The organism is Patulibacter sp. NPDC049589 (genome assembly GCF_040675535.1).
In the GTDB taxonomy this organism is placed as follows: Bacteria; Actinomycetota; Thermoleophilia; order Solirubrobacterales; family Solirubrobacteraceae; genus Patulibacter.
Genome location: NZ_JBFAPC010000027.1, coordinates 1 through 45164, shown reverse-complemented (window position 1 = coordinate 45164; position 45164 = coordinate 1). Strand labels below are relative to the sequence as shown.

42 protein-coding genes and 2 pseudogenes are annotated in these 45164 nt (G+C 73.5%); 26 read left to right on the top strand and 18 right to left on the bottom strand.

What is annotated here, in order from left to right; translation table 11 throughout:
* Together AB0L40_RS07490 and AB0L40_RS07485 are read left to right on the top strand one after the other, a co-directional pair.
* A partial coding sequence (locus AB0L40_RS07490) for a LuxR C-terminal-related transcriptional regulator (protein WP_364351529.1) occupies window positions 1-1636 on the top strand: 1636 nt, incomplete at its 5' end.
* A gap of 99 nt (window positions 1637-1735) precedes the next feature.
* Window positions 1736-2416, top strand: a complete 681-nt coding sequence (locus AB0L40_RS07485; RefSeq protein WP_364351526.1) for a glutathione S-transferase family protein — start codon at window positions 1736-1738, stop codon at window positions 2414-2416.
* 62 nt (window positions 2417-2478) lie between these two features.
* Here the strand turns inward: AB0L40_RS07485 and AB0L40_RS07480 are convergent, their stop codons facing one another.
* On the bottom strand, window positions 2479-3429 hold the full coding sequence (locus AB0L40_RS07480) for an RNA polymerase subunit sigma-70 (protein ID WP_364351523.1): 951 nt from the start codon (window positions 3427-3429) through the stop codon (window positions 2479-2481).
* A gap of 253 nt (window positions 3430-3682) precedes the next feature.
* On the opposite strand from AB0L40_RS07480, the gene AB0L40_RS07475 reads away from it, so the two are divergent.
* Window positions 3683-4288 carry a glutathione S-transferase family protein gene (locus tag AB0L40_RS07475; protein WP_364351520.1) on the top strand — a complete coding sequence of 202 codons (606 nt, stop codon included), beginning with the start codon at window positions 3683-3685 and terminating at the stop codon, window positions 4286-4288.
* A gap of 22 nt (window positions 4289-4310) precedes the next feature.
* Here the strand turns inward: AB0L40_RS07475 and AB0L40_RS07470 are convergent.
* A pseudogene (locus tag AB0L40_RS07470) lies at window positions 4311-4730 on the bottom strand (DNA-3-methyladenine glycosylase I); the annotation flags it as partial.
* 116 nt (window positions 4731-4846) lie between these two features.
* Here AB0L40_RS07470 and AB0L40_RS07465 point away from each other — a divergent pair.
* Window positions 4847-5881, top strand: coding sequence for a DUF4158 domain-containing protein (locus AB0L40_RS07465; protein WP_364351517.1), 1035 nt, complete (start codon window positions 4847-4849; stop codon window positions 5879-5881).
* 21 nt (window positions 5882-5902) lie between these two features.
* Here AB0L40_RS07465 and AB0L40_RS07460 read toward each other — a convergent pair whose 3' ends face one another.
* The 5 genes from AB0L40_RS07460 to AB0L40_RS07440 all read right to left on the bottom strand — a co-directional run bounded on the left by AB0L40_RS07460 (window position 5903) and on the right by AB0L40_RS07440 (window position 9769).
* Window positions 5903-6508, bottom strand: a complete 606-nt coding sequence (locus tag AB0L40_RS07460) for a hypothetical protein (RefSeq protein ID WP_364351514.1) — start codon at window positions 6506-6508, stop codon at window positions 5903-5905.
* Window positions 6509-6524: 16 nt separating this feature from the next.
* Window positions 6525-6917: a hypothetical protein gene (locus tag AB0L40_RS07455; protein WP_364351511.1), complete on the bottom strand. Its 393-nt coding sequence runs from the start codon at window positions 6915-6917 to the stop codon at window positions 6525-6527.
* Window positions 6918-7169: 252 nt separating this feature from the next.
* Complete coding sequence (locus AB0L40_RS07450) at window positions 7170-8000, bottom strand: hypothetical protein (RefSeq protein ID WP_364351508.1); 831 nt, start codon at window positions 7998-8000, stop codon at window positions 7170-7172.
* Entirely contained in the window at window positions 7997-8566 is a 570-nt protein-coding gene (locus tag AB0L40_RS07445) for a sigma-70 family RNA polymerase sigma factor (protein ID WP_364351505.1), read from the bottom strand. The genes AB0L40_RS07450 and AB0L40_RS07445 overlap by 4 nt, the downstream gene beginning before the upstream one ends.
* Window positions 8567-8812: 246 nt before the next feature.
* On the bottom strand, window positions 8813-9769 hold the full coding sequence (locus AB0L40_RS07440) for an LLM class flavin-dependent oxidoreductase (protein ID WP_364351502.1): 957 nt from the start codon (window positions 9767-9769) through the stop codon (window positions 8813-8815).
* Between the two features lie 456 nt (window positions 9770-10225).
* Between AB0L40_RS07440 and AB0L40_RS07435 the strand changes: the two genes are divergently transcribed.
* The gene (locus AB0L40_RS07435; protein WP_364351499.1) at window positions 10226-11365 is read left to right on the top strand and encodes an LLM class flavin-dependent oxidoreductase; all 1140 of its coding nucleotides are present in this window, start codon (window positions 10226-10228) and stop codon (window positions 11363-11365) included.
* Between the two features lie 3 nt (window positions 11366-11368).
* Here AB0L40_RS07435 and AB0L40_RS07430 read toward each other — a convergent pair whose 3' ends face one another.
* The gene (locus AB0L40_RS07430; RefSeq protein ID WP_364351496.1) at window positions 11369-11566 is read right to left on the bottom strand and encodes an SDR family NAD(P)-dependent oxidoreductase; all 198 of its coding nucleotides are present in this window, start codon (window positions 11564-11566) and stop codon (window positions 11369-11371) included.
* Here AB0L40_RS07430 and AB0L40_RS07425 point away from each other — a divergent pair.
* Window positions 11561-11758 carry a hypothetical protein gene (locus AB0L40_RS07425; protein WP_364351493.1) on the top strand — a complete coding sequence of 66 codons (198 nt, stop codon included), beginning with the start codon at window positions 11561-11563 and terminating at the stop codon, window positions 11756-11758. The two genes, AB0L40_RS07430 and AB0L40_RS07425, sit on opposite strands and share 6 nt — an antisense overlap.
* A gap of 153 nt (window positions 11759-11911) precedes the next feature.
* Here the strand turns inward: AB0L40_RS07425 and AB0L40_RS07420 are convergent, their stop codons facing one another.
* Both AB0L40_RS07420 and AB0L40_RS07415 read right to left on the bottom strand, forming a co-directional pair.
* Window positions 11912-12565, bottom strand: coding sequence for a hypothetical protein (locus tag AB0L40_RS07420; RefSeq protein WP_364351490.1), 654 nt, complete (start codon window positions 12563-12565; stop codon window positions 11912-11914).
* Between the two features lie 400 nt (window positions 12566-12965).
* A complete protein-coding gene (locus AB0L40_RS07415; protein ID WP_364351487.1) occupies window positions 12966-13247 on the bottom strand; it encodes a DDE-type integrase/transposase/recombinase in 282 nt (93 codons plus the stop codon).
* A gap of 118 nt (window positions 13248-13365) precedes the next feature.
* Here AB0L40_RS07415 and AB0L40_RS07410 point away from each other — a divergent pair, with 118 nt between their 5' ends.
* Window positions 13366-13842 carry a group II truncated hemoglobin gene (locus tag AB0L40_RS07410; RefSeq protein ID WP_364351484.1) on the top strand — a complete coding sequence of 159 codons (477 nt, stop codon included), beginning with the start codon at window positions 13366-13368 and terminating at the stop codon, window positions 13840-13842.
* 190 nt (window positions 13843-14032) lie between these two features.
* Window positions 14033-16633: a rifamycin-inactivating phosphotransferase gene (gene rph / locus AB0L40_RS07405; RefSeq protein ID WP_364351481.1), complete on the top strand. Its 2601-nt coding sequence runs from the start codon at window positions 14033-14035 to the stop codon at window positions 16631-16633.
* A 69-nt stretch (window positions 16634-16702) separates the two neighbouring features.
* On the opposite strand, the pseudogene AB0L40_RS07400 reads toward rph, so the two are convergent.
* A pseudogene (locus AB0L40_RS07400) lies at window positions 16703-16891 on the bottom strand (transcriptional regulator); the annotation flags it as partial.
* Between the two features lie 60 nt (window positions 16892-16951).
* Here AB0L40_RS07400 and AB0L40_RS07395 point away from each other — a divergent pair.
* The 15 genes from AB0L40_RS07395 (at window position 16952) to AB0L40_RS07325 (ending at window position 37080) form a co-directional block, all read left to right on the top strand.
* A complete protein-coding gene (locus tag AB0L40_RS07395; protein WP_364351478.1) occupies window positions 16952-17887 on the top strand; it encodes a LysR family transcriptional regulator in 936 nt (311 codons plus the stop codon).
* A gap of 172 nt (window positions 17888-18059) precedes the next feature.
* Complete coding sequence (locus AB0L40_RS07390) at window positions 18060-20021, top strand: rhodanese-like domain-containing protein (RefSeq protein ID WP_364351475.1); 1962 nt, start codon at window positions 18060-18062, stop codon at window positions 20019-20021.
* Window positions 20011-21168 (top strand): LLM class flavin-dependent oxidoreductase, encoded by a 1158-nt coding sequence (locus AB0L40_RS07385; RefSeq protein ID WP_364351472.1) that lies wholly within the window; start codon window positions 20011-20013, stop codon window positions 21166-21168. The genes AB0L40_RS07390 and AB0L40_RS07385 overlap by 11 nt, the downstream gene beginning before the upstream one ends.
* Before the next feature lie 39 nt (window positions 21169-21207).
* The gene (locus AB0L40_RS07380) at window positions 21208-22344 is read left to right on the top strand and encodes an LLM class flavin-dependent oxidoreductase (protein WP_364351469.1); all 1137 of its coding nucleotides are present in this window, start codon (window positions 21208-21210) and stop codon (window positions 22342-22344) included.
* Window positions 22344-23546: an acyl-CoA dehydrogenase family protein gene (locus AB0L40_RS07375; RefSeq protein WP_364351466.1), complete on the top strand. Its 1203-nt coding sequence runs from the start codon at window positions 22344-22346 to the stop codon at window positions 23544-23546. Before AB0L40_RS07380 ends, AB0L40_RS07375 begins: the two co-directional genes overlap by 1 nt.
* Before the next feature lie 72 nt (window positions 23547-23618).
* Window positions 23619-25301, top strand: coding sequence for an ABC transporter substrate-binding protein (locus tag AB0L40_RS07370; RefSeq protein ID WP_364351463.1), 1683 nt, complete (start codon window positions 23619-23621; stop codon window positions 25299-25301).
* Window positions 25298-26404: an ABC transporter permease gene (locus AB0L40_RS07365; RefSeq protein WP_364351460.1), complete on the top strand. Its 1107-nt coding sequence runs from the start codon at window positions 25298-25300 to the stop codon at window positions 26402-26404. Before AB0L40_RS07370 ends, AB0L40_RS07365 begins: the two co-directional genes overlap by 4 nt.
* Window positions 26401-27252: an ABC transporter permease gene (locus AB0L40_RS07360; RefSeq protein ID WP_364351457.1), complete on the top strand. Its 852-nt coding sequence runs from the start codon at window positions 26401-26403 to the stop codon at window positions 27250-27252. Before AB0L40_RS07365 ends, AB0L40_RS07360 begins: the two co-directional genes overlap by 4 nt.
* The gene (locus tag AB0L40_RS07355) at window positions 27231-28937 is read left to right on the top strand and encodes an ABC transporter ATP-binding protein (RefSeq protein ID WP_364351454.1); all 1707 of its coding nucleotides are present in this window, start codon (window positions 27231-27233) and stop codon (window positions 28935-28937) included. The genes AB0L40_RS07360 and AB0L40_RS07355 overlap by 22 nt, the downstream gene beginning before the upstream one ends.
* Window positions 28915-31356 (top strand): molybdopterin-dependent oxidoreductase, encoded by a 2442-nt coding sequence (locus AB0L40_RS07350; RefSeq protein ID WP_364351451.1) that lies wholly within the window; start codon window positions 28915-28917, stop codon window positions 31354-31356. Before AB0L40_RS07355 ends, AB0L40_RS07350 begins: the two co-directional genes overlap by 23 nt.
* 5 nt (window positions 31357-31361) lie before the next feature.
* The gene (locus tag AB0L40_RS07345; RefSeq protein ID WP_364351448.1) at window positions 31362-32468 is read left to right on the top strand and encodes an LLM class flavin-dependent oxidoreductase; all 1107 of its coding nucleotides are present in this window, start codon (window positions 31362-31364) and stop codon (window positions 32466-32468) included.
* Window positions 32465-33952, top strand: coding sequence for an FAD-linked oxidase C-terminal domain-containing protein (locus AB0L40_RS07340; RefSeq protein ID WP_364351445.1), 1488 nt, complete (start codon window positions 32465-32467; stop codon window positions 33950-33952). Before AB0L40_RS07345 ends, AB0L40_RS07340 begins: the two co-directional genes overlap by 4 nt.
* A gap of 145 nt (window positions 33953-34097) precedes the next feature.
* On the top strand, window positions 34098-34481 hold the full coding sequence (locus AB0L40_RS07335; RefSeq protein WP_364351442.1) for a rhodanese-like domain-containing protein: 384 nt from the start codon (window positions 34098-34100) through the stop codon (window positions 34479-34481).
* A complete protein-coding gene (locus AB0L40_RS07330; RefSeq protein WP_364351439.1) occupies window positions 34478-35845 on the top strand; it encodes an FAD-linked oxidase C-terminal domain-containing protein in 1368 nt (455 codons plus the stop codon). The genes AB0L40_RS07335 and AB0L40_RS07330 overlap by 4 nt, the downstream gene beginning before the upstream one ends.
* A 185-nt stretch (window positions 35846-36030) precedes the next feature.
* Window positions 36031-37080: a hypothetical protein gene (locus AB0L40_RS07325; protein ID WP_364351436.1), complete on the top strand. Its 1050-nt coding sequence runs from the start codon at window positions 36031-36033 to the stop codon at window positions 37078-37080.
* Between the two features lie 67 nt (window positions 37081-37147).
* Here AB0L40_RS07325 and AB0L40_RS07320 read toward each other — a convergent pair whose 3' ends face one another.
* The 3 genes from AB0L40_RS07320 to AB0L40_RS07310 all read right to left on the bottom strand — a co-directional run bounded on the left by AB0L40_RS07320 (window position 37148) and on the right by AB0L40_RS07310 (window position 39806).
* Window positions 37148-37618, bottom strand: coding sequence for a hypothetical protein (locus tag AB0L40_RS07320; RefSeq protein ID WP_364351433.1), 471 nt, complete (start codon window positions 37616-37618; stop codon window positions 37148-37150).
* A 123-nt stretch (window positions 37619-37741) separates the two neighbouring features.
* Window positions 37742-38695 (bottom strand): DUF808 domain-containing protein, encoded by a 954-nt coding sequence (locus AB0L40_RS07315; RefSeq protein ID WP_364351430.1) that lies wholly within the window; start codon window positions 38693-38695, stop codon window positions 37742-37744.
* Between the two features lie 133 nt (window positions 38696-38828).
* Window positions 38829-39806, bottom strand: a complete 978-nt coding sequence (locus AB0L40_RS07310) for a GlxA family transcriptional regulator (protein ID WP_364351427.1) — start codon at window positions 39804-39806, stop codon at window positions 38829-38831.
* Window positions 39807-39950: 144 nt separating this feature from the next.
* Between AB0L40_RS07310 and AB0L40_RS07305 the strand changes: the two genes are divergently transcribed.
* Window positions 39951-40250, top strand: a complete 300-nt coding sequence (locus AB0L40_RS07305; protein ID WP_364351424.1) for an antibiotic biosynthesis monooxygenase — start codon at window positions 39951-39953, stop codon at window positions 40248-40250.
* 417 nt (window positions 40251-40667) lie between these two features.
* Here AB0L40_RS07305 and AB0L40_RS07300 read toward each other — a convergent pair whose 3' ends face one another.
* A complete protein-coding gene (locus tag AB0L40_RS07300; protein WP_364351421.1) occupies window positions 40668-41690 on the bottom strand; it encodes a zinc-binding alcohol dehydrogenase family protein in 1023 nt (340 codons plus the stop codon).
* A gap of 45 nt (window positions 41691-41735) precedes the next feature.
* On the opposite strand from AB0L40_RS07300, the gene AB0L40_RS07295 reads away from it, so the two are divergent.
* Window positions 41736-42284 (top strand): MarR family transcriptional regulator, encoded by a 549-nt coding sequence (locus AB0L40_RS07295; protein WP_364351418.1) that lies wholly within the window; start codon window positions 41736-41738, stop codon window positions 42282-42284.
* A 105-nt stretch (window positions 42285-42389) separates the two neighbouring features.
* Here AB0L40_RS07295 and AB0L40_RS07290 read toward each other — a convergent pair whose 3' ends face one another.
* The gene (locus AB0L40_RS07290; RefSeq protein WP_364351415.1) at window positions 42390-42797 is read right to left on the bottom strand and encodes a hypothetical protein; all 408 of its coding nucleotides are present in this window, start codon (window positions 42795-42797) and stop codon (window positions 42390-42392) included.
* 65 nt (window positions 42798-42862) lie between these two features.
* Complete coding sequence (locus AB0L40_RS07285) at window positions 42863-43321, bottom strand: nuclear transport factor 2 family protein (protein ID WP_364351412.1); 459 nt, start codon at window positions 43319-43321, stop codon at window positions 42863-42865.
* A gap of 108 nt (window positions 43322-43429) precedes the next feature.
* Here AB0L40_RS07285 and AB0L40_RS07280 point away from each other — a divergent pair, with 108 nt between their 5' ends.
* Window positions 43430-44020, top strand: a complete 591-nt coding sequence (locus AB0L40_RS07280; RefSeq protein ID WP_364351409.1) for a TetR/AcrR family transcriptional regulator — start codon at window positions 43430-43432, stop codon at window positions 44018-44020.
* On the opposite strand, the gene AB0L40_RS07275 is transcribed toward AB0L40_RS07280, so the two are convergent.
* Window positions 44021-44824: an AAA family ATPase gene (locus AB0L40_RS07275; protein ID WP_364351406.1), complete on the bottom strand. Its 804-nt coding sequence runs from the start codon at window positions 44822-44824 to the stop codon at window positions 44021-44023.
* Window positions 44825-45164: the final 340 nt, after the last annotated feature.

Here is a 45164-nt window from a genome sequence, read left to right as displayed (position 1 = left end):
GGCGCCGAGGAAGAACAGGGCGACGACGCTCCACGTCCAGGCCGCGAGGGTGCCGACGGAGATCAGGGTGTCCATCGACGTGCGCCGGGCGCTCGCCGAACCACCCGCCGAGGACCGCCGACCGGCGCTCGCGGCCGAGCTCGCCCGGGCGATGATCCTCGTCGACGGCCCGGCCGCCGAGCTCGACCTGCGCGAGGCGCTGCGACTCACCGACGACCCGGCCGCGCGCGTGTCGCTCCTGATCGACCTCGCCCGGCTGCTGATGTTCATCGACCGGGTCGACGAGAGCGTGCCGCTGCTGGAGCAGGCCGCGGCCGAGCTCCCGCCGGGATCGGAGGATCTTGGCCGGATCGTCGCGACCACCACCCTGATGGCCCCCCTCTTCGACCCGACGGTCACGCCGCCGGCCGACGTCGTGACGCTCGGCCGTCGCCTGCCGCTGGAGCCCGGGATCGGGGCGAAGATGCTCGCCGCCCAGTCGGCGCGGAACTGGGCCTTCGACGGCGGCTCGGCCGCGGCCTGCGCCGACCTCGCGCTCGCCGCGCTGGAAGGGGGCGACCTGGTGCGCGCCGACAGCGTGTTCCTCGCCGTCTCGGCCGTCTTCGTCCTCGAGATCGCCGATCGCCCCGAGGCCGACGACGGCTGGGCCGCGATCGAACGCGAGTGCGAGCTGCACGGCTCCCACCAAGCGCGTGTGGCGCTCAGCCTCTTCCGGGGCTACGGCCTCGCTCGCCGGGGCGAGCTGGCCGACGCCGAGGCCGCGCTCGAGGACGCGCTCGAGGCGGCGCGCGACTGGAACGCCGTGCAGGGCGGCGTCCACGCCGCCGCGTTCCGCGCCCGCGTGCGCATCGAACGCGGCGACCTGGGCGGCGCGCGCGAGGTCCTCGGGAGCATCCCGGCCCCGGACCGTCAGACCGACGAGGCCCGCATGTGGCTCGACAGCCGGGTCGCGCTGCTGAACGCGGAGTCGCGGCACGACGAGGCGCTCGCCGCCGCCGCCGAGCTCGAGCGCCGGTTCGCCTTCCTCCCCCACCTCCTCGACACGTCCGCGCTCGTGCACCGCGCCGTCGCGCTCCACGGTCTGCACCGCCGGGACGAGGCGCTCGTCGCCGCGAACGACGCGCTGGAGCAGGCGCGCACGTGGGGCTCGCCGGGCCTGGTCGGGCAGGCGCTGCGGGTCCTCGGGACCGTCGAGGGCGGCGAGGCCGGGATCGCCCGTCTGCGGCAGGCAGTGGCGGCGACCGACGGCACGCGGGCGCGCCTCGAGCTCGCCAAGGCGCAGGTGGAGCTCGGCGCCGCGCTGCGTGCCGCGGGCGCCACCGGCGACGCCCGGACGGCCCTCCGTGCCGGCCTCGAGCTCGCCGCCCGGCTCGGCACCGCGACGCTGGAGACCCGGGCCCGTCGCGAGCTCCACGCGGCCGGGGGACGCCCGCGGACCACGGCGCTGACCGGTCCGGGGTCCCTCACCGACGCCGAGCGCCGGGTGACCGAGCTGGCCGCCGCCGGGCACACGAACCGCGCGATCGGGGAGACGCTCTTCGTGACGCCGAAGACCGTCGAGCTGCACCTCAGCAACGCGTACCGCAAGCTCGGGGTCCGCGGGCGGCGCGAGCTGGCCGGCGCGCTCGGCGCCTGACCGTCGTCCTCGCGCCCTCGGCCGGCCGGCCGGCACGGCAGAGCACCGGCGATCCGGAGCCGACCGATGAGTCGCGGCCGTCCCGGGCGTCTGGGGTGCATGACGATCGACCCCGCCCCCGGCGTCCCGGCGACGCCCATCATCACGGCCTTCGAGCGCTCGCCCGACGGCGGCAAGGGCCTGGCCCGCGACACGCGCGTGCGCTGGGCGCTCGAGGAGGTCGGCCGGTCGTACGACGTCCGCCCCGTGTCGTTCGAGGAGAAGGTGGCGCCGGCGCACCTGGCGCTCCACCCCTTCGGCCTGATCCCGACGTACGAGGAGGGCGACCTCGCGCTGTTCGAGTCCGGGTCGATCGTGCTCCACCTCGCCGAGCACCACGCCGGCCTGTTCCCGGAGGACCCTGACGCGCGGTCGCGCGCGATCACCTGGATGTTCGCGGCGGTCAGCACGGTGGAGCCGCCGATCCTGGAGCTAACGACGGCCGTCGTCTTCGAGCGCGACCGGCCGTGGGCCGCGGAGCGCGTGCCGCTCGTGCGCGAGCGCGTCCGCGACCGGCTGCGGCCGCTGTCCGCCCGGCTCGGCGACGCCGACTGGCTCGACGGGGACTTCAGCGCGGGCGACCTCATGATGGTCTCCGTCCTGCTCCGGACGCGGCCCTCCGGCCTCCTGGACGAGTTCCCGAACCTGGCCGCCTACGTCGCGCGCGGCGAGGCACGGCCGGCGTACGAGCGGGCATTCGCCGCGCAGCTGGAGCAGAACACCGGCGCGCCGTCGTCGTGACGGGCCCGGCCCGACGCCCGACGACCTGGGGGCCGGCCTCCCGGCCTGGCCGTCCGCGGCGGCTACAGCGTCGCGGGCAGGTCGGGGAAGCGCTCGAGCAGCCGGCCGTCGAAGATGACGATCTCGCGGACGAGGCCGTCCTCGATGCGCAGGACGTCGAGCGTCAGCGGACGGTACGTGTCGGTGCCGGGCGTGCGGGCGTAGGCGGCGAGCGCCGGCTGGCCGTTGGCCCGGGTCAGCACGCAGCGCAGCGCCCCGAAGGACTCCGAGCCGAACCCGTCGTCGACCCACGCCTGCACGACGGTGTCGCGACCCTCCCAGGCACCGGGGGTCGGCGGCATGGTGAAGCGCAGGTCCTCGTGCAGCAGCGCGGCGAGCGCCTCGACGTCGACGCGCTCGGTCGCGTCGAGGAAGCGCGCGAGCAGCTCGCGCTGGGCGCCGCTCGGCTCCTGGTCCGGCCGCCACTCCGCGCGGGGCTCGGGCCGGTGCTCGCGCAGGCCGGCCCGGGCGCGCTGCAGCGCCGAGTTCACCGACGCGACGGTGGTCTCGAGGACCTCGGCGGTCTCGCGGGCCGAGCAGTCCAGGACGTCGCGCAGGACGAGCACGGCGCGCGGCAGCGGAGCCAGGTGCTGGATCGCGGTGATGAAGGTCAGCTCGATCGTCTCCCGGGCGACGACCGTGTCGTCGGGTCCGTCCTCCCCCGACGGCAGCTCCGCGAGCAGCGAGTCGGGGTACGGCTGCAGCCACGGGACCTCGCCGTCGGCGGTCGGGACCCGCGGGCGCTTGTCGAGCGCGTCGAGGCACGCGTTCGTCGCGATCCGGTAGAGCCAGGCGCGCAGCGACGAGCGGCCCTCGAACTGCTCGCGCCGGCGCCAGGCGCGCAGGAACGTCTCCTGCACGAGGTCCTCGGACTCCTCGAGGGAGCCGGTCATCCGGTAGCAGTGGACGTGCAGCTCGCGGGTGTGGCGGCGCACCTGCGCCTCGAAGGCGTCGCGGTCGGTGGAAGTGGTCATGGTCGGTATGACGGCGGCGGGCCCGGAAGCTCATCACCGAGATTCGTTGCGGGCCCCGGGGCGACCTCCACGGTAGAGGGGCGCCTTCCCCGCAGAGCCCGCGGCCGGCGACGGGTCGGTGGCCTTCGCGCGCCCGCCGGCGTGCTGCCACCCGGACGGGACCCTGGTCGATGCTCGCGTGCCGTTCGCGTCGTGCCGGCGCGTACACGCGCCCCGTGGACGCGGCCGGGCCCTCGCGGTACCGTCGGGCCCCGTGACGGTGCTCCTGTACGACAACTCCGTGTCCGGCAACTGCTGGAAGGTCCGCCAGCTGCTGCGGCTGCTCGACGTGCCGTTCGACCGCCGCGAGCTGTCCGTCGTCGACCGGTCCGGCCGCGACGCGGTGATCGGCGACCTCAACCCGGCGCTGCGGGTCCCGACCGTCGTGCTCGAGGACGGCCGGCCGCTGGCCGAGTCCCACGCGATCCTCTGGTACTTCGCCGAGGGCACGCCGTACCTGCCGACCGACGCGTACGCGCGGGCCCAGGTCCTCCAGTGGCTGTGCTTCGAGCAGTACGACCACGAACCCGCGATCGCGGTCGTCCGGTTCTGGGTCGCGATCTCCGACGCTCCCCGGGATCCGGCGGAGGTCGAGGCCCGGCGCGTCCTGGGCCGCAAAGCGCTGGCGACGATGGAGCGCCATCTGAGCGACCGGACGTTCTTCGTCCGGGACGCGCTGACGATCGCGGACCTCGCCCTCTACGCCTACACGCACGTGGCCCACGAGGCCGGCTTCGACCTCGAGGAGCTGCCGGCGGTCCGCGCGTGGCTCGCCCGCGTGACGGCGATCCCGGGGATCGTGCCGATGCCCGAGGGGTAGGCCCGCCACCGCGTGCGGCGCTAGAGCTCCCGCGGCGGTGGCTGTCCAACAGGTGGGTGTCGACGATGCCGATGGCCTCCATCAGCGCGTACATCGACCTCGGCCCGACGAACGAGAGGCCCCGGCGGCGCAGCTCCTTCGCCAGCGCGGCGGACTCCTCCGAGGACGTCGGGATGTCCGCGAACCGCGTCGGCATCGGACACACGGCGGGACGGAACGACCAGACGAGCGCCGGGAGGCCACCGTCGGCCCGTAGCGCGATCGTCGCCCGGGCGTTCCGGACCGTCGCCACGATCTTCCGCCGGTTGCGGACGATCCCCGCGTCGCCCATCAGGCGCTCGACGTCCGCGTCGTCGAGGGCCGCGACCCGGTCGGGGTCGAAGTCGGAGAACGCGGCGCGGAACGCCGGCCGCTTGCGCAGGATCGTCGCCCAGGACGGCCCCGTCGTCGCTCATCGGCGTCGGCCCTACCGGGGCAGTACTAACGGTTCTGTCATGAGCGGCCATTTGGCGCTCGTTCCTGAGCAGGAATGCCGCGGTTCGGAGAGGCTTGCTGAGCATGGACGACGATGCGGGTGCCTTTGACGGCTTGGTGGCGGCTTGGACGCTGGTCGGCGAAGAACGCGATCTGGTCGAGGCGAAGTACGGCGATGGTCGGCTCGGGTTCGCTCTTCAGCTAAAGGGGTTCCTCGCGTGGGGGCACTTCGCGCGGCAGACGGAAGAGTTCAGCTCTGAAGCTGTCGCGTTCGTAGCCGGCCAGATCGACGCGGCGCCCCGAGACCTCGTCGGCTACGACTGGAGCGGTCGCACGGGTCGTCGACACCGCGCTGAGATTCGCGCGTTCCTAGGGTTTCGGGAGTGCACGGTCGAGGACGCGGACCGTCTTTGCGCGTGGCTCGCCCGAGACGTCTGCCGGGCGGAGCGCGACCCAGCGAGGGTGCACGCTGAGCTTGCATCGGAGTTCGTGGTGCAGCGGATCGAGCCCCCGAGCGAAGGGCGCTTGGACCGCATCGTACGCTCGGCGCTGCGCCGGGGCGAGGCGCACCTGTGCGAACGAGTCGTCTCCCGACTCGGCCCCACCGCGTCGGCTCGGCTCGAGGAATTGCTTGGCAACGATGGCGATGACATAGCGGTGGCGCTCGCCGAGATCCGCGGGGCGCCCGGGGCGGTGAGCCTGAACACGTTGCTCGCCGAGATTCGGCGCCTCCGGGCTGCCCGAGCGATCGGGCTGCCTGAAGCCCTTTTCGTCGACATCGCCCCCGCCGTCGTGAAGCGGTGGTGCGCGCAAGCGTCTGTCGAGTCCCCCTCGCACCTCCGACGGCATCGCCAGGAGCTCGGTCTGACGCTGCTGGCTTCACTGATTCACGTTCGAGAGCGGGAGATCACCGACACGCTCATCGATCTGCTGATCTCGACCGTTCACCGGATTGGGGCTCGCGCGGACCGCCGGGGCGGATGGTCGGGCTCCTGGCGGTGGAGTTCGTCGGCGGCCGCGGCCGCCGAGGAGTTCCTGTGCGACCTTGCACCGGCGGTTCTCTCCCGTAGCGCTGTACACGGCGTGCCGGAAGCTGCTGTTGTGCGGGGCGGACGCTGACCGCGTCCGCCCCGCAGCGCATCAGGGTGCGGAGAGCAGAGTCGCTGCGGTGTTGCCGAGTCCCTCCGGCTTCGCGGACTTCGGCATGAGGTCAGCCGATGCCTTCGTTCCGTTGGCGTCGTAGCTGACACTTGTCGCGTCGGCCGGTGCGTAGATGAGGCCGTCCTGTGGCGTGCGACTGACGGTCGAGCCGTCGTCGAGCTTGTAGGTGACGGACGTGACTGACGTCGGCACGGCTCCGATCGCGGCGCCGTAGTTCATCACCTGAGGGGGGCCGCCGGCCGTGTTGCAGTTCATCCCTCCGCCCTTCGCGAAGAGGACGATGATGCAGACGTACCCGTCGCTGCGCGGGGCCAGGAGGACCCTGCGATCGGTGTTGGTACTCACCAGGCGGACCTGATTGACGACGAGCTCGGGCGTGCTCTGAGCGAACACCTGCAGCCGCGCGGCCAGGTCTCCGGCGCTATCTGCCGGGGTCGCGGGCCGGTCGAGCGCCGCGTAGCCGAGCGCCGGTCGAGCGCCAGCGAGCTTGCTGCCATCCGGGCTCGAGGCGGCGTCCGAGCTCGACGCGTGCGTCAACAGCACGAGGGCCAGGAGCGCGGCGATCAGCAGCGACGCGCCGCCCAAGATGAAGGTACGGCCGCTAGTAAGCAAAGTACGAGTTTGCAACATTGTCGGTGGTAGAGGTGTTGGGGTTGAATACGGCGCCGTGGACGAGGCCCATGGACCCCGCGGCGGGAGTGGTGGTCTCACCAGTGCCACAGACTGCATACTGGTAGTAGTCCGGCGTACGGTAGACGTACCCGTTCATCGTGACATCGAAGCTCGGACACACCGTGTGGTCCGAGTCCGACCTGGCGTATGAGGGGTCGGTGTGACGCTCGTTGCTACCGTACGCTCGCTGGGCCGACAGGCCACCGTTGAAGATGTGCGCCGTGGAGGCGGATGCGGCGGCCGTAGCGCTGATCAGCATGACCAGCGACACGCCCACGACACCGAGCACTCGCACCCACGAAGTGGGCAGAAATGACTGCATGGTTTGTTCTTCCTCTGGACGGGATATAGGGATTGCCACACACACGTGAAGCGGGCCTTTATTTCGGCCTTGCTGTGCGGTGGTCGCCACCGTACACGTTCAAAGCGGATGCCGTCAAGGGTGAATCTGTTTGGCTAATTTAATGCCTCTCAATGTTTGCTACACAAAGTGTACGGCCGATTTGGCCGCACACGCTTGCGTAAACGTTGGTGCCTTGCGAGTGGTCGCGCGAGGTGGTTGGCTGACGGGGACCTACTCCTGCGGCACCTCGTGTCCGGCCTTGTCGAACCAGTGGATCGGCGCGTCCTCGTAGGAGCCGTTGGGAGCGGCCTGGTCGATGTGGAAGCTGTTGTTCTCGACCTGCGCCTCGACCGTCTGGCCGGTCCGCAGGGTCAGCGACACCTTCGAGACTCCATCGGGCACGACACCGTTGAGCGTCAGGCGCCCGGCGTACTGCGCGCCGAGGAGGAACTTGCCTTGGCGCAGTTCGCTCGTCGTGCCGCACTTCATGCCCAGCTGGTTGAGTCGTCCGGCTTGGACCTGAACGCCGCCAGGCGTGGCGTCCACGTGCGTTCCAAGCAGCATGCATAGAACGTTGTGCTTGATGTCCTCGGGGAGGTCGGCCTGGAGGTTGCCGTCGCGGTCGGCGGCAAAGAGCGCCGTCGCGCCGTCGGGGCGGGTGCTGAGGGCCCGGATCGAGGAGAGGTGGATGCCCGCGGTCAGGTCGCCGCTCAGGGCTTTCAGCATTCCCTCGATGTCGGGTGTGCGATCGCTGTCGTCCTGGGGGCGACGGAGTGCGGCGATCGCGGCCAGCTGGTCGGCGGGCACGTCGGTGGTCGCGAGCGTGGGGTGGCCGCGGTGATCGTCTCCGACGGTCGGTGACCACGGGGTCGTCGCCGCCAGCGCGGTTCCGCCGGCGAGCACTGACACGGTCGCCAGCACGCCGATCGTGCGGCGCCGGGGCAGCTGGCGCAGCGTGCGGTGCGGAGCGCTGCGCCGGCGGGCGACCCTCATCAACTCCCGGTGCGTGTTGGGCAGCAGCAGGGGTTCGTTATCCATCTCGTTGTCCTTCTCGTCGATCATGGGGTTCCGTCCAGAGAGGTCTTCATCCGTGCGAGGCCGCGACTGACGCGCTTGCGGACCGTCGCCTCGCTGACGCCGAGGATGTCCGCCACCCGCTCGTAGGGCTCCTCATCGAGCACGTACGCGCAGATCGCCCGGCGCTGGTCCTCGGGCAGCCGCTCGAGCGCGCGAGTCACGCGCGGCACAGCGGCCTGCACATCTGCGAGCGCTTCGACCCGCTCGAGCGCCGCGTCATGGGTAGCAGTCGGGTCGCACGCGAGCCGGCGTCGGGCGCGGGCGTCTGTGCGGTTGCGACGCAACGCGTTGAGGAGCTGATGGCGGGCGATGCCCAGCAGCCAGCCGATCGCGGGCGACCCGTCGTCGACGAACCGATCGGCGCGCAACAGCACGGTTGCGAACGTCTCCGCCGCCAGGTCGGCGGCGAGGTGCGCGTCTTTGGTCCGGCGGACGAGGAACGCGACAACGACGGTCTCGTAGCGTCGGTAGAAGACGTCGAATGCCTCGGGCTCGTTGCCGAGCCGGGCCAAAAGCTCCCCGTCGGAGCAGGTCTCGAATCGGGCGACCATTCACCGTGAACCATGCACTTCGCCGACTTCTGTGACCACGAACTTCGTGATTGGCCGGAAGTCGTCACTCGCGCTCGGGGTCTGAAGCACGTCTCCCTCGAGTGCGGGGAACCGGCCCGTGAGGAACATTGGAACGAAATGTCCCGGCAAGCATCGTACGCGGACACCCCCGTCGCGCTACGAACGGCCGGCCCGCTGGCGTCGAATCGAAATGGCCCCTCATGACACGCTCGTTAGTACTGGCCCCTACCGTGCGGCGGCGACGGCCGCGCGCAGCTGCGGGGCGACCTCGCCGGCGAACCGCTCGATGGTGCGTTCGTCGTCCGCCATGACGATGAACGTGCTCACCCCCTGCTCGACCGCGAGCGGGAGGAGGCGCTCCACCCAGGCCTCCGGCGGCCCGGTCACGAAGGCGTCGCCCGTCTCGTCGAAGGTCCCCTGGAGGTTGAGGAGCCGGCGGACGTCGCCGGGCCGCCGGCCGGCGTCGACCGCCGCCGCGTCGACCGCGGCGTTGCCGCGCTCCAGGTCGCCGTCCTCGAGGTACGCGGTGCTGGGCAGCCACCCGTCGGCCGTCGCGCCCGTCAGCCGCAGCATCCGCGGCTTGTAGGCGCCGAGCCAGATCGAGATCCGGTGGGCCGGCTCCGGCCCGGGCTTGGCGCCCGCCAGCGAGTAGTGCGACCCCTCGACGGTCACACCGGCGCCTGGGGCGCCCCACAGCGCGCGGATCACGGCGACCGCCTCCGTGAGGGCGTCGACCGCCTGGCCGGGCGTCAGCCGACGACCGCCCATCGCCTCGATGGCGGGCCAGAACGCGCCGGAGCCCAGGCCGAGCTCGACGCGACCGCCCGACAGGAGGTCCAGGCCGGCCGTCGAGCGCGCGACGACGGCCGGCGGCCGGAGCGGGAGGTTCAGGACGTTGGGCGCGATCGCGATCCGCTCGGTGTGCGCCGCGATCCACGTCAGCGCGGTCCAGGTGTCGAGGAACCTCGGCTGGTACGGGTGGTCCTGCAGGGAGATGAGGTCCAGCCCGACGTCCTCCGCGTGCCGTGCGAGACGGACGACGTGCTGCGGGTCCGTGCTCCGCGGGGTCACGAACGTGCCGAAGCTGAGGGGGTGGCCGTAGTCGGGCATGGTGAGCGGCGGCCGTCGGGCCCCCGCCGTCTCCGTCGAGCGGGATCCCGAGGCGGTGAGGTCGACGAGCACGATCGTATCCCGCGCGACGTGCCGGTCGAAACGTGCGGGTCCGGACCCCGGTGCGCGCACGCGCCCGGTCCCGGAGAGACCTGCCGATGCTCAAGCGCTCGTTGCTCGCCCTCGCGACCCTCACCGTCGTGGCCACCTCCCCCGCGGTCGCCGCGGCGGCCCCATCCATCGCCACGGACGCCCGTACTACCCGGCGCCGTACGTCGGCGGCGACCAGGGCCGCATCGGGTTCACCGTCGCCGGGTTCCCGGCCGACGCGCCGCTGCAGATCCTCGGCGGGTCGGCCGGGACCAGCGGCCTCGGGTCGGTCACGGCCGACGGCGCGGGCGGCTTCGCCGGGCAGTTCGGCATCGACAGCCTGGGCGACGCGCCGCGCGCGACAGCCTGCCGGCCCCGAGACGAAGCGGACCATGGTCCAGTTGCCTGGTACGGTGTCGGCCCACCCCAAGGCTGACTGTGCGCTTCCAGGTCCTCGACATCCTCCCCTACGTGGCGAACCCCGTGACCGGGAGGATCGTCGCCCCCGCCGACCGGCTCGCGCAGACGGTGCAGATGGGCCAGCTCGCCGAGCGGCTCGGCCTGGACTCGTACTCCTTCGGCGAGCGGCACGCCGGCCACATCCTGTCGCCGTCCTCCGGGGTGCTGCTCGGCGCGCTGGCCGCGACGACGAGCCGCATCCGGCTGCAGACCGGCGTCTGCGTCCTGCCGATCCTCGATCCCGTCCGGGTCGCGGAGGACTTCGCGACGGTCGACCTGCTGTCTCGCGGCCGCCTGGAGCTCGTGATCGGCAAGGGCAACGAGGCACGCCAGTTCCCGCTGTTCGGGCTCGACGTGGCCGACCAGGACGACCTGATGGTCGAGAAGTACGAGCTCCTGCGGCGCCTGTGGCGGGAGGAGGACGTCACCTGGTCGGGCGCCTTCCGGCCGGCCCTCGAGCACGCGACCACGCTGCCGCGGCCGTTCGCCGGCGCGCCGCGGGTGTGGCACGGGTCGGCCACGAAGACCAGCTCGGTCGAGCTCGCCGCCCAGTGGGGCGACCCGCTGTTCAGCGCCAACGCGATCCAGCCGCGCGAGAACTACCAACGGCTGATCGACCTCTACCGGGAGCGCCACGCCGCCCACGGCCACGACCCCCGCCACGCGTTCGTCGGGGCGGGATCGCTCTTCATGTTCATCGCCGACACGACGCAGGAGGCGAAGGCGCGCTTCGGCCCGGTCTACGAGGAGATCGTCCGGGTCTTCGCCAGCCGGCCCGGGAACGCCACGCCGTACCGCGACATCGACCACGCGATCGCCGAGGGCCCGGTCCTCGTCGGGAGCCCGCAGCAGGTGATCGAGAAGATCCTCGGGTTCCACGAGGCGTTCGGGCACGACCTGCAGTCCTTCAGCCTGCCGACGATGCTCCCGTTCGAGCACCAGATGGAGATGCTGGAGCGGTTCTCCAGCGAGGTGATCCCCGTGGTGCGGGCGCAGGCGCCGACGACGCTGTGGACCGACGAGGACCCCTACGGCGGGCGCCCCGCCCACGCGGGACGCCGGGTCGCCGACGCCGCGGCCGTCATCGACGCCGCGAAGGGCGCGCTGCCGCGGTCGTGAGGCTCACCAGGCGACGGCCCCGTGCCGGTCGAAGAACGTGCCCGTCGGGCCGTCGGGCCCCAGCGTCGCGGCCTCCACCTGCTCCAGCGACAGCTCCTCGAAGAACCCCGCGACGAAGCTGCCGGCGTTGTTGACCAGCACGTCGATCCGGCCGAAGCGCTCGACGGCCGCCGCCGCCGCGGCACGAAGACGCTCGTGCACCCCGTCGTCGGCGAGCTGGTCCTCCACTTCGAGCGCTTCGACATCGCGGCCGACAGCGGCCTGACCCTGTTCACGTACACGGCCGAGCCCGGCACCCGCTCCGCCGAGGGCCTGCAGCTCCTCGCCAGCTGGGCCGCCACCCCCGCCACGCCCGACGCATCCCGGCCGGCCGAGGACCGTCGCGACGCCTGATCCAGGCTAAGTAAGCGCGCTGCCGCTCATCAATGCATGATGTTCCCGCCGCGGTGGCAGCGAAGAACCGAAATCTGCGGTGGACGGATCTTCTCCGCGTTTCGTTCGACCCCCGGAGTTCGGCGTTTCCTTTCACCACGCGAACTGGGCTCTCTAACGGAGGATCTTCCACGCGCCGTCGCGTAGCACGAGGGTATGCACACGAACCGTGCGCTGACTCCCATCAACTTCCTCAGACGCGTTGACGAACGCGAGCGCGTCGGGCTCGGAATAGCCCACGAGCGTCATCCCCTCGTCGGGGTCGCCATCCGATGTTCCGACGAGATCGGACTGATATGCCTCCTGCTGGTCCGTGAACCCAGCACGCATGAGATCGCCGCACGAAGTGGCTTTGCTTTCGAACGGGGAGTTGACACTGTCCAGACTGATGAGGATCCACGGTGCGGCCCCGTCGTCCACAGCCTCGCATGTGGCACCCGCGTCGTTATTCACAAGCCCGCGGGCGGTCTTGCCCGCAGCCACCGCTGCCGGTCGACGATCAACCAGCATCTTCGAGAGCGGCTCACCGTCGCCGCCCGGTGTCACGTCCGTCTTCGACGCGTCTACGACTCGCCCGCCTACGACCGCGAGCACGAGTGCCTCCTTCTCGGTGGACTCCGAACCGCCTTGCCTCAGCGTCGCCAAGACCGGCTTGCGCTTGATCGTCACGTCCGAGATCGCAACCGACGCAGCGCCCTTGTTGCCCTCTGCGGTGCCGTCGCCGGGGCAACTCTCGGATGCTGACGCAAGCGGCTCGGGCGCGAGCAACGCGCACGCTTCAGCGGTCCGTCCCGCTCCAATTGCTTCCAAGTACCGCTTGACCGTTACTGTGGCCCCGTCAGCCAAGGCTTTCGTGTCATCTGCTCGGGCAGGCTGCCCACCGGGAAGGCCTGGGCGAAAGCCAGCACCGTCGCCGTCGTCTCCTCCGCATCCGAACGCTCCGACGGTCAAGGCGAGCATCGCGGTAGTGACGCACGCACCTCGCGTACGACGTCCGAATGGAGAGGTTGAAGGCGTCTTCCGCGTCGTCATGGCCGGTGAGCCTACGGTGTTTCCGCGCCATGCCCGCTCAAATCCGCCGTTCTGCTGAACTGGCAGTGAACATCGTTCCCCATGGCTATGCTCCGGAGCTCGACCTGGTCACGGGTCCGCCACACACGGTCGGTGATCAACTCGATCTTGAACGTGTCGACGAACGACTCCGCCATCGCATTGTCGAGCGCATCACCGACGACCCGGTCGACGCGAGCACCTGGTGGTCCCTCAGCTCCTGCGTGAAGTACTGCGATCCCGCGTCCGAGTGGTGGATGATATCGACGTCAGCGCCGTGCTCACGGCCGGCAAGCGCCACCCTGAGCGCGTCGAGGACGAGGTCGGTACGCATGTGCGACGCGAACTGCCAGCCGACGATCCGACGCGCGAACACGTCGAGCACGAAGCTGAAGAACACCGGCCCCTGTCCTGGCCGTCATGGGGTCGTCCGATGATCCCGGACGGCGGCGGTCCGCCCGGCGAGCCGTGACGACGTGGACCTTGCGCCGCCGCACGTCCGTCGCCACCATGCGGCCATGGACACCCCGCCGACGCTGTACGAGTGGGCCGGAGGCGCGGCGGCGCTCCAGCGGCTGACCACGGTCTTCTACGACCGGATCCTGGGCGACCCGGACCCGATCCTCGAGCCCGTCTTCCGCGGCATGGACGCCCATCACGCGGATCACGTGGCCGCGTGGCTCGGCGAGGTCTTCGGCGGCCCGCCCGTCTACACCGAGCACCACGGCGGCTATCCGCACATGCTCGGAAAGCACCTGGGCCTCGGGCTCACCGAGACGCAGCGCGCCCGCTGGGTCCAGGCGATCGGCCAGGCCGCCGACGCCGCGGGGCTGCCGGACGACCCCGAGTTCCGCTCCGCGTTCCTCGCCTACGTCGAGTGGGGATCGCGGCTGGCGCTCCACAACTCGCAGCTCGGCGCGGCCCCGCCCCCGGAGGCCCCCGTCCCGCGCTGGGGCTGGGGCGAGGCGCCGCCGTACGTCCCGGACGCGGACTGACGTCGGAGGCGCCCGGAACGACGGCGCCCGGAACGCACGAAGGGGCCGCGACGGCCCCTTCCCATCACCAATGTATACCAGGCGAACTCGTCTCATGAGGCGCTGAGGAAGCCCCCATACTCCTCCGCCGAACGCCGGGAGCACCGGAAGCGGGCGGGGTCGGGCGGTCGACTCCGATGGAGGCAAGCGGATGAGTCAGTACGTGGTGGACATCCAGGAGATCGGCCTGGAGCAGGTCGCGGTCGCGGGCGGAAAGGGGGCGCGGCTCGGGGAGCTCGCGCGGATCCCGGGGCTCCGCGTCCCGCCCGGCTTCTGCGTCACGACGGCCGCGTTCACGCGCGTGGTGCAGGGCGATCCCGGGATCCGGGCGCGCCTCGACGGCCTCGACCGGCTGGGGCCGGACGACGCGGCGGCGATCCGGGAGCACAGCGCCGACGTCCGCCGGGCGATCGAGGACGCCGCGATCCCGGCGGACCTGGCGACGGCCGTCGAGCGGTCGCTCGCGCGCCACGGGGCGGACGCGGCCTACGCCGTGCGCTCCAGCGCGACCGCGGAGGACTCCGAGGGCGCGTCCTTCGCCGGGCAGCACGACTCGTACCTGCACGTCGCGGGTCGCGAGTCGCTCCTCCGTCACGTCGCCCGCTGCTGGGCCTCCGCGTTCACCGAGCGCGCCGTCAGCTACCGGCTCCGTCGCGGCGTCGATCACGGGCAGGCGCAGATGGCGGTCGTGGTGCAGCGGATGGTCGTGCCGCACGCGGCGGGCGTCCTCTTCACCGCCGACCCCGTCACGTCCAACCGGAGGGTCTCGTGCGTCGAGGCCGTCCTGGGGCTCGGCGACGCGCTGGTCTCCGGACAGGTCGATCCCGACGTCTTCAAGGTGCGCGACGACCGGCTCGTCACCGCCGCCGTCGCGACCAAGCGCGTCGCCGTCCGGGCGTCCCCGTCGGGCGGGACGCGGGACGAGCCGGTCGCGGCCGACCGGCAGGAGCGACCGGCGCTGACGGACGCGCAGGTCGTCGAGCTCGTGCGGCTCGGCCGGCGCATCGAGGCGCACTTCGGTGCGCCGCAGGACGTCGAGTGGTGCCTGGGCAGCGGGGGCTTCGCGATCGTCCAGAGCCGCCCGATCACCACGCTCTTCCCCGTCCCCGAGGCCGGCGACGACGAGCCGCACGTCTACGTGTCCGTCGGGCACCAGCAGATGATGACCGACCCCATGCGGCCGCTCGGGCTGTCGCTCTTCCAGCTCACGGCCATGCCCCGCATGTACGAGGCCGCCGGCCGGCTGTTCGTGGACGTCGCGCCCCGGCTCGCGTCGCCGGACAGCCGCGCCGCGGTGATCGACGCCCTCGGGACGTCCGACCCGCTCATCGGGGACGCGCTGCGGTCCGTGGTGGACCGCGGCGGCCTGGTCCCGGACGCCCCCGCCGGCGGGTTCGCCGGCCCGCCGCCCGGCGGCCCGCCGGCCACGGGCGAGCCCGATCCCGCGGTCATCGGGGAGCTGGTCGCGGCGACCGAGGCGTCCCTGGCCGTCCTGGAGCGCGAGATCCGGACGCACTCCGGCGCGGCGCTGGTCGACTTCGTCGTGGCCGACCTCGCCGAGGGGCGGGAGCGGCTCTTCGACCCGCGCAGCATGCCGCTGATCATGGCCGCGATGGACGCGTCGATCTGGCTCAACGCGCGGATGGCGGAGTGGCTCGGCGAGACGAACGCGGCGGACGTCCTGACGCAGTCCGCGCCCGGCAACATCACCTCGGAGATGGGGCTGGAGCTCCTGGACGTCGCGGACGCGATCCGCCCGCATCCCGAGGTCGTCGCCCTCCTCGAGCGGGTGCGGGACGGGGACGACGCGTTCCTCGACGAGCTCGCCGACGTCCCGGGAGGACCCGGGGCGCGCGAGCGCATCGAGGCGTACCTCGACCGCTACGGCGTCCGCTGCGTCGGCGAGATCGACATCACGCGGCCGCGCTGGCGCGAGCGCCCCTCGACGCTGGTCCCGCTGCTCGTCGCGAACGTCCGGAACTTCGCGCCCGGCGAGAGCCGGCGGCGCTTCCAGCGGGGACGGCAGGAGGCCGCGGCGAAGGAGCGGGACCTGCTGGAACGCCTGCGGGCGCTGCCCGACGGTGCGCAGAAGGCGGCCGAGACCCAGCGGATGATCGACCGCGTGCGGACGTTCTCGGGCTACCGGGAGTACCCGAAGTTCGGCCTGATCAGCCGCTACGCCCTCTACAAGCGGGCGCTGCTCGAGGAGGCGGAGCGGCAGGTGGACGCCGGCGTGCTGCGGGAGCGCGACGACGTCTTCTTCCTGACGATGCAGGAGCTCGGCGAGGCGTTGCGCACGGGTGAGGTCGACGACGAACTGCTCACCGAGCGGCGGCGGGCGTTCCGCTCCTATGGAGCGCTCACGCCTCCCCGGGTGTTGACGTCCGAGGGCGAGGTCTTCGGCGGCGACTACCGGCGCGACGACGTCCCGGACGGGGCGCTCGTCGGCCTGGCGGTCTCGGGCGGGACCGTCGAGGGCCGCGCGCGCGTCGTGCTCGACATGACGGACGCGTCCCTCGAGGCGGGCGACGTCCTGGTCACGGCCTTCACCGATCCCAGCTGGTCCCCGCTCTTCGTCACCGCCGCGGCGCTGGTGACCGAGGTCGGCGGGCTCATGACCCACGGCGCGGTCGTCGCCCGCGAGTACGGGCTGCCGGCCGTCGTCGGGGTGGAGGGGGCGACGCGGCGGATCCGCGACGGACAGCGGGTCCGCGTCCACGGGACCGACGGGTTCGTGGAGCTGCTGGACTGACCGCGGCGGCCCGCGACCGCCGATCTGCGTGCGGTCGCGGCGGACTCGGCCCCGCCTGGCCGCCGCGGGTCAGTGCGGCCGCCCCGCGCGGACGCCCTCGGCCCCGAGGACGCCCAGGAAGGCGAGTGCCTCGGCGTCCGTGGAGCCCGACGGCGCCGAGTAGAGCACGAGGTGCTGGTCGCGCTCGGTGAGCGCGGTGGAGTCGCAGTCGACGGTGACCTCGCCGACGACCGGGTGGCGGACGGTCTTCGTCAGCACCCCCGGCGAGCGAGCGGGTCCCGGAATGAATACACCGCAAATCTGATCTACTTTCAGGCTATGGCCGACCTCGACATCATCCATCTGCGGACGTTCGTGGCGATCGCCGAGTGCGGCGGGTTCGGGCGGGCCGCCGTCACGTTGCACATGAGCCAGCCGACGGTGAGCCAGCACGTGCGCGGGCTCGAGAAGCGGCTCGGGCAGCCGCTGGTCGAGCGCGCCGGTCGCGCGACGAAGTTCACAGCCGCGGGCGAGAAGCTGTTGCTCGAGGCCCGGCGGATCCTCGGCGTCCACGACCAGGCGCTGGAGCGGCTGGACGTGACGAAGCCGCGCGCGATCGTCGTCGGGTCGACCGAGACCGCCGCCGACCAGATCCTGCCGGAGCTCCTCACCTCGATCCGGGCCGCGTACCCCGATCACGGGGTGCAGTTCCACATCGACCGCTCGACGCAGATGGAGGAGGGCGTCGACCGCGGCACGATCGACCTGGCGGTGACGCTCGGCCTCGGCCCGGACCTGCCCGGCAGCGAGATCGGCGCGCTCCCCCTCAACTGGTACGCGGCTCCGGGGTGGGAGGCGCCCGACGCGGGCGAGCCCTGGCCGCTGGTGGCCTACGTCGAGCCCTGCGGCATGCGGCAGCGGGCGTTCGACGAGCTCGGCGGGCACGGACATCACGTCGAGGTCGTCGCCGAGTCGACGAGCCTCGAGGGCGTGATCGCCGCGGCGCGGGCCGGCCTCGGCGTCGCCGTGCTGCCCACCGCGGGCTCGGTGCCCTCGGGCCTGGCCGTGCGGCGCGACCTGCCGGACCTCGGCCAGATCAGCCTCCGCCTGTTGACCCGCAAGGGCCTCGATCCCGAGATCGGCCGCACGGCGTTCGACGCGCTGCTCGAGTTCTACGCCGTCAAGCGCTACCTGCACCCCGTCGCGTCGGCGCCGCGATCGATCGGCGTCGCCGATGGGTTCCCATTGGGAAACGTTGTTGGACTCAGCCACTGAGGCCCAGCACAATCCAACGGGCTGACGGCCTCGCGCCGGTCCCGCCGACCCGGCGGGACCGGCGCGGCCGCCGGCTCGGCAGTCTCCCCACATCTCGGTCTCGCGGCCCCGGCCGCGGACCACCGTCCGGTCCCCACGTCGATCGCCCCTGCGCGATCGCTCTCCCGCACCCATGCCCGTCCCCCACGCCCACCAGCCCCCGCTCACCGACGCCCCGCCCCCGCCCAGGTACGTCCTGATCGGCGCCGGGGCGATCGGCGTCTCGCTCGCGGCCGAGCTCGAGCGCAGCGGCCACCACGCCGTGCTCGTCGCCCGCGGCGCCCAGCTCGCGGCCGCCCGCTCCCGGGGCATCACCTACGCCCGGCCCGACGGCACCCGCACGCTCGGCGTCCCCGTCCACGGCGGACCCGACGAGCTCGAGCTGCGCGAGGGCGACGTCCTCGTCCTCGCCACGAAGACCCAGGACGCCGCGGCGGCGCTCGAGACCTGGGCCCGCCAGCCGGTCGTCCTCGCCGACGGCACGCGGACGACGGCCGGCGAGCGCCTCGCGCTCGTGACGACCCAGAACGGCCTGGAGACCGAGCGGATCGCGCTGCGCCACTTCGCGACCGTGATCGGCGGCGTCCTGGCCACGCCGGCGGGGTACGTCGAGCCCGGAGTGGTCGTCGCCGCGGGCAGCCCGTTCGTGGGGATCGCCTGGCTGGGCGCCTACCCGGACCGCGCGCTGCCGCTGGCGGAGGACCTGGCGCGCACGCTGCGGGACGCGAACTACGCCGCGACCGCGGTGCGCGACATCTCGGCCTGGAAGCTCGGAAAGCTCGTCGCCTCGTCGACCTTCGTGCTCGACGCGCTCTTCCCGCCGGGCGCGCTGCGCGACGCCGCGGCCGAGCTGCTGCGGCAGGAGACCCTCGGCGTGCTGCGCGGGGTCGGCGAGGTGTCCGACCTGGGCGCCGCGCTCGAGCGCACCGGCGCGGCGGCGACCCCGGTGGCGGTCCCCGGACACGCGTACGGCGGCACGTCGACGTGGCAGAGCCTCGCCCGCTCCTCGTCGCTGGAGACCGACTACCTCAACGGGGAGGTCGTGCTCCAGGCCCGCCTGCAGGGCATCGACGCCCCCGCCAACGCGGCGTTGGGCGCCGCGCTGCGCGACGCCGTGGACCGCGGGCTCGAGCCGCGCTCGCTCGGCGACGACGAGCTGCGGCGGATCTTCCCGGCCCTGTCCGGCACCTCGGCGGGGCGCGACCCCGCCGCCACCGCGCCGCGCGACGCGGTGCTGGTCGGCGCCGGTGCGCTCGCGCGGGAGCTCGAGGGGCCCGACCCGCCGGCCCTGCTCGACGTCCGCTGGGCCCTCGGCGATCCGTACGGCCGCGAGCACCACGCCGAGGCGCACCTGCCGACCGCCGTGTACGTCGACCTCGACACCGAGCTGGCGGCCCCCGCCTCGCCCGAGCTCGGCCGCCACCCGCTGCCGAGCATCGCGACCCTGCAGGCCTCGGCCCGCGCCTGGGGCCTCCGGCAGGGCCGACCCGTCGTCGTCTACGACGACACCGCCGGCACCTCCGCCGCGCGCGCCTGGTGGCTGCTGCGCTGGGCCGGGGTCGCCGACGTGCGGATCCTCGACGGCGGGCTCGGCGCCTGGAAGGCCGCCGGCGGCGAGCTCGAGCACGGCCCCGGCGGTCCGTCGGAGCCCGGCGACGTCGTCCTGTCCGCCGGGCACCTCCCGACCCTCGACATCGACGAGGTGCCGGGCGTCGCGGCCGGCGGCGTGCTGCTCGACGCCCGCGCCGGCGAGCGCTACCGGGGCGAGACCGAGCCGATCGACCCGCGGGCCGGGCACATCCCCGGCGCCGTGAGCGCCCCGACGGCCGAGAACGTCGACGCGGACGGGCGCTTCCGCCCGGACGCCGAGCTGGCGGCCCACTACGCCGCGGTCGGCGCGCGCGACGGGATCCCCGTCGGGGTCTACTGCGGCTCGGGCGTCACCGCCGCCCACGACGTCGCCGCGCTGGCGACGCTCGGGATCACCGCGTCCCTGTTCCCGGGCTCCTGGTCGGCCTGGTCCTCGGATCCCGCCCGCCCGGCCGCCATCGGCGCCCACGCCACGACGCAGACGGAGGCCGTCCATGCCGGTTGAGTTCATCAGCGCCACGCACATCACCCCCGTGCCGAGCGCCCACGGCCACAACCTGTCGGGCTTCGACCCCGACTACACCCGCCGGTTCGCGCGGATGCTCGACGACGGCGGCTTCGACTGGACGCTGATCGCGTACCACTCCGGCGCTCCGGACTCGCTGCAGCTGGCCCAGTTCGTCGCCGAGAACACCGAGCGGATCCGGCCCGTGGTCGCCCACCGGCCGGGGTTCGTCTTCCCGACGCAGTTCGCCAAGGGCATCGCCGGGCTGGACCGGATCTCCGACGGCCGGGTGATGATCCACATCATCTCCGGCGGCTCCGACGCCGAGCAGCGCCGCGAGGGCGACCACACCACCAAGGAGCAGCGCTACCGCCGCTCCGAGGAGTTCATCGACGTCCTGCGCCGCGTCTGGACGGCGGACGGCCCGATCAGCCACCGCGGCGAGTTCTACGCGTTCGAGGACTTCCACACCGACCTCAAGCCGCTGCGCGGGCCGGTGCCGATCTCGGTCGGCGGGTCCTCACAGCAGGCCTACGACGTCGGCGGCCGGACGGGCGACGTCTTCGGGCTGTGGGGCGAGCCGCTGGCGGAGACCGCCGCGCAGATCGCGTCGGTCAACGCCGTGGCGGACGCCGCGGGCCGCCGCCGGCCGCGGATCTGGAACTCGTTCCGCCCGATCGTCGCCGCGACCGACGAGCTCGCCTGGGAGAAGGCCCGCGGCGTCCTCGCCGGCGTCCGGGCCGCCAAGGCCGCCCGGAGCGGCTCCACGCACCCAGGCGCGACGTTCCTCGGCGAGGTCCCGACGAACGTCGGTGCGCTGCGGCTCCAGGCGCTCGCCGAGCGAGGCGAGCTGCACGACCGCTGCCTCTGGACACCGCTGGCGCGGGAGTTCCAGGGCCAGGGCTCCACCACGGCGTTGGTCGGCTCCTACGAGACGGTCGCCGCGGCGCTCGTCGACTACGCCGAGATCGGCTGCGACCTGCTGTCGATCCGCGGCTGGGACGTCTGGGAGGACGCCCAGGACTACGCCCGCCACGTGCTGCCGCTCGTCCGGCAGGAGCTCGCCCACCGCGCTGCGACCGGCCGCGCCGTGGTCGCCAACGGGGACTCCGCGCCGGCCGCCACGCCCCAGCCGACCCCCGCCTGAGGCACCCCGCCCCGTCCCCCTCCGCAAGGAATCGCACCCATGCCCGTCGAGTTCATCAGCGCCACCCACATCTCCGACGACCACCGCAAGGTCGGCACCGGGTTCACCGGCTTCGACCCCGCGTACACCCGCCGGTTCGTCCACGCGCTCGACGACGGCGGCTTCGACTGGACGCTCTGCGCCTACGGCTCGCCGTCGCCGGATTCCCTCCAGCTCGGCCAGTTCGTGGCCAACAACTCCGAGCGGGTCAAGCCGATGATCGCCCACCGGCCGGGCTTCCAGTTCCCGACCCAGGTCGCCAAGGCCTTCGCCGGACTGGACCGCATCTCCGGCGGCCGCGTCGGCATCCACATCATCTCCGGCGGCGCCGACGTCGAGCAGCGCCGCGAGGGCGACTACACGACCAAGGTGCAGCGCTACGAGCGCTCCGACGAGTTCGTCCAGATCCTGCGCAAGGTCTGGTACGAGGACGGCCCGATCTCCTTCGAGGGCAAGCACTACCGCTTCGAGGACTTCCAGACGGACATCAAGCCGGTGCACGGCGAGATCCCCGTCTCGATCGGAGGCTCGTCCGCCGAGGCCTACGACGTCGGCGGGCGACTCGGTGACATCTTCGGCCTCTGGGGCGAGCCGCTGCGGGAGACCGCCGAGCAGATCGCCGCCGTCAACGCGGTCGCCGACGCCGCCGGCCGCCCGCGACCGCGCATCTGGAACTCGTTCCGCCCGATCGTCGCGCCGACCGACGAGCTGGCCTGGGAGAAGGCCCACGCGATCCTCGCGCAGACCCGCGCCGCCCTGGCCACCCCCGATGCCGCCGCACTCGCGCGCTGGAACGGCGAGGACCCGCAGAACGTCGGCTCCGTGCGCCTGCGGAAGGTCGCCGAGCGCGGCGACGTGCACGACCGCTGCCTGTGGACGCCGCTGGCCAAGGAGCTGCGCGGCGCCGGCTCGACCACCGCGCTGGTCGGGTCCTACGAGACGGTCGCCGCCGCGCTCGTCGACTACACCGAGATCGGCGTCGACCTGCTGTCGATCCGCGGCTGGGACGTGTTCAACGACATGGTCGACTACGGCCGGCACGTGGTGCCGCTGGTGCGGCAGGAGCTCGCGCATCGCGAGGCGACCGGCACCGCCCCGGTGCTCAACCCCGACTCGCGCCCGGCGCTCGCCGCCTGATGCCCGGGGCGGCCGACACGACGACGATCGCCGGCGACGTCCGCGTGCGCACGCCGGACCTCTCCGACGCGGGCCTGCGGCGCGTCACCGACGCGCTGGCGGCACTCGCCGACGGGAACGACCGCGCCGAGGCCTTCCCGGACGCGTCGATCGGGATCGTCCACGAGGCGGGGCTCCTGACCTACGGCGTCTCGCCGGAGCTCGGGGGTGCACTGGAGCCGACGATCACCGACACCGCCCGGATCATGCGGGCCGTCGGGCAGGGCGACCCCTCGGTCGCGCTGCTGACGGCGATGACCGTCGCGCAGCACCTCGTCCACGCCGCCTCGGACGTCTTCCCCGCGGAGCTCTACGCCGGGATCGTGGCGGAGTCCCAGCACCGGCCCGTGCTGCTGAACGCGATCCGCGCCGAGCCGGAGCTCGGCGCGCCGGCCCGCGGTGGCCTGCCGAAGACCAAGGTGCGGCGCACCGAGAACGGCTGGGTGGTCAGCGGGCACAAGGCGTACGGCACCGGCTCGGAAGGCCTCGCGTACCACCTGGTGTGGGCCGCGACCGAGGACGACGAGCCGCTGCAGGGCCACGTGATCGTCCCCGGCGACCACCCCGGCATCGAGGTCATCAGGACGTGGGACCACCTAGGGATGCGCGCCACCAGCACCCACGACGTCGTCTACCACGACATCGAAGTGCCGCTCGAGCACTTCAAGGGCGAGCCGCTGGTCCCCGGCAGCCTGGTCGGCGGCGGGTCCCGTCGCCAGGGCAACCTCGCCGCCGTCGGCCTGGCGGTCACCGCGATCTACGTGGGCGTCGCACGCGCGGCGCAGGAGTTCTTCACCCGGTTCGCGCACGAGCGGGTGCCCGGCGCACTCGGCCGGCCGATCGCCCAGACCGAGCGGATCCAGTCGATCGCCGGCGAGATCGACGCCCAGCTCTTCCAGGCCGAGGAGCTCCTGCTCGGCGTCGCCCGCCGCGCCGACGAGGGCGATCCCGCCGCGGCCGCGCAGGCCCCGTTCGTGAAGCTGCTGGCCACGCGCAGCGCGGTCACCGCGGTGCAGACGGCCGTCCAGGCGCTCGGCAACCCCGCGCTCAGCCGGCACCACCCGCTCGAGCGCCACCTCCGCGACGTCCTCTGTTGCCGGATCCACCCGCCCCAGGACGACATGGCGCTCATCTTCCTCGGCAAGAGGTCGCTGGGTCTCTAGGACCCGAGGGCGGCCGACCGCCGCCCTCCCCCGATCACCCACACCCCACTTCGGAACAAGGACCTGCATCTGATGCCCCACCACCACCGACTCCGCCGTGCACCCCTCACGGCGCTCGCGATCGCCTCGGCGAGCATGGCCCTCGCCGCCTGCGGCGGATCCGCCGCCGGCGGAGGCTCCTCGTCAGGGGACGGCGCGAGCTCGAACGCCGCCGCGTCGACCGCGAAACCCAAGGAGGGCGGGAACCTCACCTTCCTGATCCAGGACTTCCCCTCGGGCTTCGTGTCGAGCATCTCGAACATCTCGAGCTACGAAGGCAACCTCTGGGGCGAGATCACCGACAAGCTCGTCTACGTCGACGAGCAGGGGAAGGTCAGCCCCTGGGTGCTCGACACGTGGGAGACCGAGGACGACGCCAAGCGGTTCGTCCTGCACATCAAGCCGGGCGTCACGTTCTCCGACGGCGAGAAGCTCGACGCCGAGGCCGTCGTCCAGAACCTGAACGTGTGGGCCCGGGGTGACAAGGCCAAGGGCGTCTCGAAGGTCGGGCTCTTCCCCGCCCTGAACTACCAGGGCGCGAAGGCGGTCGACGACCAGACGGTGGAGGTGAGCTTCTCCAAGCCGACGCTGGGCTTCATCCCGACGCTGGGCTACCACGGCAGCATCCTGCTCTCGCCCAAGACCCTGGACAAGAGCGTCGGCCAGCAGGCCGACCTGCGCGCCAACATCGGCAGCGGACCCTTCGTCGTCAAGTCGTACAAGAAGGGCGTCCAGGCCGTCCTGGTCAAGCGCAAGGACTACACCTGGGGCCCGCCCGCGCTCAAGCACACCGGGCCGGCGTACCTCGACTCGATCACCTACAAGGTCGTGGCCGACGCCTCGACCCGCCAGCGCGCGGTCGCGGCCGGGGACGCGCAGGTCGACTTCAACCCGAACGTCGCCGACATCGACCAGTTGCGGGGCCAGGGACTGAACGTCGCGACGCCGAGGTACCTCGGCTTCGTCAACGGCTTCCAGATCAAGTCGAACCAGGCGCCCTTCGACGACGTCCGGGTCCGCCAGGCCCTGCAGCACGCGATCGATCGCCAGCAGATCCTCTCGACGATCTACCCGTCGAACTTCACGACCGTCGCGAAGTCCTTCGTCCAGTCGGGCGTCAAGGAGGTGCAGGACGAGTCCGCGCTCATCGGCCACGACCCGGAGCAGTCGAAGAAGCTCCTCGACGCAGCCGGCTGGAAGGTCGGAGCGGGCGGCGTCCGCTTCAAGAACGGCAAGCCGCTGACCTTCAACCTCATCCCGAACCCGTACGTGCCGTCCACCCAGCAGGAGGACGAGCTGATCTCGCAGCAGCTGGCGAAGGTGGGGTTCAAGGCGCCCCTGAAGATCATCCCGCTGTCGAACTACGCCGTCGTCCAGAAGCCGCCGATCCCGCCGGTGCTGCCGGTGTCGCGCAGCTTCGTCGACTTCTCGACCGTCAGCGGCGTGCTGACCGGCATCAACGGCGGTGAGGACTGGTTCGGCGTCGGCGACCGCGACAAGACGCTGAACGAGCTCTCGCGCGACATCCAGGGGGCGGCCACGAGCGCCGAGCGCGAGAAGTACGCCGGTCAGGTGCAGAAGTACCTCCTGCAGCAGGGCTACTTCATCCCGATCCTCGATCTCGTGCAGCGGATCTACCTGACCGCCGGCAACGTCCAGGGCGTCACCTACAACGGCCTGGCCTACGCCAACTTCTATACGGCGTGGCTGTCGTGAGCACGATCCCGGTCCTCGGCGACGAGCGGCCGGGAGCGCCGGCGGCGCCCGGCGCGCCGCCGCCCGCGGCCGGTGGGCGGCCGTCGGCGGGGCCGTACCTCGCCTACGCCGCACGGCGGCTGGTGCAGGCGGTCCTCGTGATCCTGCTCGCCTACGTCATCACCTTCGTGGTCCTGTCGGTCATCGGCAACAACCCGATCGCTTCGCAGCTGGCCAACCCCCAGTCCGGCCTGGGGCCGGACGAGGTCAAGCGCCTGGAGTCGTTCTACGGAGTGAACAAGCCCGTGCTGGAGCGGCTGTGGCTCGACCTCTCCCGCTTCGTCCGCGGGGACTTCGGCATCTCGCTGCAGAGCCGGCTGCCGGTCTCCGAGCTGATCAGGACGGCGTTGCCGTACACGCTGAAGCTCGCCGGGCTGGCGCTGGCCCTCTCGCTGCTCTTCGCCGCGGCGCTGGCGTTCGCCAGCCAGCGGTTCCCCTGGCGCTGGGGCCGCGAGGCGGCGCGGTCGGTGCCGTCGTTCTTCCTGTCGGTCCCGAACTTCGTGATCGGCCTGATCCTCATCCAGGTCCTCTCGTTCCACCTGCACGCGTTCAACGTGCTGGAGCCCGACGCCTTCGTCGGCACGCTGTGCGCGGCCATCGCGCTCGCGGTGCCGATCTCCGCCCCGCTGTCGGAGGTGCTGATCGCCAACCTCGACAACGAGTCCTCGCAGGAGTACGTGCTCGTCGCGCGCTCCCGTGGGCTGTCGGAGCGCAAGATCTTCCTGCGGCACCTGATCAAGCCGTCGAGCCTGCCCGCGGTCACCATGGCCGCGATCATCACCGGCGAGCTGATGGGCGGCGCGCTCGTCACCGAGGAGGTGTTCGGCCGCACCGGGGTCGGCACCGTCATGTACAGCGCGGTCTCCACGGGCGACACGCCGGTGCTGCAGGCGGTCGTCGCCCTCGCCGCGGTCGTGTTCGTGGTCGTCAACCTGGTCGCCGACCTGCTCGCGCCGCTGCTCGACCCCCGCGTCGAGATCGTCGGGCCGAAGTCCGCGCCCGGCCTCGTCCGTGGCCTGGGCCGGGGCTTCCAGGCCGGCAACCGGCTGGGGACCCGCGCATGAGCACCGTGGTCGACACCGGCCGCCGCGCGCCGTGGACCGTGGCGTCGCGACGGGTGCTCTCCGGCGCGCCCGTGTCGGTGCTGATCTCGTTCGTGGTCGTCCTGGTCCTCGTGGTCTGGGTGCTCGTCCCGTCGCTGATCACCTCGTCCAACCCGGTCGACGCCGTGCCGCTGGACAAGCTGCGCAGCCCGAGCCCCGCGCACTGGTTCGGTACCGACTACCTCGGTCGCGACGTGCTGACCCGCGTGATCTACGGTGCGCGGTCCTCCGTCCTGACGGCCGGGGTCGCCGTCGGGATCGGGTTGGTCGTCGGGGGCGGGCTCGGGATGCTCGGCGGCTTCTTCGGCGGCGTCGTCGACGCGGTGATCGGCCGGGTCGTCGACACGATGCTCGCGATCCCCGGGCTCCTGCTCGCGGTCGCCATCGTCGTCACGCTCGGCTTCCACGACATCAACGCCGCGGTCGCGACCGGCATCACCTCGATCGCGATCTTCGCGCGCATCATGCGGGCCGAGGTCCTCAAGGTCCGCCAGTCGGTGTTCATCGAGTCCGCCTACCTCCAGGGCGGTTCCCGGACGTTCGTGCTGTTCGCGCACGTGCTCCCGAACGCCTACCGCTCGGTGCTCGCCCTCGCCGTCCTGCAGTTCGGCAGCGCGATCCTCGTCATCGCGGCCCTGGCCTTCCTCGGCTACGGCTCCCCGCCGCCGGCGAGCAGCTGGGGGCTGCTCATCGCCGACGGCTCGAAGTACCAGGTCGCGCCGTGGCTCATCTACTGCCCGGCGGCCGTCGTCGTCGTCACCGTCCTCTCGATCAACAGGATCAGCAGATGGCTCCGCACCCCGAGGTAGGCACGGTCACCGTGCCCCGCACCGAAGCGCCGGCGGCGCCGCCCCCGCGTGGGACGCTGCTGGCCGTCGAGGGCCTGACCGTCGCCTACGGCGAGCGGGAGGTCGTCCACGACGTGTCCTTCTCGATGGCCGAGGGCGAGAGCCTGGCGCTGATCGGCGAGTCCGGCTCGGGCAAGACGACCGTGGCGCGCACGGTCCTGCGCCTGCTCCCCGGCGCCGCCCGGGTCACGGCGGGCGCGGTCACGTTCGCCGGCCGGGACGTGACCGCGCTCGGGGACCGCGAGTTCCGTCCGCTGCGCGGCGCGCAGATCGGCTTCGTCCCGCAGGACCCCGCCAACGCGCTGAACCCGGTGCGCGGCATCGGGGTGCAGGCGCACGAGACGGCGGCGCTGCTGCGGCTCCGCGACAAGGCGGCGGAGAAGGAGGCGATCCTGCAGGCGTTCGCGCAGGTCGGCCTGCCCGATCCCGAGCGCGTCTACCGCTCGCACCCCCACCAGCTCTCCGGCGGCATGTTGCAGCGCGTGCTGATCGGCCTGGCGGTCCTGCCGCGACCGACGCTGCTGGTCGCCGACGAACCGACGTCGGGCCTGGACGTCACGATCCAGAAGGTCGTGCTGGACCTGCTGTCCGGGCTCCGGCGCGACCTCGGCCTCAGCCTCCTGTTCATCACGCACGACCTGGCGATCGCGGCGGAGCGCGCCGACAGCCTCGTCGTGCTCAAGGACGGGGTGGTGAAGGAGCGCGGGTCGTCGCAGCGGGTGCTGTCCCGACCGGAGTCCGACTACGCGCGAGAGCTGCAGGCGGACGTCCCGGCGATCAACCCGCACCGCTACCGCGCCGCCCGCGCGGCCCGCCCGCGGACGGATCCGGGCAACCAGGTCGAGCTGCGCGCGGTGACGAAGTCGTTCGCGGCCCGCGGCGGTCCGGTCACGGCCGTGGACGACGTCTCCATCGTCGTCCCGCGCGGGACGACCCACGCGCTGGTCGGCGAGTCGGGATCCGGCAAGACCACCACGGCGCGCCTGCTGCTCGGGCTCGAGTCGCCCGACGCCGGCGAGATCGTCGTCGGCGCGGACACGCTGAACGCCCACTCGACGAAGCAGTGGCGGGCCGCTCGGCGCCACCTCCAGCTCGTCTACCAGAACCCGTTCACGTCGCTGGACCCCACGTGGAAGGTCGAGCGCATCGTCCGCGAGCCGCTGGACCGCTACGGGATCGGGCCGAAGGCCGAGCGCCGCCTGCGGGTCGCGGAGGCGCTGGAGGCCGTCGGCCTGTCGGCCGAGATGGGCACGCGCCGGCCGGGGCAGCTCTCCGGCGGCCAGCGCCAGCGCGTGGCGATCGCGCGGGCGCTGGCCATCCGGCCGGACGTGCTGGTGCTCGACGAGCCGACCTCGGCCCTGGACGTGACGGTGCAGGCGTCGATCATGGAGCTGCTGGTCCGGCTGCAGCACGAGCTCGGCCTCACCTACGTCTTCGTCTCGCACGACCTCTCGCTGGTGCGCCAGATCGCGGACACGGTGACCGTGTTGCGCGACGGCGCGGTGATCGAGAACGGCGCGGTCGAGGAGATCTTCTCCCGCCCCGAGCACGAGTACACCCGCGCGCTGCTGGACGCGATCCCCGCCGTCGCCCTCGCGGACGCGGCGGCGGACGGGCTGGGCGATGTCGCCGACGCGGCCCTCTGAGCCGGACGCGCCGCCGTCCGGGCCGGTGCCCGGGCTGCGGCGCTTCGCGTCCAGCGCGCACTGGGGGACGTACGTCGCGTCGGTCGACGCCGACGGCGCCCTGGTCGACGTGCGCGCCCACGAGGACGACCCCGACGCCGCCCCGGCGATCGGCAACGTCCTGGGGTCGCAGCGCGCGCGCTCGCGCGTCACGCGCCCGGCCGTGCGCCGGCGCTGGCTCGAGCTCGGTCCCGGAGCGGACGACCGTCGCGGCGACCCCGACGACGCGTACGTCGAGGTCGACTGGGACACGGCGCTGGACCTGCTCGCCCGGGAGCTCGACCGCGTCCGCACGGAGCACGGCAACGCGGCCATCTTCGGCGGCTCCTACGGGTGGTCGAGCGCGGGGCGCTTCCACCACGCGCAGAGCCAGCTGCACCGCTTCCTCAACCGGATCGGCGGCTACACGCGCTCGCTGAACGACTACAGCCGCGGCGCGAGCCTCGTCCTCCTCCCGCACCTGATCGGGCCGCGGACGATGCACGAGCTGCGCACGAGGCCCGTCTCCTGGGACGCGATCGCCGAGCACACCGAGCTGCTCGTCACCTTCGGCGGCCTGCGGCGCTCGAACTCCTGGGTCGTGCCCGGCGGCCACGACCGGCACGTGGGCTCCGGCTTCGCGCGCCGAGCCGGCGCGAGCACCCGCATCGTCTCCCTCGCCCCGGCCGGCGGCGACGTCTTCGGCGAGCTCGACCACGAGTGGATCCCGATGATGCCGGGCACGGACGCCGCGGTGATGCTCGCGCTGATCCACGTCCTCGTCGTCGAGGGGCTCGCCGACGACGCGTTCCTCGAGCGCCACACCGTCGGCGCGGCGCAGGTGCGGGCGTACGTGCTCGGCGAGTCCGACGGGGTCCGGAAGACCCCCGAGTGGGCGCAGGAGATCTCGCGGGTACCGGCGGACCGGATCCGCGCGCTCGCCCGCGAGATGGCGGCGTCGCGCACGCTCGTGAACGTCGTCTACGCCGCCCAGCGCGGCGAGCACGGCGAGCAGCCGGTCTTCGGCGGGCTGACCCTCGCGGCGTTCCTCGGCCAGCTCGGCCTGCCCGGGGGCGGCTTCAGCCACGGGTACGGGTCGATTGGCGACTACGGGGTCGGCACCGCGCACGTGCCGGCGCCGGTCTTCCCCCAGGGCCGCAACCCGATCGACAGCGCCATCCCCTGCGCGCGGATCAGCGACCTGCTGCTGCGGCCGGGCCAGGACTACCCCTACGACGGCGCGACCCACCGCTACCCGGACGTCCGGCTCGCCTACTGGGCCGGCGGCAACCCCTTCCACCACCACCAGAACCTCCGGCGCCTGCGGCGCGCGTTCGCGTCGCTGGAGACCTTCGTCGTCCACGAGACCCACTGGACGGCGACGGCCAAGCACGCCGACATCGTCCTGCCGGTCGCGACGACGCTGGAGCGCGACGACCTGGTGGCCGGGCCCGGGGACGCCACGCTCCGCGCCTCCTACAAGGCGGTCGAGCCGCCCGGCGACGCGCGCGAGGAGTTCGCCGTGCTCAGCGACCTCGCCCGGCGACTGGGCGCCGACCACGACGAGGGCCTCGACAGCGCCGGCTGGCTGCGCCGGCTCTACGAGGAGTGGCGCGCCGCGCCGGGGGCGCCCCCCGCTCCGGACTTCGACGCGTTCTGGGCGGACGGCGAGGTGCCGCTCCCGCAGGTGCCCTACGAGGACACCGTGTTCCGGGCCTTCCGGGCGGACCCCGACGCCCGTCCCCTCGACACGCCGACGGGCCGGATCGAGCTCTACAAGGAGGCCTTCGCCGCCTGGGGCCGGCCGGACGTCCCGCCGCACGTCGCCTGGCTGGAGCGCACCCAGTGGTGGGGGTCGCCGCTGGCCCGGGAGTTCGACCTGCACCTCGTCTGCAACCAGCCGTCGCACCGGCTGCACAGCCAGCAGGACATGGGCGCGGCCAGCCAGGCCACCAAGGTCGCCGGCCGCGAGCCGATCCGCCTGCACCCCGACGACGCACGCGACCGCGGGCTCGTGGCGGGCGACGTGGTGCGCGTCACGAGCCCGCAGGGCAGCCTGCTGGCCGGGGTGCTCGTCGGCGAGGACCTGATGCGCGGAGTCGCTCAGATGCACACCGGGGCCTGGTTCGACGGCTCGGCGCCGAAGATCGCCGACTGCGTCTCCGGCAACGTCAACGTCCTCACGCGCGACGCCGGGACCTCGGCACTGGCGCAGGCCTCCGACGGCGCCAACGTGCTCGTCAAGGTCGAGCGCCACGACGGACCGATCCCCCCGCTGCGCGCGTACGACCCGCCGCGGTTCGCGCCGGCGCGCCGCACGTCCACCACCCCGACCCGGGTCGCACCGGCCACCCGGGCCGGCCACACCCCATCTCCGACCCTCACGAATCCCGAGCGGTGACCGCGATGTCCACGAACCTGCCCACGGCCGAGCCCGCGCCCACGACGAGCACGCGAGCCCCCGGCCGCCTGCACCTGAGCTTCAACCAGCGCGTCTCGTTCGACGACGGCCCCGACGGCGCCAAGCGCGGGCTGCGCGACGGCATCGCGCTGATCGAGGCCGCCGAGCGGCTCGGCTACCAGTCCAGCTGGGCGTACCAGCGGCACTTCGACAACTACCTCTCCTCGCCCCTGCCGTTCTTCGCGGCGGCCGGCCAGCGGACCGGGCGGATCACCCTGGGCTCGGCGGTCATCCCGATGCGGTACCAGGACCCCGTCCTCCTGGCCGAGGCCGCCGGGACCACCGACCTGCTGGTCGACGGCCGGCTCCGGCTCACGCTCTCCAGTGGCCGCGCGGGCTTCGAGCCCGTCTTCGGGCACGCCCGCACCGACGCCCGCGCCGAGGGCCAGCGCCGCCTCCTGCGCTTCCTCGCCGCGGTCGAGGGCCGGACGCTCCACACGGTGCGGGAGGACGACGACGCGCTGCTCCGGGTCGGAAGCGAGCTGCGCGTCACCCCGCACAGCGACGGCCTGCGGGACCGGATCGCCTACGGGTCGGGCCACGTCGCGTCGGCCCGGGACGCCGCGGCGCAGCGCCTGCGCCTGATGACCGGCACGATCCTGCACTCCGCCGACGAGGGCCGCACGTTCCCCGAGTACCAGGCCGAGGTCATCGCGGCCTACCGCGCCGCGTGGCCGGGCCCCGACCCCGCGCCCCCGGTCACGGTGGCCGCGTCGATCCTGCCGGCGACGACGCCGGAGCTGGCCGCGAAGTACGAGGCGTACGACCTCCAGCGCCGGACGGAGGGACCGGCCGCGTCGAGGCCCAGGGGCGCCCTCGTGCACGACCTCTCCAAGCGGCCGGCGGACCTCGGATCGCTCCTCGTCTCCCCGGTCTTCCGTGGCGATCCCGACGCGATCGTCGAGGCGCTGCTGGCGGATCCGGGCATCCAGGCCGCCGACGAGATCGCCCTCTTCCTGCCGCCCGCCTTCGGCCTGGACGAGAACGTCCGCGTCCTCCGGGACATGGCCGCGCACGTCGGTCCCGCCCTCGGGTGGACCCCGGCCACGTGAGCCCGTCGGCCCCCAGCACGGACGGCCGTCCGGCTTCGGTCGACGAGGCGGACCCCGAGGGCCAGGTCGACGGCGAGGCCTCGGCTGCGACGGACGGCGTGGCGATCGCCGCGCCCCCGTCCGCCGATGCGGCCGCTCCGCCGCCCTCCGACGACGCCATCGCCGCGGCGCTGGGCGCCGTCGTCGGCGCGGAGCACGTCGAGCGCGGGGTCCCGCTGGGCGACGCCAGCGGCCTGACGGCCGTCGCGCCCGTCGTCGTCCATCCGGGCGACGCGGAGGAGGTCGCGAGCACCGTCGCGTGGGCCTACGGCCACGGCGTGGCGATCGTGCCCGTCGGAGGCCGGACCGGATACTCCGGCGGGATCGTGCCCGAGGGCGGAGCGCCGCAGGTGGCGGTCGCGCTGGACCGCCTCGACCGGGTCCGCTCCTTCGATCCGCTGCTCTGGCGGGCGGAGGTCGAGGCCGGCGTCACCACGGCCACCGTCCAGCGGCTGGCCCGCGAGAGCGGCCTGCACTTCCCCCCGGACCCCGGGGCGCCCGAGCAGTCCCAGATCGGCGGCAACCTGGCCACGAACGCCGGCGGCCCCCACGCCTTCAAGCACGGGGTCACCGGCCGCTGGGTCACCGGGATCGAGGCCGTGATCGCGCCCGGCGAGCTGGTGCGCTTCGGCGGGCCGCTGCGCAAGGACGTGGCCGGCTACGACCTGCGCGGCCTCCTGATCGGCAGCGAGGGCACCCTCGGGATCATCACCGCCGCGTGGCTGCGGTTCGTGCCGGCGCCGCCGACGGCGGTCCCGGTCGTCGCCGGCTATGGCTCGATCTCCGCGGGCGTCGAGGCGATCCGGGCGGTGCTCGCCTCCGGCGTCGTCCCCGCGACGCTGGAGTACGTCCAGGGCACCGCCCTCCGGCACGCCCCGCCGCCGTTCCTCGACGCCCGCGACGTGGACGTCCTCGTCGTCGCCGAGGCCGAGTCCGACGCCGAGCGCGTGGCGCTTCTGGACGCCCTCGGCCCGGGCGCCCGGGTCCACGACGCCGCGGAGGTCTGGCGTTGGCGCAGCGGCGTCTCCCTCGTCGTCCGGGCGGTGCGGGGCGAGAAGCTGGCCGAGGACATCAGCGTCCCGCTCGACCGCCTGGCCGAGGCGATCCAGGGGACGCTGGACATCGGTGCCGAAGTCGGCCTCGAGGCGACGTCCTGGGGCCACGCCGGCGACGGCAACCTCCACGCGACCTTCCTCTACGACCCCGCCGACCCCGAGCACATCCGCCGCGCGCAGGCGGCCGCGAACGCCGTCTTCGACCTCGCCCGCGAGCTCGGCGGGTCGGTCAGCGGCGAGCACGGCCTCGGCGTCCTCAAGCGCGGCCAGCTGCTCGGCCAGTGGTCGTCCTCCGCCGTCGCGGCGCACGAGGCGATCAAGCACGCGCTGGATCCCGCGAACCTCTTCAACCCCGGCAAGAAGCTCGGCCGGCCGACGCCGGACGGCTGACGGCTGGAGCCGCACCACGACCGGCGGCGCCCGCACGGGCGCGCCGCCGGACGCCGGCGACCCGACCCGCGTCCGAGCACACCACCTCTGCCCCGCAGGCCCCCGCCTGCAATCCCCCCGAACACCCGAACCCGAAGGACCGGACATGACCGACACCACCACCGCCTGCGACCTGCCCTCCACCCCCGAGACCCCCACCGCCGCCGTGCTCGTCTCCCCCGTCGTGGCCGCCGCCGCGGTGCGCGGCGGCGCGCGCTTCATCGACGTCCGCAGCGCCGGCGGCCGCGAGCGGACCGGCGGCCTCCCGGAGGCCGAGATCGTCGACCGCGAGCGCCTCGAGGAGACGTTCGACGACCACGAGCCGGGGCGCCCGATCGTCGTCATCTGCGGTTCGATCAACGGCTCCGGACCCGTCGCGGAGGAGCTCATCCGGCGCGGGTTCACCGACGTCGTGCACGTCGACGGTGGCTTCCCGGCCTGGAAGGACGCCGGGCTCCCGACGACCGAGGCGACCGCGCCCGCCGCATGACGGTGACCGCGGCGGCACCGTTCGGCGCGCTGGTCGCGGAGCTGTCGGACTGGTCCGTCGCGCCGGCCGACCTCGTCGCGGCCAGTCGCGACCGCTCCGGGTCGCCCGTCCTGCGGGGGGCCGCGCTGCTCGTGCGCGCCCGCTCGGTCACGGAGGTCCAGGCCACCCTGCGGTTCGCGACCGCCCACGGCCTGCCGGTCGTCACCCGGGGCGCCGGCAGCGGGGTGGCGGGCGGGGCGATCGCGGGGCCGGACGCGATCGTGTTGGACCTCTCGCGGCTGGACCGCATCCTCGCGATCCGCCCGGACGACCAGGTCGCGGTCGTGGAGCCGGGCGTGATCACGGCGGACCTCGACGCCGCGGCGGCCGCCCACGGCCTCTTCTACGCCCCGGATCCGGGCAGCGTCGCGATCTCCACGATCGGCGGCAACATCGCCACCAACGCCGGCGGGCTCCGCGGCGCGAAGTACGGCGTCACCCGCGACGCCGTCCTCGCCCTCGACGTCGTGCGCGCCGACGGCCGGCTGTTGTCGCTCGGCGCGCCGGTCCTCAAGCGGGTCACGGGCTACGACCTGCTCGGGCTCTTCGTCGGCTCGGAGGGCACGCTCGGCGTGATCGTCGGCGCGACGCTCCGGCTGCTCCCGCGCCCCGTCGCCACGAGCACGGTCGCCGCGTTCTTCGACGACGTCCGGCAGGCCGCGGACGCCGCGATCGCGGTGCGCAGCAGCGGCGTCCGGCCCGTGACGCTCGAGCTCGTGGACGGCGCGACGCTGGAGGCCATCGACGCGCTCGAGGGCACGTCGTTGCGCGCGTCCGGGGCCGCGTTCCTGCTCGTGCAGACCGACGGGCACGCCGCCGCGATCGAGGCAGCGGTGGTCGCCGACGTGCTCGAGCCGCTGGCCCGCGTCGTCGAGCGGTCCGACGATCCCGCGCGCAGCGCCGAGCTCACGACGGCGCGCCGCCAGGCCCTGCCGGCGCTCGAGCGGCTCGGGCGCGTCCTGATCGAGGACATCGCCGTGCCCCCGTCGCGCCTCGCCGAGGCGATCGACGGGATCCACCGCATCGCCGAGCGTACCGGCGCCCGCATCTTCGTCTTCGCGCACGCGGGCGACGGCAACGTCCACCCGATCGTGGTCGTGGACCGCGACGCCGACGACGTGCCCGAGCACGTGGCGGAGGCGGTCGAAGCGGTCTTCGCGCTCGCACTGCGGCTCGGCGGCACCGTGACCGGCGAGCACGGCATCGGGCTGCTCAAGCGCGACTGGGTCGCGCGCGAGGTCGGCGAGGACGTCGACCGGATCCAGCACCAGATCAAGTCGCTGCTCGATCCCGGGGGGATCCTCAACCCGGGCAAGGCGATCTGAGGGGGCTCGGTGCCGGGTCCCGGGGACGCCCGGACCCGATCGGCGACGACGAGGACCGGATGGGGCTGCGCGGCCCGAACCCTGGAACTCGACCCCGGGCCTCGGATATCTTGCGGTCGACCGGCGGGCGGGGTGTTCGCGCCCCGCGTCGTCCGGCGGACCGATCCCCCGATCCTCACTCCCCCATGCCCAAGATCCCCCTCTGGCCGGCCGCCGTCGTCGCGGCGTCCGTCCTCGCGGCCGCGCCGGCCGCCCACGCCGCGTCACCCGCCGCGACCGTCACCGCCACGCCGATCACCAAGGCGCTGACGACCAAGGGCGCCAAGGCGACCGTCACCGTCGCCAACACCGGCAAGGGCCGGCTCACGGGCCTGTCGCTCCGCGCCGCGGGCCTCAAGGGCGTGACCGCCAAGATCACCGGCGCCAAGCGCGGCGTCCGCACGCTCAAGCCCCTGAAGGCCGGGGCGAAGGTGCGCGTGACCGTCTCGCTGCGACGCGCGAAGTCCGGGCCGAGCGCCGGGACCTTCGGGCTCCGGCTGCGGCGGGGCTCCAAGCCGCTGGCCTCGGGCCGGATCGCGTTCGGGCCGAAGGCGAAGCCCGCCCCCGCGCCGAAGCCCGAGACGCTCGACGGCCGCTACTACTGGGGCTCGCAGTACACCCTCAACGGCATCCAGCAGTACACGTTGCTCTTCACGGGCCCGTCCTTCGTCTTCACCGGCGACGCCGAGGGCTCGTTCCCGACGTGCGCCGCGGTGAGCGACACCTGCAAGCCCTACACGTTCGACCCGAAGACGAAGGCGCTGACGATCGACGGCAAGCCCGCGACGATCGAGGGCGACAAGCTCACGCTCGACGGCCAGGCGCACTTCCTGCTCGGCGCCCCGACGCCGGGCGCGAAGTGGGACACCGTCCTCACGTACTCCAACAGCAGCGGCCTCTGCCCGCTGTACTGCAACTACTTCACGGAGAACCTGACGTTCCGCCCCGACGGGACGTTCATCCGCGGCGCCGTCGCGTCGGGGAGCGGTCCGGTCGTCGACTACGCGTCGGTGCCGGCGGACCAGAAGGGCACCTACGAGATCCGCGCGGACCGGACGCTGCGCCTGGCGTTCGCCGACGGCAAGGAGCGGATCGAGACGCTCGGGATCTTCCCCGACGACGCGGGCGCCTACCCGGCCAACCCGTCCGCCGGCGTCGTCCTGGACGGCGACGGGTACTTCGACATCCGGGACTGACGGACGGCGGGTCGCGCCGCGCGCCACGCCGGCGCCGCCGGCGTGGCGCGCCTCCGCCGGGGGCGGATCAGCGCCAGGTCCACGCTCGGCGGACGCCCTCGACGACGCCGCGCATCCGCGGGCCGTCGCTCGCCGGACCGTTGACCTGGAGCGAGTACATCCGGGAGCCGCGGCTGCCGACGAGCGTGCGGACGAGGACCTGGCCACCGGCCGCGGCGGGCACGTAGGTGTCGAACACGACCGCGCGGGTGCCGCCGAGCCGGGTCGGGTCCCGGACCACGAACCGCGCGCCGCGGATCCGCTGGTCGTCGAAGGACTCCTTCGTGCCCGCGATGACGTCGCGGACGTTCTTGCCCGTGTCCTCCGGGGCGAGCTTCCAGCCGTCCGGGACCGCCGTCCTGCCGTCGCCGACATCGAGCCGCACGTCGCGAGGCGCCGTGGATCCCGGCCGATCCGGCGCGTCGTCGCCCCCGCCGCACCCGACGACCCCCAGGCCGACGACGACGGCGAGCCCGGCGATCCACACGCGTCCGATCACCCCGTTCACTCTACGGCCGCCGAACCCGACCGACGACGAATCGACCGCCGGATCCCGGCCCCACCCGCGCCGGGCGCGCGCGTCACCGCCTGCGGCCGCCGGCCGGGACCGGCCGCGCCGCGCTCAGTGCGCGGCGCCCGCCTCGGCGTCCCCGCGGTGGTGGAACCGCAGGACCACCGCGACGACGATCGCGCCGACGACGATGCCGAGGACCGCCGAGGCGGCGGTGTTGGTCAGCCAGCCGCCCACGCCGCCGAACGCGCCCAGGTGGTGGTGGACGCTCTCCTCCCAGTGGTGCACGCGCTCGTAGAGCCCCTCGGCGCCGAGGTCCTTCAGTCCGACGAGGAGGATGTGGCCGCCGACCCAGAGCATCGCGGCGATGCCGACCGTCGACAGGGTCGAGAGGACCACCGGCATGCCGCGGACCATGCCGCGGCCGAACGACGCGACGCCGCCGTCGCCGGTGCGCGCCAGGCGGAGGCCGACGTCGTCCATCTTCACGATCAGCGCGACCGCGCCGTAGACGATCGTGGTGATCACGAAGGCGACGACGACGAGGATCAGCGCGCGGGCGAGGAACGGCTCGTGGTCGACCTCGTTCAGCGAGATCACCATGATCTCCGCCGACAGGATGAAGTCCGTCCGGACCGCGCCCTTGACGAGCGTCTCCTCGTCGGCGGGCTCCTCGGTGGCGTCCGCCTCCGCGTGCTGGTGCCGGTGCGGGCCGACGGCCTCCCACAGCTTCTCCGCACCCTCGAAGCAGAGGTAGCAGCCGCCGATCATCAGGATCGGCGTCAGCAGCCAGTCGACGAACTGGCTGAGCACCAGGACGACCGGCAGGATGAAGAGGATCTTGTTTCGCAGCGACCCGATCGCGATCCGCCGGATCATCGGCAGCTCGCGCTCGGGCTTCAGGCCCTGCACGTAGCGCGGGGTGACGGCGGTGTCGTCGACGATCACGCCGACGGCCTTCACGCTCGCCCGGCCGGCGCCCGCGGCGACGTCGTCGATCGACGCGGCGGCAGCGCGGGCCAGGACGGCCACGTCGTCGAGCAGCGCGGCGAGCCCGGCGCTCATGCGGCCGCCCCGTCGCCGGTCGCCCGGCCGAGCGGTCCGGCCTGCCGCGGGAGGGATCCTTCGAACATGGCGGGGACCGTAGTGGACCGCGGCCGGATTGGCGCGTCGGCGCTGGTGAAGATCCTGGTCGGGGTCAGCCCGCGGCGCTCGTCCGGAAGCGCCCGCGGTAGTCCGCCGGCCCGACGCCGATGACGCGCAGGCAGGCGCGGCGCAGGGTCTCGGCGCTGCCGAAGCCGCAGCGGGCCGCGATCTGGTCGACCGGCGTGGTCGTCCGCTCGAGCAGCTCGCGGGCGGCCTCGACGCGCACGCGCTCGACGAACCGCGCCGGCGTCGTGCCCGTCTGGTCGAGGAAGCGCCGGCGGAAGTGGCGCTCCGACAGCGACGCCCGGCGGGCGAGCGCCGCCAGGGAGTGGTCCGCCGCCGGGTCCGCGACGACGTCGTCGAGCACGGCGCGCAGCGGCGCGGTCACGTCGGCGGCGATCCCGAGGCGCTCGGAGAACTGCGACTGGCCGCCGGGCCGCTGGAGGAACATGACCGTCCAGCGCGCGACGGCGCGGGCGACGTCGGCGCCGTGGTCCTCCTCCACGAGGGCGAGCGCGAGGTCCATCCCGGCGGTCGCCCCGGCCGACGTCGTGACCGGCCCGTCGCGCACGAAGATGCGGTCGGGCTCGACGGTGACCATCGGGTGACGCCGCGCGAGCTCGTCGCAGAACGCCCAGTGCGTCGTCGCCGTCCGACCGTCCAGCAGTCCCGCCTCGGCCAGGTGGAACGCACCGGCGCAGACCGAGCAGGTGCGCCGCGCGCCGTGCGAGATGCGCTCGATCGCGGCCGGGAAGCGCGGGTCGGTACTGCCCTGGGGCGACGCCATCCCGCCGCCGACGATCAGCGTGTCCACGCCGCGTGAGCGCACCTGGCCGAGCGACAGGTCCGCGGCGATCCGCATCCCGCCCGAGGCGCGGACGGGCCGGCCGTCGAGCGTGGCGATGCGCACGTCGTACCCGGCGCCGTCGCCCAGCACCTGGGTGGCCGCGTCGAAGATCTCGAGGGGCCCGGCGACGCCGATGGTCTGCATCGCGTCGGAGGCCACGAGCACGACCGTGCGGAGCGTCATGCCGTCACTCTACGCGCGGCCGGTCCGGCCGCAAGGACGGGAATCCCTCGGATCCGGCCACCGTCGCCCGCGCCCCGCCGCGGTCGGCCTAGCGTGCCGGCCACGCCCTCGGAGGCGTCCAGCACGAACGAAGGAGCAGGTCCCATGCCCGCATTCGGGTTTCTCGTCGAGTTCGAAGCGCAGCCCGGGAAGGAGCAGGCCGTCGCGGACTTCCTCGTCGAGGCCAAGGCGATGGTCGACGCGGAGCCCGGGACGCTCGCCTGGTTCTCGTTCCGGCGCGGCGAGCGCTCGTTCGCGATCTTCGACGCGTTCGCGACCGAGGAGGACCGCGAGACGCACCTGCACGGCGAGGTCCGCAAGGCGCTGGAAGCCCGCGGCGGCGACCTGTTCGCGGTGACGCCGACGATCACGCCGGTGGACGTCCTGGCGTCGAAGCTGCCGTGACGCCTCCCCCGCGCCGCGATCCGCGGCGCGGGGGCTCGTCGCGTCGGCTGCCGCTTCGGCCCGCTCAGCTTGACCGTCGTCGTCGCGACCGTCGTGCCGGAGACGCCCTTCAGCGTGACCTTCAGCGTCACCTTCAGCGTCACCTTCGTGCCCTTCGCCAGCGCCTTCAGGACGGCCTTCGTGGCGGTGAAGGTCACCGAGCGAGGTGCCGGGGGTGACCGTCACGGTCTTCGTGACCGCAGCCGAGCCGGACCGCCACCGCGGGCGCCGGCTCGGCGCCCGGCGTGGGGCCGGGACCGACCGCCACGGCGACGGGCACGAGGACGTCGAGGGACAGGGCTCGGGTGACACGCATGCCCGACGGGACACCCAGCCGGCACGATCCGTACCGTCGGCGCGCGAGGACACGGCCGGCGCTCACCCGGCGCGGTCGGCCTCGCCCGGGACGAGGACGGTCCGGGCGCCCGCCGGGCGATCGGCGGTCCACGCGGCGTGCACGTCGCGCAGCGGGACCGGCACGGCGTCGATCGCGTAGTGGTCCGTGGCGACGTGGGCCGCGAGAAGCGGCAGCTCCTCGACGATGTCCCGCGTGGGCACCGCCCCCTGGCCGCTGCCGACGAGCTGCAGGCGGGCGGCGCGCAGCCACTCCGAGCGGAGCGGGATCTCGAGGCCCGCCATCGACCCGACCTGGATCCAGTCCAGCGGCCGGCTCCGATCGCTGCGGCGCCCGAGGACGGCCGGCAGCGCCCGCTCCGTGGCCGTGCCCCAGAGGTAGTCGATCACCACGTCGACGTCCGCGTCGTCGGCGGCGCCGGCCAGCGCGCGGTCGACGGCCTCCGGGTCGCCGGTCAGCGGGACGACGTGGTCGGCGCCGAGCCCCGGCAGCAGCGCCATGCGGTCGGGGTCGCGGCCGGCGGCCACCACGGTGCCCGCCCCGAGGTGCCGGGCGACCTGGATCGCCATGCGGCCCGCGTTGCCGGTCGCGCCGAGCACGAGGACGTTCATCCCGGGCCGGAAGGCGATCCGGCGACGCAGTGCGATCCACGACGACATCGCCGGGTTCACGGCGGCCGCGACCGCGACGACGTCGATGTCGTCGGGGAGCACCGCGGACCGCCGGCGGTCGATCACGGCACGGCCCGCCATGCTGCCCCGGTCCGTGTCGGGCAGGACGAAGTAGCGCAGCTCGCCGTCGGCGGTCCGGCCGACCCCGTCGATCCCCGGGACGATCGGCAGCGCACCCGTGCTCTCGTAGTGCGAGCCGTCCGCCTGGGAGCGCACCCTCGGGTGCAGCGCTGCGGCGAGCACGTCGATCACGACCTCGTGGTCTCCCGCGGGCTCGGGTTCGGGGACCCGCTCGTGACGCGGCGGCTCGGAGAAGGATCGGACGACGGCGGCGTGCATGGCGACTCGGTTCGGCGACTTGATGGTTCGTGGCACGAACCACTATAGTTCGTGGCACGAACATCATCAAGCAGGAGCGCCGTGCCCGTACCTCCCGACCTCCCACCTCCCGACGCCGGGACGACCGTCCAGGGCGATCCGCTCGTCGACGCCCTCGCGCAGCTGGCGTTCGCCGTCCAGGCCGTGATCACGGACGTCGCGACGTCGCGAGACCTCACGACCGTGCAGACCCGCCTCCTGGGCATCCTCCGCGACCGTGAGGTCGGGATGCGCGAGCTCGCGGACCTCATGGGCCTCGAGAAGTCGAGTGCGACGGGACTCGTGGACCGCGCGGCCCGCCGCGGTCTGGTCGAGCGGTCGACCCGTCCCGACGACGGGCGCGCGGTCCGCGTGGCCCTGACCGAGGCCGGGCGATCGCTGGCCGCCGAGGCCGGCGCCGAGATCGGGCAGGGGGTCCGGCGCCTGTGCGATCCCCTCGCCCCCGACGACCGCGAGCGCCTCATCGCCTTCGCCGCCGCGATCACGGCCTCGGCGAGCCCCGGCCGCTCGCCTGCAGCGGAGCACCGGGTCCGGGGCGCACGCGCGTCGTGCGGGGGGACCGGGACGCGCACGCAGGTGACCCACCCGTGACAGAGAGGTCCGCCCGTTGCTGAGCGAGGACGCCCGCGTCAGGGCGCTGGTGCGGATGGCCACGCTCCTGGCCACCACCTTGGACGCGATGGATCGGCGGCCCGCTCACCCCGACGAGCTCGGCCTCGTCGTGATCCTGACCTCGGCGCTGGACCGGCACCTCGCCAGGAGGCGGTGCTGCTCCACCAGGTCGGGCGCATGGTGGACCGGGCAGCTGAGCGCCTTGGACTTCAGCGTCACGACGTCGACGGCCTTCGGGTCGTCGATCGTCACGATCTGCCCGAACGGGTTCAGCACCTCGACGTAGAGCGTCAGCTGCCCGACCGACTGCGACGTGAAGATCCAGTCGATGCCGTCCGGCGCCGCCGCGGCGATCTCGGCACGCAGGTCGCCGCGGTGGTTCACGGTGGCCTCGGCGCCGCGGCCGAGGACCCACTCGTCGGTCTCCGGCCGCGAGGACGTGGCGAGCACGCGCACCCCGGGCAGCAGGATCTCGGCGCGCTGGAGGACCATCGACCCGACCTGGGGGGCCGACCCGGGCCGACGGGCGCGGGCGGCGGCCGGGGGCACGCCGCCGGTCAGCGCAGCGGGAATGTCTCGCCGTGCTCGGCCTCCGGGCGCGGGCCGAGGATACGGCGGTCCGCCGCGGCGATCGCGACGTCGTTGATGCTCGCCTCGCGGCGGGCCATCAGGCCGTGGGCGTCGAACTCCCAGAGCTCGTTGCCGTAGCTGCGCCACCACTGGCCCTCGGCGTCGTGCCACTCGTACTGGAAGCGCACGGCGATCCGGTCGTCGGTGAACGACCAGAGGTCCTTGCGCAGCGCGTACTCCTGCTCGCGCTCCCACTTGCCGGCGAGGAACGCCTCGATCTCGGCGCGGCCCCGCACGAACGTGTCGCGGTTGCGCCAGACCGAGTCCTCGGTGTAGGCCTGGGCCACGCGCTGGGGGTCGCGGCTGTTCCACCCGTCCTCGGCGGCCTGGACCTTCTTGGCCGCGGTCTCGGCGGTGAACGGGGGCAGCGGCGGGCGATCGCTCATGTGCGGGCCTTCGTCGGGCGGTTCGGGAAGGGCCGCGGAGCGCCCCTCCTCGCCCGGCACCCGGGCGAGAACGGTGGTTCTCAGCGGCGCGCTGTACGGTAGAGAACCGTGGTTCTCCCGTCAAACGCCCCCACCTCCGAGGAGGCCGACGCCCGCGTCCGCGCCCTCGACGCCGCGGAGGGCCTGTTCTACGAGCGCGGGGTCCGGGCGGTCGGGATGGACGACGTCCGCGACCGCGCCGGGGTGCCCCTGAAGCGCCTGTACGGGCTCTTCGGGTCCAAGGAGGACTTGGTCGTCGCGATGCTGCGTCGGCGCGACGTCCGCTGGCGCGGCCGCGTCACCGCCCACGTCCGCACCCACGCCGACCCGGACGAGCGGCTGCTCGCGGTCTTCGACTGGCTGCTGGAGTGGTTCGGCGAGGCCGGCTACCGCGGCTGCGCGTGGATCAACATCTTCGGGGAGCTCGGCGCGACGTCGGACGCCGTGGTCGACGAGGCCCGCGCGCACAAGGCGGCGTTCGCCCGGGACATCGGCGTCCTCGTCGCCGAGGCCGGGCGGCCCGCCGCGCTGGCCGACCAGCTGGTCCTGCTGGCGGAGGGCGCGATGGTGACCTCCGCGATCACCGGGACCCCGGCACCCGCGACGACCGCGCGGCAGGCCGCGGCGGCGCTGCTGGCGGCGGGCGGGCCGGCCCCCTGATCAGTCGATCGCGACGGCCAGGTCCTCGGCCGTCAGCAGCCGCATCTCGTCGGCGCCCGGCGCCGGACCCGCGGTGAGCAGCCGGTCGGCCTGGGCGGCGATCAGGTCGTCGAAGAGGTTGCGGACCGTGCGGGCGTTGGCGAACGTGTCGTCGCGGCGGTCGTGCCACTCCGCCAGCGTGTGCGCCGCGCCGGCGCGGGCCGGTGGTGCGAGCGCGTAGTCGCTCTCGGCGCAGAACCGCTCGAGGATCGCGAGCAGCTCGTCGGGGCCGTAGTCGGCGAACGCGATGGTCTCGGAGAAGCGACTCGCCAGGCCCGAGTTCGACGCCAGGAACGTCTCCATCTCGACCGTGTAGCCGGCGCAGATGACGGCGAGGCGGTGACGATCGTCCTCCATCCGCTTCAGCAGGGCGGAGATCGCCTCGCCGCCGAAATCGGACGGTCCGCCGCCCGAGAGCGCGTAGGCCTCGTCGATGAAGAGCACGCCGTCGAGCGCCGAGTCGACGACCTCGTTGACCAGCGGGGCGGTCTTGCCGACGTAGCCGGCGACGAGCCCGGAGCGGTCGACCTCGACCAGCCGGTCGGTGGCCAGCAGCCCGAGCGCGCGGTAGAGCCGCCCGTAGAGCCGTGCCACGGTCGTCTTGCCGGTCCCCGGACCGCCGCAGAAGACGAGGTGCAGCGAGACGTCGGCGACCTTCAGGCCGGCGGTCTCGCGCAGGGCCCGCATCCGCAGCAGCTGGGCGGTGCGGCGCACCTCGCGCTTGACCTCGGCCAGGCCGACGAGCGCGTCGAGGTCCGCCAGCACCGCGGCGAACGCCTCCTCGTCGACCGCGCGGGAGGACGGCGCCGGGGACGACGGCAGCGGGCGGGTCGGGCGGGCCGGGCGCGGGGCGTGGGCGCCGCCGGCGGTCGGCGGGGTCGTGCCGGGACCTCCTGCGGGCGGGGCGTCCCCGGGGCGCGCGGGCCCCGACGGGGAGCCGGCCGGCGGAGAGCCCGCGGGCGGCGAGCCGGCGGGCCACGTTCCGCCCGCACGCGGCGCGGTCACTCCACCGCCACCGCCGGCCGCCGTGCCGGGACGTGTCTCCGCCCTAGCGGCTTCTTGGCCGAGCGGTCGAGCAGCACGGAGGCGTAGTACTCCGTCGCGA

Excerpts from the sequence above, each read along its gene's own strand:
- AB0L40_RS07465 (WP_364351517.1), top strand. The coding sequence starts at position 4,847 with ATGGACGACGATGCGGGTGCCTTTGACGGCTTGGTGGCGGCTTGGACG.
- AB0L40_RS07485 (WP_364351526.1), top strand. The coding sequence starts at position 1,736 with ATGACGATCGACCCCGCCCCCGGCGTCCCGGCGACGCCCATCATCACG.
- AB0L40_RS07375 (WP_364351466.1), top strand. The coding sequence starts at position 22,344 with ATGCCCGGGGCGGCCGACACGACGACGATCGCCGGCGACGTCCGCGTG.
- AB0L40_RS07310 (WP_364351427.1), bottom strand. The coding sequence starts at position 39,806 with ATGACGCTCCGCACGGTCGTGCTCGTGGCCTCCGACGCGATGCAGACC.
- AB0L40_RS07325 (WP_364351436.1), top strand. The coding sequence starts at position 36,031 with ATGCCCAAGATCCCCCTCTGGCCGGCCGCCGTCGTCGCGGCGTCCGTC.
- AB0L40_RS07445 (WP_364351505.1), bottom strand. The coding sequence starts at position 8,566 with ATGGTCGCCCGATTCGAGACCTGCTCCGACGGGGAGCTTTTGGCCCGG.
- AB0L40_RS07335 (WP_364351442.1), top strand. The coding sequence starts at position 34,098 with ATGACCGACACCACCACCGCCTGCGACCTGCCCTCCACCCCCGAGACC.
- AB0L40_RS07345 (WP_364351448.1), top strand. The coding sequence starts at position 31,362 with ATGTCCACGAACCTGCCCACGGCCGAGCCCGCGCCCACGACGAGCACG.
- AB0L40_RS07480 (WP_364351523.1), bottom strand. The coding sequence starts at position 3,429 with ATGACCACTTCCACCGACCGCGACGCCTTCGAGGCGCAGGTGCGCCGC.
- AB0L40_RS07360 (WP_364351457.1), top strand. The coding sequence starts at position 26,401 with ATGAGCACCGTGGTCGACACCGGCCGCCGCGCGCCGTGGACCGTGGCG.
- AB0L40_RS07290 (WP_364351415.1), bottom strand. The coding sequence starts at position 42,797 with ATGGTCCTCCAGCGCGCCGAGATCCTGCTGCCCGGGGTGCGCGTGCTC.
- AB0L40_RS07380 (WP_364351469.1), top strand. The coding sequence starts at position 21,208 with ATGCCCGTCGAGTTCATCAGCGCCACCCACATCTCCGACGACCACCGC.
- AB0L40_RS07285 (WP_364351412.1), bottom strand. The coding sequence starts at position 43,321 with ATGAGCGATCGCCCGCCGCTGCCCCCGTTCACCGCCGAGACCGCGGCC.
- AB0L40_RS07450 (WP_364351508.1), bottom strand. The coding sequence starts at position 8,000 with ATGATCGACGAGAAGGACAACGAGATGGATAACGAACCCCTGCTGCTG.
- AB0L40_RS07315 (WP_364351430.1), bottom strand. The coding sequence starts at position 38,695 with ATGAGCGCCGGGCTCGCCGCGCTGCTCGACGACGTGGCCGTCCTGGCC.
- AB0L40_RS07410 (WP_364351484.1), top strand. The coding sequence starts at position 13,366 with ATGGACACCCCGCCGACGCTGTACGAGTGGGCCGGAGGCGCGGCGGCG.
- rph (WP_364351481.1), top strand. The coding sequence starts at position 14,033 with ATGAGTCAGTACGTGGTGGACATCCAGGAGATCGGCCTGGAGCAGGTC.
- AB0L40_RS07455 (WP_364351511.1), bottom strand. The coding sequence starts at position 6,917 with ATGCAGTCATTTCTGCCCACTTCGTGGGTGCGAGTGCTCGGTGTCGTG.
- AB0L40_RS07395 (WP_364351478.1), top strand. The coding sequence starts at position 16,952 with ATGGCCGACCTCGACATCATCCATCTGCGGACGTTCGTGGCGATCGCC.
- AB0L40_RS07355 (WP_364351454.1), top strand. The coding sequence starts at position 27,231 with ATGGCTCCGCACCCCGAGGTAGGCACGGTCACCGTGCCCCGCACCGAA.
- AB0L40_RS07350 (WP_364351451.1), top strand. The coding sequence starts at position 28,915 with ATGTCGCCGACGCGGCCCTCTGAGCCGGACGCGCCGCCGTCCGGGCCG.
- AB0L40_RS07370 (WP_364351463.1), top strand. The coding sequence starts at position 23,619 with ATGCCCCACCACCACCGACTCCGCCGTGCACCCCTCACGGCGCTCGCG.
- AB0L40_RS07330 (WP_364351439.1), top strand. The coding sequence starts at position 34,478 with ATGACGGTGACCGCGGCGGCACCGTTCGGCGCGCTGGTCGCGGAGCTG.
- AB0L40_RS07305 (WP_364351424.1), top strand. The coding sequence starts at position 39,951 with ATGCCCGCATTCGGGTTTCTCGTCGAGTTCGAAGCGCAGCCCGGGAAG.
- AB0L40_RS07390 (WP_364351475.1), top strand. The coding sequence starts at position 18,060 with ATGCCCGTCCCCCACGCCCACCAGCCCCCGCTCACCGACGCCCCGCCC.
- AB0L40_RS07385 (WP_364351472.1), top strand. The coding sequence starts at position 20,011 with ATGCCGGTTGAGTTCATCAGCGCCACGCACATCACCCCCGTGCCGAGC.